The sequence below is a fragment of the Pedobacter frigidisoli genome (assembly GCF_032678525.1).
GTDB lineage: Bacteria > Bacteroidota > Bacteroidia > Sphingobacteriales > Sphingobacteriaceae > Pedobacter > Pedobacter frigidisoli_A.
This window is the reverse complement of sequence record NZ_JAVTSE010000003.1, coordinates 518,706-576,376: the sequence shown is the minus strand read 5'-3', so window position 1 is coordinate 576,376 and position 57,671 is coordinate 518,706. Positions and strand designations below refer to the sequence as shown.

Annotated in this window: 38 protein-coding genes (2 of these 38 cut by a window edge); 31 read left to right on the top strand and 7 right to left on the bottom strand. The window is 40.5% G+C overall.

Features of this window, described 5'->3' with window-relative positions:
• The 22 genes from R2Q80_RS11530 to R2Q80_RS11425 all read left to right on the top strand — a co-directional run.
• On the top strand, window positions 1-1,289 hold the 3' portion of the coding sequence (locus tag R2Q80_RS11530; RefSeq protein ID WP_316799758.1) for a M1 family metallopeptidase. The gene continues 643 nt to the left of window position 1, outside the view; the window shows 1,289 of its 1,932 coding nt (coding positions 644-1,932); the start codon falls outside the window, past its left edge; its stop codon occupies window positions 1,287-1,289.
• A gap of 184 nt (window positions 1,290-1,473) precedes the next feature.
• Entirely contained in the window at window positions 1,474-2,037 is a 564-nt protein-coding gene (locus R2Q80_RS11525; protein ID WP_316799757.1) for an RNA polymerase sigma-70 factor, read from the top strand.
• A gap of 267 nt (window positions 2,038-2,304) precedes the next feature.
• Complete coding sequence (locus R2Q80_RS11520; RefSeq protein ID WP_316799756.1) at window positions 2,305-3,444, top strand: FecR family protein; 1,140 nt, start codon at window positions 2,305-2,307, stop codon at window positions 3,442-3,444.
• 109 nt (window positions 3,445-3,553) lie between these two features.
• Window positions 3,554-7,195 (top strand): SusC/RagA family TonB-linked outer membrane protein, encoded by a 3,642-nt coding sequence (locus tag R2Q80_RS11515; protein WP_316799755.1) that lies wholly within the window; start codon window positions 3,554-3,556, stop codon window positions 7,193-7,195.
• A 9-nt stretch (window positions 7,196-7,204) separates the two neighbouring features.
• Complete coding sequence (locus tag R2Q80_RS11510; protein WP_316799754.1) at window positions 7,205-8,773, top strand: RagB/SusD family nutrient uptake outer membrane protein; 1,569 nt, start codon at window positions 7,205-7,207, stop codon at window positions 8,771-8,773.
• A 23-nt stretch (window positions 8,774-8,796) separates the two neighbouring features.
• Window positions 8,797-9,756: a hypothetical protein gene (locus R2Q80_RS11505; RefSeq protein WP_316799753.1), complete on the top strand. Its 960-nt coding sequence runs from the start codon at window positions 8,797-8,799 to the stop codon at window positions 9,754-9,756.
• A gap of 74 nt (window positions 9,757-9,830) precedes the next feature.
• The gene (locus tag R2Q80_RS11500; protein ID WP_316799752.1) at window positions 9,831-10,964 is read left to right on the top strand and encodes a thioredoxin family protein; all 1,134 of its coding nucleotides are present in this window, start codon (window positions 9,831-9,833) and stop codon (window positions 10,962-10,964) included.
• 6 nt (window positions 10,965-10,970) lie between these two features.
• Complete coding sequence (locus R2Q80_RS11495) at window positions 10,971-12,086, top strand: thioredoxin family protein (protein WP_316799751.1); 1,116 nt, start codon at window positions 10,971-10,973, stop codon at window positions 12,084-12,086.
• A 28-nt stretch (window positions 12,087-12,114) separates the two neighbouring features.
• Window positions 12,115-13,215 (top strand): thioredoxin family protein, encoded by a 1,101-nt coding sequence (locus R2Q80_RS11490; protein WP_316799750.1) that lies wholly within the window; start codon window positions 12,115-12,117, stop codon window positions 13,213-13,215.
• Window positions 13,216-13,253: 38 nt separating this feature from the next.
• Window positions 13,254-14,429 carry a thioredoxin family protein gene (locus R2Q80_RS11485; RefSeq protein WP_316799749.1) on the top strand — a complete coding sequence of 392 codons (1,176 nt, stop codon included), beginning with the start codon at window positions 13,254-13,256 and terminating at the stop codon, window positions 14,427-14,429.
• Window positions 14,430-14,474: 45 nt separating this feature from the next.
• Entirely contained in the window at window positions 14,475-16,889 is a 2,415-nt protein-coding gene (locus R2Q80_RS11480; RefSeq protein WP_316799748.1) for a zinc-dependent metalloprotease, read from the top strand.
• Between the two features lie 7 nt (window positions 16,890-16,896).
• The gene (locus R2Q80_RS11475; protein WP_316799747.1) at window positions 16,897-18,012 is read left to right on the top strand and encodes a TlpA disulfide reductase family protein; all 1,116 of its coding nucleotides are present in this window, start codon (window positions 16,897-16,899) and stop codon (window positions 18,010-18,012) included.
• Between the two features lie 324 nt (window positions 18,013-18,336).
• Window positions 18,337-18,924: an RNA polymerase sigma-70 factor gene (locus R2Q80_RS11470; RefSeq protein WP_316799746.1), complete on the top strand. Its 588-nt coding sequence runs from the start codon at window positions 18,337-18,339 to the stop codon at window positions 18,922-18,924.
• Between the two features lie 150 nt (window positions 18,925-19,074).
• The gene (locus tag R2Q80_RS11465; protein WP_316799745.1) at window positions 19,075-20,214 is read left to right on the top strand and encodes a FecR family protein; all 1,140 of its coding nucleotides are present in this window, start codon (window positions 19,075-19,077) and stop codon (window positions 20,212-20,214) included.
• 236 nt (window positions 20,215-20,450) lie between these two features.
• Window positions 20,451-23,798 (top strand): SusC/RagA family TonB-linked outer membrane protein, encoded by a 3,348-nt coding sequence (locus R2Q80_RS11460; protein WP_316799744.1) that lies wholly within the window; start codon window positions 20,451-20,453, stop codon window positions 23,796-23,798.
• An 11-nt stretch (window positions 23,799-23,809) separates the two neighbouring features.
• Window positions 23,810-25,270 (top strand): RagB/SusD family nutrient uptake outer membrane protein, encoded by a 1,461-nt coding sequence (locus R2Q80_RS11455; RefSeq protein ID WP_316799743.1) that lies wholly within the window; start codon window positions 23,810-23,812, stop codon window positions 25,268-25,270.
• A gap of 5 nt (window positions 25,271-25,275) precedes the next feature.
• Entirely contained in the window at window positions 25,276-26,115 is an 840-nt protein-coding gene (locus tag R2Q80_RS11450) for a DUF4843 domain-containing protein (RefSeq protein WP_316799742.1), read from the top strand.
• 25 nt (window positions 26,116-26,140) lie between these two features.
• The gene (locus tag R2Q80_RS11445; RefSeq protein ID WP_316799741.1) at window positions 26,141-27,721 is read left to right on the top strand and encodes a PKD-like family lipoprotein; all 1,581 of its coding nucleotides are present in this window, start codon (window positions 26,141-26,143) and stop codon (window positions 27,719-27,721) included.
• Window positions 27,722-27,753: 32 nt separating this feature from the next.
• Window positions 27,754-28,923 (top strand): TlpA disulfide reductase family protein, encoded by a 1,170-nt coding sequence (locus R2Q80_RS11440; protein ID WP_316799740.1) that lies wholly within the window; start codon window positions 27,754-27,756, stop codon window positions 28,921-28,923.
• Window positions 28,923-30,083 (top strand): TlpA disulfide reductase family protein, encoded by a 1,161-nt coding sequence (locus R2Q80_RS11435; protein WP_316799739.1) that lies wholly within the window; start codon window positions 28,923-28,925, stop codon window positions 30,081-30,083. Before R2Q80_RS11440 ends, R2Q80_RS11435 begins: the two co-directional genes overlap by 1 nt.
• A 225-nt stretch (window positions 30,084-30,308) precedes the next feature.
• Window positions 30,309-31,121, top strand: coding sequence for an AraC family transcriptional regulator (locus R2Q80_RS11430; protein WP_316799738.1), 813 nt, complete (start codon window positions 30,309-30,311; stop codon window positions 31,119-31,121).
• 257 nt (window positions 31,122-31,378) lie between these two features.
• Complete coding sequence (locus R2Q80_RS11425; protein WP_316799737.1) at window positions 31,379-32,152, top strand: glucose 1-dehydrogenase; 774 nt, start codon at window positions 31,379-31,381, stop codon at window positions 32,150-32,152.
• A 277-nt stretch (window positions 32,153-32,429) separates the two neighbouring features.
• Here R2Q80_RS11425 and R2Q80_RS11420 read toward each other — a convergent pair whose 3' ends face one another.
• The 3 genes from R2Q80_RS11420 to R2Q80_RS11410 all read right to left on the bottom strand — a co-directional run bounded on the left by R2Q80_RS11420 (window position 32,430) and on the right by R2Q80_RS11410 (window position 36,578).
• Entirely contained in the window at window positions 32,430-33,584 is a 1,155-nt protein-coding gene (locus R2Q80_RS11420; RefSeq protein WP_316799736.1) for a histidine decarboxylase, read from the bottom strand.
• Between the two features lie 442 nt (window positions 33,585-34,026).
• Window positions 34,027-34,479, bottom strand: a complete 453-nt coding sequence (locus R2Q80_RS11415) for a YybH family protein (RefSeq protein WP_316799735.1) — start codon at window positions 34,477-34,479, stop codon at window positions 34,027-34,029.
• A 1,625-nt stretch (window positions 34,480-36,104) separates the two neighbouring features.
• The gene (locus R2Q80_RS11410) at window positions 36,105-36,578 is read right to left on the bottom strand and encodes an Lrp/AsnC family transcriptional regulator (protein ID WP_316799734.1); all 474 of its coding nucleotides are present in this window, start codon (window positions 36,576-36,578) and stop codon (window positions 36,105-36,107) included.
• A gap of 302 nt (window positions 36,579-36,880) precedes the next feature.
• Between R2Q80_RS11410 and serC the strand changes: the two genes are divergently transcribed.
• The 9 genes from serC (at window position 36,881) to R2Q80_RS11365 (ending at window position 53,056) form a co-directional block, all read left to right on the top strand.
• Window positions 36,881-37,990 (top strand): 3-phosphoserine/phosphohydroxythreonine transaminase, encoded by a 1,110-nt coding sequence (gene serC / locus R2Q80_RS11405; protein WP_316799733.1) that lies wholly within the window; start codon window positions 36,881-36,883, stop codon window positions 37,988-37,990.
• Window positions 37,991-37,994: 4 nt separating this feature from the next.
• Window positions 37,995-39,167: a DUF1015 family protein gene (locus R2Q80_RS11400; RefSeq protein WP_316799732.1), complete on the top strand. Its 1,173-nt coding sequence runs from the start codon at window positions 37,995-37,997 to the stop codon at window positions 39,165-39,167.
• A gap of 1,349 nt (window positions 39,168-40,516) precedes the next feature.
• On the top strand, window positions 40,517-41,125 hold the full coding sequence (locus R2Q80_RS11395; protein WP_316799731.1) for a sigma-70 family RNA polymerase sigma factor: 609 nt from the start codon (window positions 40,517-40,519) through the stop codon (window positions 41,123-41,125).
• 91 nt (window positions 41,126-41,216) lie between these two features.
• On the top strand, window positions 41,217-42,275 hold the full coding sequence (locus tag R2Q80_RS11390; protein WP_316799730.1) for a FecR family protein: 1,059 nt from the start codon (window positions 41,217-41,219) through the stop codon (window positions 42,273-42,275).
• Window positions 42,276-42,296: 21 nt separating this feature from the next.
• Window positions 42,297-45,869: a SusC/RagA family TonB-linked outer membrane protein gene (locus tag R2Q80_RS11385; RefSeq protein ID WP_316799729.1), complete on the top strand. Its 3,573-nt coding sequence runs from the start codon at window positions 42,297-42,299 to the stop codon at window positions 45,867-45,869.
• Between the two features lie 11 nt (window positions 45,870-45,880).
• Complete coding sequence (locus tag R2Q80_RS11380) at window positions 45,881-47,251, top strand: RagB/SusD family nutrient uptake outer membrane protein (RefSeq protein ID WP_316799728.1); 1,371 nt, start codon at window positions 45,881-45,883, stop codon at window positions 47,249-47,251.
• Window positions 47,252-48,057: 806 nt separating this feature from the next.
• On the top strand, window positions 48,058-49,746 hold the full coding sequence (locus R2Q80_RS11375; protein ID WP_316799727.1) for an alpha-L-fucosidase: 1,689 nt from the start codon (window positions 48,058-48,060) through the stop codon (window positions 49,744-49,746).
• Between the two features lie 153 nt (window positions 49,747-49,899).
• The gene (locus R2Q80_RS11370; RefSeq protein WP_316799726.1) at window positions 49,900-52,245 is read left to right on the top strand and encodes a TIM-barrel domain-containing protein; all 2,346 of its coding nucleotides are present in this window, start codon (window positions 49,900-49,902) and stop codon (window positions 52,243-52,245) included.
• Between the two features lie 346 nt (window positions 52,246-52,591).
• Entirely contained in the window at window positions 52,592-53,056 is a 465-nt protein-coding gene (locus tag R2Q80_RS11365) for an Lrp/AsnC family transcriptional regulator (RefSeq protein WP_316799725.1), read from the top strand.
• A 61-nt stretch (window positions 53,057-53,117) separates the two neighbouring features.
• On the opposite strand, the gene R2Q80_RS11360 is transcribed toward R2Q80_RS11365, so the two are convergent.
• From R2Q80_RS11360 to R2Q80_RS11345, 4 genes are all read right to left on the bottom strand, one after another.
• The gene (locus R2Q80_RS11360; RefSeq protein ID WP_316799724.1) at window positions 53,118-54,500 is read right to left on the bottom strand and encodes an MBL fold metallo-hydrolase; all 1,383 of its coding nucleotides are present in this window, start codon (window positions 54,498-54,500) and stop codon (window positions 53,118-53,120) included.
• 20 nt (window positions 54,501-54,520) lie between these two features.
• Window positions 54,521-55,324 carry a sulfite exporter TauE/SafE family protein gene (locus tag R2Q80_RS11355; protein ID WP_316799723.1) on the bottom strand — a complete coding sequence of 268 codons (804 nt, stop codon included), beginning with the start codon at window positions 55,322-55,324 and terminating at the stop codon, window positions 54,521-54,523.
• Between the two features lie 2 nt (window positions 55,325-55,326).
• A complete protein-coding gene (locus R2Q80_RS11350) occupies window positions 55,327-56,481 on the bottom strand; it encodes a cysteine desulfurase family protein (protein WP_316799722.1) in 1,155 nt (384 codons plus the stop codon).
• Window positions 56,482-56,613: 132 nt separating this feature from the next.
• Window positions 56,614-57,671 carry the 3' portion of a protein-disulfide reductase DsbD family protein gene (locus R2Q80_RS11345; RefSeq protein ID WP_316799721.1) on the bottom strand. The gene runs 601 nt beyond the window's last position, so only the last 1,058 of its 1,659 coding nucleotides appear in the window; its start codon lies beyond the right edge, outside the window; it ends in the stop codon at window positions 56,614-56,616.

The following is a 57,671-nucleotide window of genomic DNA, read 5'->3' as shown; positions in this document are numbered from 1 at the left end:
GATGGAATACTTTGCCATATTTAGGCAAGGGAGAATTCTATCTGGATTACGGTAATATTTTTTATGAGATAAATGCGCCTAATGACTTTATCGTAACCGGATCAGGGGAGTTGCTCAACGAAGCAAAGGTTTTGACTGCATCCGAACGCAAAAAGCTCAAGTTCGCCTATTCAAGCGATCAAACTGTCCCAATCAGCTCACCTGAAGACAGAGCTGTTCGTGGAAATGGTAAAAAAAGATTAATTTGGAAGTTTAGTTGTAAAAATACAAGGGATGTGGCCTGGGCAGCATCTAATGCTTTTGTTTGGGATGCTGCACGGTTAAATTTACCTAGCGGGAAGCAAAGATTGGCAATGTCTTTCTATCCCAAAGAAAGTTTAAGGGACAATGGTTGGAAAAATTCAACCGCCTTTGTTAAAGGGGCTGTGGAGTTTTATTCGAAATATTTGCTCGAATATCCCTACTCCAGGGCAATTAATGTAGCGGGGATTGTCCCTGGTATGGAATATCCTGGCATTGTTTTCTGTGCGGCAGGCAGTACGGGTCAAAGTCTTTGGGATGTTACATCCCATGAATTTGGACATACATGGTTTCCGATGATTGTTGGTAGTGATGAGCGGCGGCATGGGTGGATGGATGAGGGTATGAATACATTCATCAATCAACTTGCTTCCTCAGCATTCGATAATGGCCGGTTCCAAGATCTATCGTCGATCAGTGATATGGCCAAATTGGTACACACAGATACGATTCAGGCGATTGATACTCCGCCCGATTTCCAGCAGTCTTATAATTTTGGCAGTCTTTCTTATTATAAGCCGGCGCTTGGTTTGAGAATGTTGAGGGAAAATATATTAGGAAAGGTACGTTTTGATCATGCCTTTAAAAATTATGTTCGTAATTGGGCTTATAAACACCCTTCTCCAAATGACTTTTTCAGATCTATTGAGAATGCTTCCGGTGAGGATTTATCCTGGTTCTGGAGGGGTTGGTTTCATGAGACCGGGCGTTGTGATCTGGCTGTAACTTCAGTTACTGATTCGCCTTTGAACGGCAAACAAATTACCGTCAAAAGCGTGGGCCGGTTACCTATGCCTTTTATGCTTCAGGTGACTAATGATCGGGGATTAGTCGAGCATATCGATTATCCGATTGAAACCTGGAGGTACGGAAATGTAAAGGTTCTTTCGGTTAATATCCCTGGTAAAGTTGTAAAGGTGATTATCGATCCCAACTTTCTGACACCCGATTTCAACAGAACGAATAACATATGGACTCCAGGTGGATAACTTAAGTTGTAATTTGATCTAAGAAGGATCAATTTTTAGTTTAAGGCGTGCGATTTTCTTTAAATGCCGTTCCGACTCGGTAGGATATTCAGAATTTAAATGCGAATTATGCGCTGTTTATTTATTATTCATAATTCTTAAGAAAAATATACAATAAAATTAATGTTTATTGTATTCTTGTAATATGGATTATGGTGAGACTTCTGATATCATGCTGCTTTCCGCTCTAAAAGCTGGGGATAGAGCGGCGTTTGAAGAAATTTACCATCAGAACTGGGAGCGGATGTATAAATATGCATTTTACATTCTCAAAGATCAGGATCAGTGTACAGATATTGTGCAAGAGATTTTTGTTAAAATGTGGGTGAACCGTGATGCTTTAGTTGTTCGATCTTTCAGAGCATATTTAATTAGTGCAGTTAAATATAAAATTGCGAATAATATCAGGCACGAGAAAATTCGTGCTGATTTTTTTTCTTCAGCACCCACAAATGATGTTAGCTATAACCTCGCAGATAACGAGCTGGAAATCCGCGAGCTTAAGAATCTGATAGAATCAGCCGTGGGGCAGCTGCCGCCTAAATGCAGGGAGATTTTTCTGTTAAGTAGAAATGAATATTTGTCAAATAAAGAAATTGCTGTCAAATTGAAGATTTCTGAAAAAACAGTCGAAGGTCAGATGACGATAGCTTTAAAACGACTGCGAAAGGCTTTGGGTGATCTGTATATGCTTTGCTGGTTAATTTAAATTGCACGAAACCTAAGAGTACTGTTCTTACTTAGGTATGCATAAAAAGGAAATAATTAGATGATTACAATGTGGGTATTTACTAGTCATTTCGGTAAATAGCTGATTACTTCGGAAGTAACATTTGAGGTTTTCTATTCCTTGATAATCTTATGGTTTCCTGAAACAAGGTGATTAAACAATGTACTCTTATTTTAGTTTGAATTATTTTATTTTTTTTTTCATATCCATTTAGGGGGTGGTGTTGTTTGAAGTGACTGTTATTATATGAGCGATAATAAACTGTTTGAAAAAGAAATGATAGAACTCGCTTCAAAGGTTGAGTCCGGGACTGCGAGCGACTTGGAGCTTCACCAATATAACAACTTATTGAATAGTTTCCAGAAAGATAATACCTGGTCTGCCGAAATGGGGGAAGTGAATGATATTAACCAGATCATTCTGCTATCAATCAATCGCCGACTGTTTTCCAGAACTAGGAAGCTGCCGATACGCACATTTGGTATTGCAGCGAGCGTTTTAATTATTTGCTCTTTAAGCATCCTTTTCTTTGTCCGTAACCTCACCGATTCCAGGGTTAGTTCCTCCCAACAGTTGATCTCGCCTGGTCAGAATAAAGCACTCTTAACCTTATCTAATGGTAAAAATATTACCTTGGCAAATCAAAACGGACTGGTTACGACCGAAGATGAAACTGCTATCGTGGGTGACGGTAAGGGGGCGCTAATCTACAGTCCTGTTAATACAGTCAAGGATGAATTAATCGAATACAATACCTTGACCATACCCAAAGGAGGGATCTATCGCTTGGTGCTTTCTGATGGTACTAAGGTCTGGTTAAATTCAGATTCCAGGTTACGTTATCCAGTAGCGTATGGTGAAAGAGAAAGGGTTGTCGAATTGGAAGGTGAAGCATATTTTGAAGTGGCGAAAGATAGTTCAAGACCTTTTAGAGTGGTTTCCGCAGGACAGCAGATAGAAGTAAAGGGCACTCACTTCAATGTGAATGCTTACAGGGATGAACCATATTTGAAAACAACGCTTCTGGAAGGTGCTGTCAGCATTTTCTCTGGGCGACAGAAAGTTGATATTTTCCCTACGCAGGAGGGTATTGTTTATTCTGAACCGGGGCATAGAATTGAAGTAAGAAATGATGCGGACCTGGAGTCTGCAGTGGCCTGGAAAAATGGTAATTTTTATTTTAATGAAGAAAATCTACCAAGTATCATGCGAAAAATATCTAAATGGTATGATGTAGAGGTGGTTTATCGTGGAGATTTCAGTTCTTTAAGATTTAATGGCATCGTTTCGCGTTCCAAAGATATCAATACGGCATTGGCTATCATTGAAGCCGCCGGTAATGTACACTTTAAAATAGAAGGGAGGATAATTACAGTAACACCTTAACTACAAAACTGGACAAAAGATCAAGGATGTTGTAGCACCCCTGATCAGATGGTCAGCCGAATGAAAAACCGTATCAACCAATTAAACAAACTAACTAAACCACATTCAAATGTATGAATTTTTACATGCTTTAGCGCATAAAGGGAAGAACTATGCCCGTAATTTTATACTCACTATGAAGCTAACCGCTATTATTTTATTTATCGGACTCATCCAAGTTCATGCTGCCTCCCTGGCGCAGATCAACATAAGCAAAACCACTATCACCCGTGAAAATGTTTTCAAAGAAATCAGGCGTCAGGCTGGCTATGATTTCTTTTATGATGCCGAGCTTTTTAAAAATCTTAAACCATTGCCTCTTGAGGCTAAGAATGCTACCGTACAGGAAGTAATCAATAAAGCCTTATCCGGGCTGCCTATGAGTTATAAAATTATTGGCAAGACCGTCATTATCAATGGAAATCCTGTAATGCAAAAGGACAATTCTGATCCTGCGCAAGAAAGGTTCCGAATTGATGGAAAGGTCAAAGATGATCAGGGTAAGCCCATGGCCGGTGTGTCTATTTTCTTGAAAGGTGGCAACCGGGTATTAGCTGTCACCGATAATGATGGTTATTTTCTGATTCTTGACGCGAAAGAAAATGACATACTCATTTTTCGCTACATAGGCTATTCCTTAAAAGAAGCCAGGGTTGGAAAAAAGCCCCTCGAAATTGTGCTCAATCCGGTAAGTAGTGAACTGAAAGAGGTTGTGATTTCTACAGGTTACCAAAACATTGAAAATAAATACAATACCGGGGCGGTCACAACCTTGAAAATGGATTCTATAAAAGTCCCTGGTATCAATACCATTGACAGGCTTTTGGAAGGCAGGGTGCCGGGTATGACCTATATGCAAAATTCAGGTCAGGTGGGAGCGACTCCAAGACTACGCATTCGCGGTACTTCGACTATTTTGGGTAATCAGGAACCCCTTTGGGTGGTTGATGGAGTGGTTGTGCGAGATCCTGTTAATGTGAGCGCCTCAAGAATTAATGATTTGGACTTTGTCAATCTCATCGGTAACTCCATTTCTGGTTTAAATCCGGATGATATTGAGCAAATAGATGTGCTAAAGGATGCGGCTTCAACTGCGATCTACGGCGCCAGAGCAGCCAATGGGGTAATTGTGATTACTACCAAAAAGGGGCAGATTGGTCCGCCACTTTTTTCTTTTTCAACAAATGCCACACTCTCAAGACGCCCACGCTATACCGATGAATCTATTAATATGATGAATTCGTTTCAACGTGTAGATGTATCAAGAGAAATGTTTGAGCGTGGCATTATTTATTCCAATCAATCTACCTTTAGCGGCTACGAACGTACCTACTTGGATTATGCAAATGGGAAGATTGATTTTAATACCTTTCAAAACCAGAGTGCTTATTATGAAACCTTGAATACAGACTGGTTTGATCTGGTCGGCCGTGATGCGCTTTCAAGCAATCAAACTGTGAGTGTCTCTGGTGGATCAAATGTGACCAAGTATTACGCTTCGTTAGGATTTAATAATGAAAATGGAACAATCAAAAATGAATTCAATAAGCGGTATTCTAGCAGTCTGAGCTTGACCACTACCTATAACAAATTCAGTATGCAGTTTGGTCTGCAGGCCAATGTAACTAATAGACACTATAACCCTGGGGACATACCAGTCTTAAATTATGCCTATAACACCAGTAGGGCTATCCCAGCCTATAATACGGATGGCTCCTTGTCATATTACCCTAAGTCTAATGGTTCAGGACTGAATTATAACTATAATATTCTGAATGAGATGAATAATTCTTCCGATCAGACCAAATCGAATGGTATGACACTGACTTCTAAATTGGATTACCGTTTTACAAATGCTTTTAAGCTCTCAGGAACGCTTTCTTATAGTATAAATAACACCAATCAGCAAGTTTATTACGGCGCTAACACTTTCAAAGTATTAGGCTACCAGGGTAATGGAACCTTGGCGGGAAACTTAGCGCCAATAGGTGGTGAACTGCAGATGAGCCAAACCATGCAAAATGGATATACCATCAGGTTGCAATCTGACTACAATAAGAAATTTGGGGCCACTCAAAAACACTATGTTTTCGCTTCACTTGGAACAGAAGTGTCTTCGGCAAAATACGATGGATTCAACATTACCCGCAGAGGTTACCAGCAGGACAGGGGGAATGTTTTTGCTGCCATTCCGACCACTTACACGGGTTATTACAGTCAGTTCATGACTTCCGCTGCGGCCCTTGGGATAATCAATACCCAGTTAACGAATATATTATCTGCTTATTTATCAGCAACCTATAATTATGATGAGCGCTATACTTTCAACTTTAATGTTCGTTCTGATGAATCTAACCAGTTCGGTGCTGCCAATAATAACAAGTTTCTCCCTGTTTACTCAGTATCGGGAAGGTGGGATATCAAAAATGATCTACTAAAGAATACGAATTGGGTGAATGGCCTCGCCATTAAACCATCATTTGGTTATCAGGGTAATATGCTTGATAATCAGTCATCTAATCTGGTTTTGCAGCGTGGTAGTTATAATAACATTTACGCGGGTAATCAGTCAACAATCGTTGGTTATCCAAATCCTGATTTAACATGGGAGAAAACCTCGTCAACTAATTTATCTGTTGACTTTTCGCTATTTAATCATAAGCTCGCTGGAACGGTTTCTTATTTTTATAAACATACTAAAGACGCATTCCTCAATAAAACGGTTTCCGATGTTAACGGATTGACGCAATACGTTGTCAACAGCGGTGAACTGACTAATAAAGGATTGGAAATTTCCCTTAATTTTACACCCATTAACAAAGGGCTGAACAGCTCCGGAAAACAAGGTTTCATCTGGCGTTTTGACCCGCAATTAGGTCAGGTCGTTAACCAGCTAATTACCAAGGCCGTTAACAATAGGAACAATGTCTTACAGAATACGATTACTTATGCAGACCTCTTATCGGGTAACATTCAACTTTCAGGTGTTCCGTTAAATACATTTTATTCCTACAAATTCAAAGGTTTGAATGCAACTGACGGATCGCCTATTTTTTACGGAGCAGAAGCATCCAACAGCACTGCGCTGGCTAAGTTATATTCAGGCATGAATGTTCAGGACGTTTATCTTGCAGTCATGGCGCCGTCAGGTACACGCGTACCAACCATTCAAGGTGGATTATCGAATTTTTTCGGTTATAAAAATTTTAGCCTTTCTTTTAACTTTACCTATAGTCTTGGAAATAAAATCAGATTACTTAAAGTCACCTCAGGATATGGTACGGCCTCTCCGGATCCGCAGACAAATTTGCGTGCTGAAGTCGCTAACAGATGGCGACAGCCAGGTGATGAAGCCTTCACTAATATCCCCGGTCTAAATGTTACACCATTCGCATACAACCCGATTTGGTTTGCAGGCACGAGTTATGCTTTTGCAAACAACTATTACGATATGTATGACAATTCGGATATCCGCGTGGTTAAAGGGGATTACCTTAAGTTGCAGTCTTTGGCTTTCGCCTATAATTTTAGCGCGGCTATCTGTAAAAAGTTATCGATTAAGTCCGCTAATGTCGGATTAAACGGAGCGAATTTATTCACTTTGGCTAGTTCTGAGCTGAAAGGCCAGGATCCCACACAGTCGGGTACTACACCAAATATTTCCTTGGCCCTGTATCCCATCTACACAATTAATTTAGGTATAAGATTTTAAGTTTTCGCAATGAAAAAAACAACTATCATCATCTGTTTCTTCTGCCTTTTGAATCTTTCTTGTAAAAAGTTTCTTGCAGAAACATCTCAAAATAAAGCCTACGTCCAAACGGCAACCGATCTTCAGGAGCTGTTGATTGGATCTGGATACATGGAATATATTTCCAACACTAATCCCACAGCTTATTTTTCCCTGTCCTATGGCACAGGAACGAGTAGTGATGTATATTTCCCTTACCTGGACGTGCTTAACGACGACGCTGAGGAATTTGTTTCGGGAAATCAACAGAACGCAACCAGCAATAGTTTGCCCAGAAATGTTCTGAGTGGTTTTCATCGTTGGCAGCAGGATCCACTGTTTAATACCGCTGGCGTGCAGATTTATGATTACAACTGGACCAGGATGTATCAGCGTATTGCCGCCTTGAACGCCATCATTTACAAAGCCCGGGATTTGAAAGGCAGTGATGATCAGCAGATATTAAACCGCGTTGAAGGGGAAGCACTGTTCCTACGCGCGGGTTACTATTTTTTTCTGGTAAACTTATATGGCATGCCATATAATAAAGCCACTGCTTCAACCGATGCGGGTGTACCGCTGAAGATTTCGGAGTCTATTAGTGATAAATACTATAGCCGGGATGCAGTAGGCAAAGTATACGATCAAATCCTTACAGATTTAAACCAGTCTTCAGAGTTATTAGCGGGCACTACGCAGCCAAACATATACAGGGTACGACAGGCTGCTGCCTTTGCGATGCTGAGCCGGGTTAACCTTTACATGGAAAACTATCAGGCTGCTGTTGATGCGGCTGACAAAGTTTTAGCTGCGGGCTATTCTCTGACAGATTTAAATAGCTATGTTGCAGGTACTTCTTTTTCATCCCCACAATCGCCAGAAAATATTTTCTCTCAGGGATCGTATCTGACTTATGATGTTTTTGTAGATGAGTCTTCTGGTTTTAATAATTCTTACAAAGCCTCTCCGGATTTACTCTCTAGCTTTGCTTCCACTGATTTGAGGTTGCAGGCTTTCTTCAACCCTTCAAGCACCTCCAAACAACTTATTCCAACCAAATCAAGAACTGCAGCGGCCGACGCGGCAGCATTTACACCTATTTCCAGCTATTTTCTCTTACGCCTATCAGAGGTTATACTCAATAAGGCAGAAGCACAGGCATTATTAGGAAATGATGCTGGCGCCCAGACTTCCGTGCAGAGTTTGCGAAGCAAAAGGTTTAAACCCGCAGATCTAACCACCATTACTTTTTCGGGAAGAGATCTGGTGGATTTTATTCGTGAGGAGCGCAGACGCGAACTTTGCTTTGAAGGGCAAAGATGGTTTGATCTGAGGCGGTATGCGGTAAACAGCAAATATCCTTTTACCAAAAGTATTACCCATAAATATTTTCTGTATAGTTCAACAGCCAGTTCAGTTGTGGCTTCGGGCGCTTATGTGCTGAAACCATATCCAGAAGATGTTAATGCCTATATGACACCAATCCCTGTATCAGCAATACAGTTCAATCAAGGTGCATTGGTTAATTTCGATCGCCCGGCCCGACCTATCACCCCTTAATGTTTAAATGTCTAAATCATATAATGATGAAAAAATTTATTATTTACCTGCTACCGGCACTTATCTTGTTTTCCTGTAAAAAAGAAGGATCATTATTACCATCGAATGTGGATAAAAACTTTTTTGAAATTATCGATAACCCTTCTGATTCAGTGGACCACGCCATTTTCCAGTTTTATCAATCCACCAAAATCCCCGTTTTCTATAAAGATACTATTGGCATTGATGCACGCGTCGATCCCTTCGGAATTTCGTATAATTTCTACAAAAAACTGGGTGTTGATTACAATCCTGATTTTCAAACGCTCAAATTTGGTCTTGTCACCAAATATTTAAATCTAAAGAAAAAAGCAGATGTAATTCCAGCGCTTAAATTCCTGTCAACTTATATCGTTCCAGCATTACCTAAAGGCGTTTTGCCACAGAGTTTTTTTGTGCCGGATACCCTTAATAATGCAATATATGGTACCCGGGCATATAAAGGCTTTAATACTGTGGTGATAGGGGCGGTTCCCAGGATTTCTAAATTGGGGGCGAATGAAATCAATCTGCACCGGGCTGCGATTTTGAGGGCCATAGCTTCCGCATATGTTTTGGATGCGAAAAATACTGCATTTCTGAATTCCAATTTTTATAGTGTTTCCAGAGCTTTTTTGACTACCCCGGATATTTATGGACTGAGTATTTATAATATTGCATCCTTAAAGGGTATATCGAGCGCTGTATACAATAATTATACAGCGAGTTATCTTCAAACGCTGGGTTTCTTAGGTAAGGATCCGTCCATCAGCGACTTTGGTTTCCCCTCTATTTACAATATACAGTCGCCACCGACTTATCTGGATGTGAACCAATTTATAGAAGCATCCTTCACTTATTCTACTGCGCAGTTTACTGCAATGTATGGGAGTAATGTGGCTATTATGAAGAAATATAATGCGATAAAATCCCTGCTAACCGGCTTGGGCTTTGTTATCAATTGATTCTTAATTACTGGGACATGTGATCAGGAGATTACTCTATCATGTGTCCCTTCTAAAGCATAACTAGACAAACAATGAAAATTAAAAAATTAATAATGGTCATACTGGTATTTTCCGCTTTAGGGGGATATGGCCAACAGGTATCAAAAGGTATAAAGTTTTTTAAAGGGAGCTGGGCAGAGGCACTTGCTAAAAGTAAGGCCGAAAATAAAATGATTTTCATGGATTGTTCAATCAGATCTTGTATTCCCTGCCGGGAAATGGAAGCCAATGTATTTCCGCAGGAAAAAGTTGGCGGTTTTTACAATGAAAACTATATAAATGTAGCAATGGGAATGGATGAGGGAGAGGGTAAGGAATTGTCCAGCTATTACGGAGTAGGAAGTTTTCCGGCAATGCTTTATTTCAAACCTGGAGGATTTTTGGTCGCCCATGAGCAAGGTAAGCGGGATGCGGAAGAGTTGTTGGCGGATGGCAATAAAAATCTTCAGCTTAAAGATACCATTACTTTGGAAGAACGTTTTGAAAAGGGCGGATATCAGGACCCCATCTTTCTTCAGCGGTATTTTAAAGAAGTGATGGAAAATGAACCGCTTGGCGCAGAGCAGCACGCTTTCGATAAAATCATTAAATTCAAAGGAGCCGATGTGTTGCTGGAAAAGAAATACTGGGAGGCTCTTGGGATTGCTAGTCCTGGGTCTGCGGCTGCGTTGTATTTCGTGAAAAATCACTTAAAATTTGCTAAAATCTATGGTGAGAATGCTGTGAATGCAAAAATCATGGCCATATATTTTAACAATAGGTTTTTGATCTGGTATGGGGATGATCATCTGAATAATAAACCTTCTTATGAGAACTTTAAAAAACGGATGGAAGAACGCGGGGTACCTGATTTATCTTTTATGAAAATGGCTGTGGATTTTCATCAGCGTTGCCGGGATTTTAAGTATGATGAGGCTTTTGCAATAGCGGATCCTTTTATGAAAAGTGCAAAGTGGTGGCAATACTATCGAATGGCTTTACATGCGGACTGGCTAACGGCTGGTCGTCCCCTAGAGCGCAAAAAAGTAATGGTCTGGGCAAATAAAGCCTTGCAATTGGCAAAAACAGCCCAAGAACGTAAGGAAAGCCAGGAACTCATAGACGATCTTCGAAATCCATTTACAAACTTAATCCTAACTCCAGTAGTCTACGGGTCAAACATATAATTTCTCATGAAAAAAATATCAATTCTTCTTTCTGTACTGATCTTTACTGCATCATTAGTCTTTGCGCAAAAAAGCAATATCAAATTCTTTGAAGGTTCGTTTAAAGATGCACTCAGTCTTGCTTCGAAACAGAACAAGCTTATTTTTCTGGACGCCAAAACAACCTGGTGTGTACCGTGTAAGGTCCTGGCAGACTCTGTTTTTACTCAAAAAGCTGTTGCGGATTATTATAACCAGAATTTTATTAACCTAAGCATGGATATGGAAAAAGGAGAGGGGCCGGGACTTGCATTACGGTATGGAGTGAAAGCCTATCCTACCCTGCTTTATATTAAGCCGGATGCAATGGAGGTAAGTAAGCTTGTCGGGCTAAGTAAGGCTGATACGCTGCTGCAAGCTGGTCAGATAGCTATGGCTAAAAAAAATCTAATTACTGATGATGAAAAGTTTTATAACGGGCCTCGTTCTGAAGCCATGGTTAAGGAATTTTTTACCAATATATTTAAGACTAAAGGACGTGGCGCCCAGATGGCTCCTCTTGAGCATATTGCTAAACAGGAAGGTTACCAAGCTTTCATACAAAAGAAATATTGGGAGGTCTTGCCTCTTGCAGGTATTGGATCACCCATAGGTCAGTGGTTTGTTCAGCACAGGGATGAGTTTATAAAGGTTTACGGCAAAGATGTTGTTGAAAATCGCCTTTGTGAAATGTATGTCAATAGAATTTCTCTAGGGGAAATGGCGAGGAAGACAGGGGGATTAGATAGTCTTAAGCAAGAGCTGGTAAAAAATAAAATACCTAATGCGGATTTTATGTGTACGCTAGTTGATTTTTACAGCAAGCTAAGAGGAGGGAAACAGGCGGAAGCATTCTTGCTTGCTGACAGTGCGTTGAAAGGTGCTAAACCATGGCAATACTTGCAATTTGCCAAGTGGGCGGACTTTTATACAGTTATGCAGTACAATTATCGCTGGAAGGCTGCGAAATGGGCTGCCATCGCTGCGGCTGGAGAAACGGACCCTGATTTAAAGTATATCGCATTACAGTGCGTAGATGATTTAATGAATGCAATGATTCCAAAAATTGCTCCTTCCCCTTATGTGTATGGTATTCCGGTTTAGAGCTTGGCTAGCTGCAATATTGTTTCCGATGGTATGCTCTCAATTACCGGTGTTTGCACAGGGTATACAGTTTTTCGAGGGGACTTTTGAACAGGCAGTTTTGAAGGCAAAAAAGGAGAATAAAGGTATTTTTCTTGATGGTTACGCTGTTTGGTGTATTCCCTGTAAAGAGATGGCACAAAATGTTTTTACCGATAAAAACGTTGCGGATTACATAAATGCTCATTTTGTATCGCTTCAAATGGATATGGAAAAGCCTGAAGCTAAAGTACTCAAAGACCGCTTTGGTGTGATGGCCTATCCAACGCTGCTTATGTTAAATAGTAGTGGGTATAAACTCGAACAGCACATTGGTGGTCTGGATGCGCCGGCTTTTCTAATATGGGCTGCTAAAGCAAAAGGCCGGTTTGATGAGTATACCCCCGGGCAGCGGTTTGATCAAGAGCCCGAGAATGCAAGGGCTGCGGTGACTTACTTTCAGGAACTATTAAGTAACGGGCAACGCAAATATAGCCGATTTCTATTTCATGAGCTGCTGATTAAATCTGGATTTCAGGCTTTGCTGGATAGTGACTATTGGCATTTGCTTACGATTGCAGGTCGTCATGATCCAGAGGTAAAATACGTACTTGGAAAGCGTGAGCAGTTTTATAAAAAATTTGGTAAACAAGTGGTGGAGCGCCAGCTTGCTACAATTTTTACCAATGTCTCCAGTCTGGATTCACTGATGATGCCACGACCAATGAGGCAGATGGATAAGAGTGCCTATCATACATATCTGGAGGATATCAAGGCAAATAAACTTGAAATGTATCAAGAGATCACAGCGGTCATTGACTTTTATGTTGCTTGTAAAAATTACGACTATAAAGCCGCCCAGGCACAGATCGATCAGTATAAAAACGGGATCAGTGACTGGCAGCGCTTCCGATTTGCATCCATAGCCAATTCACTGGTTTATGATAGCAAGATGAGGTACAAGTTTGCAGAAACATTGGCTCATCCGATAGAAACAGCTGGTTCATCAATTTATTTAAAAGAATCTCAGAGGAGCGTGTCATTGCTAAAACTTCCGTTTGCGGATAATCCCCTCCACGACTACACTGAAATCTTACCATTAGTTTTTTAGACAAATCATTAATAATTAAATGAACAATTTTAAAAGTGATGAATTTAATTTTTAAAAAAATATACCCTGTAGCGCTTTCGTTGTTAGTAAACTTTTTAGTAGTTCTATTGCCTGCATCATCAGCTGCACAACACATGAATGGCGGCATTGATTTTTTTACCGGTCGCTGGAAGGATGCGCTGGAATTGGCGAAGAAAGAGAATAAATTGTTATTTATTGATTGCAATGCAGTTTGGTGTATGCCCTGTAAGCGATTAGCACAGGAGGAATTTTCAAAAAAGGAAATGGGAGACCTTTTTAATCGATACTTCATCAATGTTGATCTGGACATGGAAAAGGAGGATGGAAAAGAAATTGCCCGTAAATTCCAGATCAAGTATTATCCTGCACTGGTCATTGCCAATGCAGATGGATACCGGATTCAGCAATTTGATGTTGCAGGTGACAAGAAAGCGGATGAACTGATTAGCTGGGCAAGGGCTGCGCTGTTAAAACGTGATACGGTAACGCTGGAAGAAAAATTCGGAAAAGGGCAAAGGGATACGGCCTTTTTACGAACTTTTTTTTCGGATTTGATGCAGAAGCGTAATGCATCGGCGCTTCGTTCTGCATTGGAAGATTTAGTGAAAGAGAATGGTAATAATATTCTGCTTGAGAACCCTTGTTTTAATATTATACCAATGCAACCTATACATTCCGATATAGCAAACTTCTTTTTCGAAAATAACAAGCTATTTATTAAAAAATTTGGAGAAGATCGAGTAGCGGCAATGATATCCAGAATGTGGAACACCATTAATCTGATGGAGGAGTTTTATTCCCCGGGGCCTCAGCGGATCTACAAGCCAGAGGTGTATGATCGATTTGTGTCAGATCTGACCTCGTATAAAATTCCGAAGGCGGATTTTATCAAAGGGCAGGTTGATGTCTTTATCGCTGTTAGGGCTGGTAAGCAAGATTTGGCCTATGAAATTTGTGCTGGATTGACTAAGAATGCAAAGCCATGGCAATACCATGATATCGCGAAGACAGCAAATAATAATTTAAGGGGAAAATTCAGACTCATGGCTGCGCCGTGGGCTAAAAAAGCAATCTCTGACAATTCAGATTCCCTGTATCGTTCCGAATCCGAACGATATTATCATGAACTGCTTCATGATGGCTACGCTTCTCGCAATCAAAGCGATCCCTTTGAGATGATACTGAGATTATAACTTTCAATATTTTTCCCGTTATACAGAAATATAAATACTATGTCAATGAAAAACATTATTGCAGTATCTTTTGCATTACTATTGTCTCTAAATGCCAATGCACAAAAGGAAATCCCAAAGCCCTATCAGGATCTTATTACTAAAAATGCGATGACACAGAAGGGTTTCTTTAATGTACATCAGGTAGATGACCGCGTATATTTTGAGATTCCCGATTCTTTGCTTGAAAGAGATATTGTAATCGTCAACCGGATTGCCAGGGCTGCTGCAGAAATCAGGAATACTACCGCAGGCTTTGCCGGCGATGAAATCGGTCAGATTATGGTCCGGTTCATAAAAGGAAATAAAAATCTTTTGTATTTGGTTAAGCCTATGCTGGGTGAAAGATCTACGAGTGATCCTACAGGAATGTATCATTCACTCCAGAATTCAAATGTTCAGCCTTTGATTGCTTCATATCCTGTCAAGGCATTGGGAAAGGATACGACGGGCAAAAATAAAAGCTATCTTATTGACATGACTGATCAGCTGAGTAGTGATAATGAGTTGTTCTTTTTTTCCAGCGGGGCAAAGAGCTTGCTCCAGTTGTCTTCTCAAGTGCAAGATCGTTCATACCTGCAGTTTATTAAGGCTTTTGAATCTAATATTGAAATACGCGCTTTTAGAACTTATAGCAAACTAGGTGGGGCGGCAAGTTATGAGCTAAATAGTTCGGTGCTGCTCTTACCCAAAAAAATGATGCGCCCCAGATTCTTCGATGAGCGAGTAGGTTTCCTAAATTCTAGCTATACTGACTTTGATGCCAATCCACAGGGGATAAAAAAAGAGACGATTATCCGTCGCTGGCGTCTGGAACCGAAACCTCAGGATATCAAACGTTATCTTCAAGGGGAATTGGTCGAACCATTAAAACCCATCATTTTTTACATTGATCCGGTTACTCCAAAGAAATGGGTTCCTTATTTCCGGAAGGGCATCGAAGATTGGAAACAGGCTTTTGAACAGGCCGGATTCAAAAATGCCGTAAGAGCCAGCTTAGCGCCTCAGGATTCTTCCTGGAGTATAGATGATGCTGCCCATAATGCAATCGTCTATAAAGCTTCTGCTGTGCTAAATGCCATGGGTAACGAAATCGTTGATCCAAGAACTGGCGAAATTATTGAAGCCCATATTGATTGGCACCACAATATTATGAAATTGCTTCATGATTGGTATATGGTACAGGCTGGCGGAACAGACCCTGGAGCGCGGAAAAATATTTTTGATGACGCATTGATGGGGAGGTTGATTCAAAGTGTAGTTTCCCATGAGGTTGGTCATACACTGGGTCTCCAACACAATTATGCCGCTAGTGCTTCTGTTACAGTGGACAGTCTGAGGAACCCCATGTGGGTGGACAAGAACGGTTTGTCCCCGTCGATCATGGATTATGCCAGATTTAATTATGTCGCGCAGCCAGGCGATAATGTTGGCGAAAGTGGCATGATCATGCGCATTGGAGATTATGACCGTTGGGCGATAAAATGGGGATACCGATGGTTTCCTGAAGGAACGCCTTTAGAAAAGGAAATAGAGGTATTGGACCAGATGACGGTGCATGCACTTCATAACAGAAGACTGCGCTTCGGAGCTGAAAGCCTGGATCAGGATCCTTCCGCGCAAACCGAAGACCTTGGAGACGATGCCGCAAAAGCAGGAACCTACGGCATTCTTAATTTAAAAAGGGTAATGCCTAACATATTACGGTGGACTACGCCGGATGGAGATAGTTATCAGAACGCAAAAAATGCCTATACAGAGGTTCTTAAGCAATACAGTCAATATCTGTGGCATGCTGCCAAAAATATTGGAGGGGTCTACACGATAGCTAAAAATGCGGGCCAGCCAGGTGGGGTGTATTCTGCCGTTCCACTAGAAAAACAACGGGAAATGACCCAGTTTATCATCGATAATGCGGTAAAAACACCCAAGTGGCTTTGTGATTCAGTATTAGCTTCTAGGATTGGGATGAATCCGATAAGGGAAATTAAAAACGCCCAGATCATGTTATTTTCAAGACTTTTTTCCTCAGCAGGCATATCTAGCCTCATAGAGCAAGGGGAGGGAAATAATGATTTCAACGCAGAAATTTTTCTGAAAATGTTAAAGGAGGCAGCCTGGAGTGAGTTGCAAAGTTCGGATCCGATAGATATCTATCGCCGAAATCTTCAGACGGTTTATATCGAATCTGTGATAGGACTTACAAGGGGTAGCAAGCTTCCTCAGAATTCTCTACAAATCTGGCAGGGCCTTTCTCCAAATGATAAATCTATTCCAGACTTATCGACTGTTTTCAGGGCTCATCTAAGTGATTTGCTTTCTGAGATAAATTCAGCTATTCCCCTGGCGACAGGCATGAAAAAGGGACATCTGCAGGATGTATCCTATCGAATTAAAAATGCGCTGGATGGTAATAAATAATATGGATATGAAAAACCCCTTTTTTACCGTACTGATATCTCTGTTTTCCCTGAGCTGCTTTGCGCAGGAAAATATCCCTTTTTCAATTAATGGCAAAATTGGCAAGTATTTTCCCGGAGAAAAGCTCTATCTCCGGTATTGGGCATATTGGAGAGATCTAGGTAAAAATGCGATCGACTCAGCAATTATTAAGGACGGAAATTTTCATTTCAACGGCCTAATGGCCAGCCCGATTCAGGCCAGTGTAAGCCGTAAAAATGGGGAAATGGTTAATGTTTATCTAGATAGTGCGGTCATGATTTCGATCAATGATTCCTTGAAATATAGCAAGGTAACTGGCTCGAGGATAAATGCAGAGCTTCCAACATATGAATCTGCCATGAAGCCCTTCAAGAAAAGGTTCGATGCTGCGATGAAAGTATTTATGGACGCCCCTGAAAGCAAGAAAACTAACGCTGAATTTCAGGATTCACTTAGAAAAGTTGCTCATGAAAATATTGATGAACGTATAAGGTTACAAAAGGAATTTATTTCACATAACACAGATAATTATTTTAGCTTCGTCGCATTTAGGGAAATAATTGGCGGGGGAAGGGATACTGCTATTGTTGGGCCACTGTTCAGACAATTAAGCACCAGATTGCGGGGGCTTTCTGAAGCCCAATATTTCAGGGAAATATTCCGTATTGAAAAATTAACTGGCATTGGCCGAATTGCACCCGAATTCCGCTCTGAAGATCCACAAGGAAAGCACATCAGCTTATCAGATTATAGGGGCAAATATATCTTGATAGATTTTTGGGCGTCCTGGTGTGGGCCTTGTAAAGATGAGATGCCAAATGTAGTATTCGCTAAAAAGAAGTTTGGACAACACGGTTTCGACGTCTTAGGGGTAAGTTTAGATAAACCGGTTACACGGCAGAATTGCATCCGGGCAATAGGTGAATGGAAGATGGACTGGACCACTGTATACAATTTAGATGATCATATTAGTAAAATCTATGGTATTACCAGTATACCAAGAAACTTTTTGCTTGATCCCAAAGGAAAAATAATTGCCCGGGATTTGCGTGGAGAGGACTTAATTATTTTTTTGGGAAAGAATATAAACGTAAAACGATAATGGGTGTACTCCCTGGACATCAAACTCCAGATTATGTTACTGGCTTTCCATCGATTTAACTCTGAGGTCCGATAAGAACATTTACAGAAAACAAGCCCTATCACTCAGGCATCGGTTGCTATTTTGATCAACAGGATTAACAGTGGCAAAAACCTGATTCATATGCCATATTTGTTGTGTATGGATGTTTATTTTCATTGATGTAGATAAATACTTTTAAAGGTTTTTATCAGAGAACTATTGCTTTGGCAACTTTTAAGACTATGCTGAACCCTTTGAAGTTCTTTACTATCGCCTAAATTTCTTAAATTCGTTTAGTATACGATGGCAATTTATCAAGATCATACCGACTTACAGCTTGCTGCTCTATTGCGCAATAGTGACCATGCGGCCTTTTCGGAAATTTACGATCGGTACTGGGCGGTACTTTATCTCCATGCCAGAAAGTTATTGAACAACGATGAAGAAGCCCGAGACGTGGTCCAGGAATTGTTTACTACATTATGGAAAAAATCTGGTCAAATAGAATTCAATGTGCAGCTTTCATCCTATCTGTACAAAGCAATTCGCAACCGGATTTTTAAACATATCGGGCGACAGAAACTTGTTCACGATTATCAGCAATCTCTGGCAGATTTTATAAATGAAGGTCACATCGATACTGATACTCTGGTCCGCGAACGAGAGCTTAGCAGGTTGATTGAGCAACAGATTCAGGCCTTACCACCCAAAATGCGAGAGGTTTTCGAGCTGAGTCGTAAGCAACATCTATCACATAAAGAAATTAGTGAAAAGCTAGGGATTTCTGAACATACTGTCAAGCGTCAGGTCAGCAATGCTCTTGGTATTTTGCGCGATAAACTCGGAATTTCGGCTTCACTCCTTTGTATTTTATTAGGTTATAAGGGTTGATGCTTACCTGATTTCCAATTTTATAAATGCAAACCTCCGTGATTTCGATCCTGGAACTCACAACAATCAATAGATAAAAAAATATTTTGCATTCATCTAATACCAAGAGGATGCTCAGCGGTCTTATCATTAATAAGCGAAAAACCGTTAATGAAAACTTCTTTACAGCTCTCTGAACTTCTTAGAAAATATCATCGAGGAATTGCCTCCGATCAGGAGATAGCATTGCTAGAAAGTTGGTATAATCAACGGTCGGTAAACCTTGACCCTGGCGTTGAATTAATCGAAATGCAGCAGATGAAGCATGTGATATGGAAGTCAATACAAAATGAAATTGCAGTTCTGCCCGTCCCTAAACTCAAATCTTTTTCCCGGAAATGGTATCGTTTTGCTGCGGCCGCCTTGGTTCTATTAACTATTGGGGTTGGTCTGTTATATTATAATAAAAGCGATTCATCAAAATCTAAGCAATTGGCATTCGCAATGCCCGGGAAAAATGCAGCAACCTTAACACTTGCCAACGGTAAAAAGATTATTTTAAATGGTACTGCTAACGGGGAAATTGCTGAACGATGGGGAGTGAAAATCACCGAATCTGCGCAAGGGAGAATAGCCTATGGAAAAACTGATAATGCAAATGGTCATTTAGGAAACAATTTATTGGCTACATCAAGTGGTGAACAATACCGTGTGGCTTTACCCGACGGGAGTGAAGTCTGGCTTAACGCTTCATCGACCCTCAAATATCCTGTAAGCTTTGTTGGTCTAAAAGAACGCAGAATAGAACTTACAGGGGAAGGTTACTTTGAAGTTGCAAAAGATCCTTTAGTGCCATTCATTGTGGTAAGTGGTGGACAGGAAGTTCAGGTATTAGGAACCCATTTCAACATCTCTTCTTACGCTCAGGACGAAAAGTCATATACCACTTTGCTGGAAGGATCTATTGTATTAAAAGCGGCTGAAAAAAACATGATTTTAAAACCTGGACAGCAAGCCTGTGTGAGCAAAGCTGAGGTAAGTGTAATGAATGTGGAATCCAGCTATGCCATCACCTGGAAAGAAGGATTTTTTATGTTTAATAATGAGGAGCTGGGTATGATCATGAACAAGCTCGCCAGGTGGTATAATGTAAGAATCGAATACAGAGATCAGGATATCAGAAGGGAAACCTTTTTTGGCACAATCAGCAGATATGAAGATGTCCGAAAAGTGCTTGACCTGCTCGAATCCACGGGAGTAGTGAAATTCCAGCTGGACAGAGATAAAATCATTGTCGAAAGAAAAAAGTAATTCCCCCGGCTGCTAGCCAATAAAAAATCATTTAATCAACAACCACAAACCAACCAACCAAACCATGAAGAATCATAAAGCACCCTAGTCTACATCCCATTGAGATCATTAAAATTGAAGGACCTAGGCGGCTCCGAAAGCCCTTCAACTGATCTCTCAAATTGAGTTAACAATTTATCGAATGTGGCATAGTGCAGGTTTGCTAAATCACGCACTACGCCTTTAACAGCTATTAAATGAATAAAAATTATACCGAGCATTTTTATAGACCGCCAGGCTATATCTATAAATTATTTTTCACGTTTAAAATTATCGCTATTATATTATTGATCTCATTGATGCAGGTAAGTGCTGCATCATTTGGCCAGCAAGTATCTATTAAAGGCAAAAATGTATCAGTTGAGAAAGTTTTATGGGAAATTCGGAAACAGACAGGTTATGATGTGATCGTGGCGACCTCACATTTCAATATGACAAAATTATTAAATGTAAATTTCAGTTCTGCTCCCTTGAAACAGGTGTTAGACAACATCGTTAGCGGCACGCCTTATAATTATTCCGTTTCCGATAAGAGCATTACCATCAGAGAAACCAATCATCAGGTTGATTTGCCTTTAGAGAAAGTTAGTTTTTTGACTATTGCAGGGAGGGTTGTGGACGAGAATGGCACTCCGCTGTCTTCTGCTGGTGTCTCGGTTAAAGGAACAAAGATTGCAACTTCCACACAAAGAGACGGGAAATTTAGCATAAGCGCATCTCTTGCGGATTCCATAATATTCACCTTTGTCGGTTATCAAACACGGACAATCCTTGCAAGCGCAGTAAATGGTAAAGATGTTAAACTCATTCAGGCTGCAAAGAATATGAATGAAGTTGTAATCAATACGGGTATCTATCAACGTAAGGCTGAAAGTTTCACAGGTTCTTCTGCCACATTTTCTGTAAGTGAACTGAAAGCCGTAGGAAACCAAAATATTCTCCAAAGTTTGAAAACGCTTGATCCTTCTTTTGCACTTAGGGAGAATAACATTACCGGATCTAATCCTAATCAGTTAGCCAACGTGGAAATCCGTGGAAAAACCAGTGTTGTCGGGCTGACACAGGAATTTCAGACAGATCCAAATCAACCTTTGTTTATTCTGGATGGTTTTGAGAGCAACCTACAGGTAATTAGCGATCTGAGTATGGATCGTGTGGAGAATATAACCATTTTAAAAGATGCTGCAGCGACCGCTATATATGGATCTAAGGCTGCGAATGGCGTCATCGTTGTAGAAACCAAAAAACCTAAAACTGGAAAACTCAGAATGAGTTATAGTGGAAATTATTCTGTTGATTTCGCCGATCTAAGTGATTATAACCTCATGAATGCGGAACAGAAATTGGAATTCGAACGACTATCCTTGCTTTATGGTCCGCTTGATCAAAATGGGAGAATCACCAATGAGGGAAATGCAGCCGTTTACAATCAGCGTCTGGCAGACGCTAAACGTGGGGTAAATACCAATTGGATGAATCAAGCAATTCGCGTGGTTGGAACCAGTAGGCATACTTTATTTGCTGAAGGCGGAGATTCGACCATTCGTTATGGTGCAGGCTTTTCCTATGGAAATACAAAGGGAGTGATGAAAGGCTCTGATCGCAATGTCATTAATGGAAATCTGAGATTGATATATCGAAAGAATAATTTTCAGCTTAGTGAATTCTTAAATGTAGATTACCTAAAAACAAATCAGGAAACAGTCCCATTTTCAAGCTTTTCAAGGGCCAACCCTTATTACAGAATATATAATGAGCAGGGAGAACTCAATAGGGTGTTGGAACAGTATTCAATTTCTACGGTGCAAAATGGCTACGTCTTCAATCCTGTTTATGATATGTTGCAAAATAACTTGAATACAGCCTCGAGACTCTCTATTCGCAATAATATAGAAATTGAATGGAGTATTTTACGGGAATTACGGGCGAGGGGGCGGTTCAGCTTGAGCAAAGGAATAGGGAATACAGAAATATTCAAATCGCCCTATCTCTCAGATTTTTTTCTATTGGAAAATCTGCGCAAAGGTGCTTATACTCAACGAGAATCTAAGTCACTGGACTACGATACTGATTTTAGTTTAGTGTATGGCAAGTTGTTGGGAAAAAATCATTTGTTTAACGCAGTTCTGGGCGTCAGAGGAGCTAGCAATGAAGCATCCAATAACGCATATGATGCTGAAGGTTTTGCTGATGATATTCATCGTACCCCTGGATTTGCTAATAGTTTTTCCACGACGCTAAGCAAACCTGTGTACGCTGAATCGCTCAAAAGATCATTAAGCTCTTATTTCAACATGGGATATGCCTTTGATAGCAGGTATTTAATTGATGCATCGTTTAGGTCAGATGGATCATCGGTATTTGGCTCAGCTAACCGATTTACAAATACCTGGTCTGTTGGTCTGGCATGGAATGTTCATAAAGAGCATTTTTTTAACGTGGATTGGATCTCTCAACTCCGACTTCGTTCCTCTATCGGAAATCCAGGAAATCAAAATTTTGACGCCTATATTGCCATAAAGACCTATGCCTATAATAATGCTCAGTCTAATCCATATGGTTTGAGTGCCGTGATTAACGCTTATGGAAATCCAGATCTGGCATGGCAAAAAACTATAGATAAAAATATTGGATTTGATCTCGAAATACTAAACAGAAGGTTCAGGCTCACCGTTGATTATTATAATAAAGATACAGATCCTTTATTGGTGTATACCTCGATTGCTTCATCATCTGGAACGAGCTCACTTGCTACTAACCTGGGTGGACAACTGACTGAAGGGATAACAGCATCACTCAACGCAACATTGGTGCGCAGCCAAAATTTCTTTTGGAGTATCAATGCAAATATGCGTCATCAAAAATCTAAATTCTATAATATAGGCAATGCGTTAAGCAATCTCAACATCGCTAACCGAGGCATCAACACCAATCGCTACTATGATGGTGGATCGCCAACCTCATTGTGGACTGTTGTCTCTGCAGGTATAGATCCGGCTAGCGGTCAGGAGGTATTTATCAAAAAAGATGGTACGCAAACTTTCGTGTATGATTATGCAGATGAGGTTAATGTCGGAGATGCTGAACCAAAATTAGAAGGCATAATAGGTACAAGCTTCAACTATAAAGGATTCACGTTAAACGTAAATATAAGATATCGCACTGGTGGACAAATTTTTCAGAATACTTTGTTCAATAAGGTAGAGAACATTAATTCTACTCAGATTCACTACAATCAGGATGCTCGCGCTTTAACGGAGCGCTGGAAATCTCCTGGTGATTTAGTTGGTTTTAAATCGATTGCTATCACGACCAACAACATGATCTCTTCACGTTTTGTTGCAGATGAACATACCATTAGTGGTGAATCTATTTCATTTGGATACAACGGACAACCCCGGTGGTTGAAAAAAGCTGGAGCTTCAGCGCTGAATGCGCGAATGTATATGGCTGATATCTTTAGGATCTCCAATGTGGTGAACGAGCGTGGGCTAGACTACCCATTTGCACGCTCCATTTCACTTTCTTTGGGATTGACATTCTAAACCAACAAACTATGAAAATAATTAAAAAATGTATTAGTGTGGCAGTGCTGATCGGCATTGTATCCTTGAGTGGTTGTAAGAAGTTTTTAGATGTGCAAATCACTGACCGAGTTACAGAAAATGAATTGTTTAATTCCACACAGGGTTTCCAATCAGCAATAAATGGGATCTATATAGAGATGGCTTCCGATCAGTTATATGGTCGGGATATGAGCGCTGGATTAATTGATGTCATGGCACAATATTATTTTGCGCCAACAATTTTTCAGCCATTTAAACTGTTCCAATATACGGATAATGCAGTAAATAGGCCAGCTTTCGATGCAATTTGGCAGAAGTACTATAAAGTGATTTCCAATAGTAATACGATAATAGATAAGTGTAACACAACCTCAGTTTTGTCTGCTACAAACAAAAATATCATTAAAGGGGAAGCCCTGGCCATTAGAGGGTTTCTGCATTTCGATATATTACGATTTTGGGGCCCCATATATAACTCCACAAGTAAAACAGCACTGATTATACCCTACAGTATAAGTTCAACGCCAATAGTTTCTCCCTACCGTTCATCAGAAAGCATAACTGACAGCGTAATCAAAGATCTTACCAGTTCTTTGGAGTTGCTTAAGCAAAGTGACCCTGTAACTACACAGGGCCGTAAAAATATGTCTGATTTGATCAATGGCGATTTTCTATCCTACAGGCAATATCGGCTAAATTATTTCGCAGTTAAAGCTTTACTTGCACGGGTATACCAATGGCGCCAGGATAATACAAATGCCAGAAAATATGCACTTGAGGTGATTCAGGAAGCATCCAGTTTCTTCCCGTTTGTAACCGCTGCCGCTGCAACCAATACCGCTAATACTGATCGGATATTTTCTTCTGAAATATTGTTTGGTAGCTATGATAATACCAGGAATGCAATGTATAATAACTTTCTCTCGCCAGCTGCAAGCAACCGGATCTATATTCAGGGTGATGCATCCGGCAGGGCAAACGAAATGTATGATGATAAAAATGATTACAGGTATTTAAGTTACGCGACCCAGCAGGTTGGAAACTTATCTCTTTTTTATAATAGAAAATATGAACCCCAGACAACAGTAATAAATAATCAAAGTGTTAGCAGTGAGTTTAATAACTATATACCACTGATAAGAATGAGTGAAATGTATTATATCGCAGCAGAAACTGCACCGACGGTTAGCGAAGGATTAACTTATTTAAATAAGGTACGTTTGGCCCGGTCGGCCAGAGACCTCACGGCTGCAGATGCTTCCGCTTTGAATTTAGCGCTTAGGAATGAATACCGGAGAGAATTTATAGGTGAAGGTCAATTATTTTTTTATTACAAGAGAAGATCGCTAACAAGCGTGCCTGATGGCTCTTCGGCCACTGCCAATATCACCATTAGCGTGGTTAATTATGTAGTGCCAATGGTGCAAAGTGAAGTAAACCTTAGAAATTAATGATTATGAGAAAACTAGTAATATTTAGCTTGTTAGCTATGTGCATGATCTTCCCTTATTGTAAAAAAACTGAATTGAAAACCTACGATGGTGATACCAGTTTATACTTCTCAGTTTTTTACGCCGATCCAACCATAAGCGGACGTTCCTCTGTGCAGCCATTTACCACTTACTCCTTCTTCGGTATTTTTGACAATGTGTCCACTTTAAAATTTCGAGTAAACCTAACAGGAAAAACTGAAAATTTTGATCGTAAATTCATAATTACGTTGGATAAAGATAGTACCACAGCTGTTGAAGGTGTGGACTTTGAGGTAATATCCTCGGACCAGGTGATAAAGGCAAATGCCAGCTATGCGGATGTTCCGGTGACCATCAAACGTACTGCAGCTATGAAAACAAAACAGCTGGTGATTGGGCTTCGCCTCCTGCCTAATGAAAATTTTAAGCTGAGTATGCCGGTTTGGTATCCATTAAGCGGTCAGGTGAGCGTAGTCAATAATGCGCTTTTTGACGCGCGTTATCACGGCATTAAGGTTTCCGACATCCCTGTTGCACCAACGCTTTGGAAGACCTATGGCGCAGTGCAGAATAACCTTGATGCGGGGTATTGGGGTGCATTTTCTGCTGAAAAATACTATTTGATGTGCGAAGTATGTAGCCTGACCTATGATGACTTTACTGCAGCTAAAATGCCCGCCAGCAGAGCATTGCTTATGGCCACTTTAATGAAAAACTATCTCCAGACAAAATTTAACATGGGCACGCCTATCAAGGAGGCCGATGGTAGACTAATGTGGTTTAATGGGGTTTCCTGGAGATCAACAATCGGCGTACCGTACTAATTATTTTAAATTTTAAAAAAGAATCATGAAAAGATATATAACCAAGGTATTTTGTGTACTGATTATTATCAGTTCATCTTGTAAGAAAACTGATAATGACTATCATGAGATAAATGAAGGACAGATCAAAGGTATATCGGCAAACTATGAGGTAGTGTTTAAGTCTGATAGATTAGTGATTGACCCTACAGTCGACTGGACACTCGACCAGCTATCGGGCGGGGATTACGAATATACATGGAAGATAGTGGCCACTGGTTCCAGCAGCGCAACCGCTTTGGCAGGCACAATCATCGGAACAGCCAAAAAATTGGATTTATTCGTGAATATAGATCCAGGAAGCTATACGCTCTATTTCAAGGCTCGTGACAAAAAAACGGATGTAACCTGGACAAAAAGTACAACATTAAATGTAACTACACTGGCAGGTAGGGGATTTTTATTGTTGGGAGATGACAAGGATGGTTATGCTGATCTGCAAATGATTACTATTAAAAGTACAGGTGAAGAATTCATACTTAAAAACCTTTTAGCAAATAATGGTTTGCCAAGGTTAAAGGGGGCAATTGAAGTAATGTACACAGGCACGCCTCAGGGAAGTGCAAAAGATAACCGGAAATTATGGGTGATGACTAAAGATGGCGGATATTACCTTAACCCTCTAAACTTTGAATCCAGCACTGAATTTAGGTTGCCGCCAATGGCATATATTTCGTTTCCGACCCCATCAGAATTCTACCCAGTTAAACTATTTCCAGCTACGATTGATGGTAAACAATTATCAAGTGATAGGGGTGCATTAATGAATAATGGTTATTTCATCAAAAATGACAATGTAACAGTTTCCACTCCGGAATTCTATTCTGATGCTTTAAATACTATAGCGGGCGTGCCCGTTGTTATCGCTCCCTATATCGCCTACACGCTGAGTAATGGATTGTCTGGTTCGATATTCTATGACCGGACCAATAAGCAATTTATCTCTAACGCAAGCTTTTCGTACGTGTCTAGCGTGGTTACTACAGCCCAGCTTGCCGCTCCCTTGGGCTTTCCCTGGAATCAGTCAGTAACGAACAGAGATTTAGTTTACATGGAAAATACGATGGATAAGGCAGGAAGTACTTCTACTTTGGCCAGCACCATTGGAAATACTTACGCTTTAATGAAGGATCCACAATCAAATTTGTTTATATATAAATTTTATCCCAGAACCAGGGTTCAATTAGGTTATTTTCCACTTACTAAAAACTTCGCGCCTGGGCTGGATGCTGCCGACAAGTATGCATTTTATTCCAATCGCTCTATCATGTTTTACACAGTAGGAAATAAACTCTTTGGATACGACTTTAGTGTCGGTTTTGAAAAAGCGAAATTAATTAAGGATTTCGGTTCTGACCAGATTACCATGCTAAAATTTGATGTTCAGAATTCATCTACAGGTTTTAACGATTTGTATGTGGCTACCTACAATGCTACATCTGGAGGGACACTAAGGAGATTTTCAGTAGAAAATAATCCAAATGATGTTAATGCTTCAGAAACTAAAAGCTGGTCTGGGTTAGTTAAGATAATGTCTATTGACTGGAGAAATGATCAATCCTTATAACTAATATGCGGATAGGAAAAATAAAGATGGCCATGATGAAAATATTTGTCATAGCACTTGCACAGCTTGTATCGATGGCGAGCAGTGCTCAGAATAAAAGGATTTCTAATCAGAAATCACCTTTAGCTAAACATTTCCACATTAATGGCGACGTCAAAAATGTTCCTGGTGTGGAAAGGATCTATTTAACCTTTCCAGAAGGAAAAGACAGTGCAGCGGTAGTAAATGGAACTTTTAAATTCGATGGCAAACTCTTCGTGGCCGGCTTAGCTGATCTCCAGCTTAAATTCAAAGGTAAGCCACTCAATAAAACGATCAATGTTAGCCAGGAGCACCTGACGTTATTTCTTTCTGAAGGAAACAATACAATCCTTGTTGAACCAGGCGATAGTTTTAATCAGGCAAAAGTAACTGATTCCAAGTGGCATAAGGCCTACCAAAGTTATGAAGCAAGCCTTATAGAAATGTACCGCCGTGCGGGGTCAGCTAATAAGGAGTATTGGGAGGCTACCCGTGCGGTAAACGTAAGTCGATTGAAAAAATTAAAGCCGATTGTTGACTCGCTGAGGAAAGAAGAGGAAGAGTTTGTTTGTAATTACATCCGCAATCATGGAAATTCTCCTGTCTCCCTTTATGCTGTGGGATCGTTTGGTAGGCCAATCATTAACGCATATGATATTGAGAATGCTTACAACTTACTTTCTCCGGAATTAAAATTATCGGTGGAAGGACAGAGATATAAGAAAAGAATTGCTGATAAAAAACGTTTCGACGTAGGGAAAATGCTTCCTGGCTTCGCCCAACCCGATTCATCAGGTAAAATGATAAGTTTGTCAGATTTTAAAGGTAAATATGTTTTTATTGATTTGTGGGCGAGCTGGTGTGGACCGTGCAGAACACAAACACCCTACGTAAAAGGAGCCGCAGCTGAGTTTAAAGGTAAAAACTTTGTCGTGCTTGCTGTTTCGCTTGACGGATCAAGGCAAGCGTGGCTGAAAGCAATCAGGGACGATGATGCGCAGGGAATGATTCATGTTGGTGATATGAAAGACCGCAAGAATGCGGTCGCTTTACAATATGATATCCATGCCATACCCGCTAATTTCTTAATAGATCCAACAGGTTTGGTGATTGCCAGAGACCTGCATGAGCTTGAGTTGCAAGAACAACTTCAAACAATATTCAAACCAACAGGAAAGTAATGAGAAGGAAAATAAATTTAATATTGATTTTGTTTTTATCATTTGTATCCAAATCATTTGGACAGGAAAATAAACTCAGCGGAACATTTGTTCTTGAACTTCACTTAAAAAATATTCCGGACGCGTATAAGGCAATTATTACTTATCCTCAAGGTGGAAAAAGAGTAAGCGACAGCGCACTTATTGTTAACGGAAAATGTGCATTCCAAGGTACACTTTCGGAATGTGCGCGAGCCGGTATTGGATTGGTTAAAAAAAATCCCGACAAAATAAAACCCCATATTTTTATATCTCAAAATGTTTTCGAATGCTATCTGGCTCCCGGTAAGGCAACACTTGTAGCAGATTCTGCCTTAAAAAATGGAGTTTACCAGGGCAGTTCAGGATACATTAGCGAATATGAGGCATATGTTCGGGACATCAGTAGTTTTCGCCGGAAAAACGTCTTGGGCATTTTTAAAGAACAAACGCCCAATCTGACCAAAGATGAGCGAAGTGCATACATTAAACAAAAAAATAAACAAATGTTTGCGAAAATGAAAGAACAATGCTATAAAGGCTTTATGTTGTCACACCTTCACAGTCCGGTTGGTCTATTTGCCTTTCAAGAATATGCAGGATTTGTGATGACCGATAGTTTGGAAAACTTATTTAGGAAACTGGATCCAAGCATACAGAAATTGCCAACTGGCCTTTATTACGAAAAACTATTTAATGCCATCCATCGGATCAGACCCGGTGTAATTGCTCCAGATTTCACGATTCCGGATACCGCCGGCCACAACGTCAGTGTTTCGACCTTTAAAGGAAAGTATGTGCTACTGGATTTTTGGGCCAGTTGGTGCTCACCTTGTCGAAAGGAACATCCTAATCTGGTCGCTGCATACCAAAGGTTCAAGAGTAAGGGATTTACTGTTTTTTCTGTCTCTGTTGATAAAATGACAACACGTCCTGCATGGCTTAAGGCTATCCGTGAGGATAAGTTGGATTGGACAAATGCGAGCGATCTGATGGGGTGGGATTCTGTTCCGAGCAAACTCTACGGAATAAGTGTGGTTCCTCAGAATTTTTTGATAGATCCAGCCGGAAAAGTCCTTGCAATTAATCTCCATGGACCAGCACTTCAGCAAAAGTTGGAAGAACTGTTTAAAATACCATAATGGTTAGTTTTAGTTAATAGTCGGCAGGGTGGGAGGGATATCTCCTACCTTGCATCATTTTGCCGGCAATAGCGTCTGCGAAGGTTTGCTGGTTTACCTTTTGTTTGAATTATTGGGCAAACAACGGTTCCTGTAAGTTTTTATCTGAGCAATAAGCTTTATATATTTGAATAGTTTTAATAATTTGCCCGCTGTTGCTGTTAAACCTGGTGGGCGTATGTAATCATGACTAAAAGTTTGATGACTCTTGGTGCTAATACCACTTTTATTTCTTATAGACTGAACAGATTTGCGAATAATTTTGAGATACTCAGCCAGCACGCACTGATTTTTGTGAAGTCAGGGCTGTTAACCGTTAAAGACCAAGGGTCCCGTGAGTGTTTTAGTAGAGGTGAATTTGTTTTTCTCAGGCGATATCATCAATTCACATTGGAGGCTGTTCCTGAAAATTCGACAGGTATCTATGAGGTTCACTGTTTGGAATTCCCGGTGTCCTATTTAAAGAATTATCAACAAAAATTCTTTAAATCTTTCAAAGCGCAACCTATGCGGGATAACGCATATCAAAGAATAGCATATAGCAATGATCTGGAAAGTGTTTTTTTAACTGCCATGCCCTATCTTGAGCAAGGTGTAATGCCACTTGGGGAGATACATGAGCTGCGCATCAGGGAATGCTTAATAGCGCTATTACATCTTTCCCCTGAATTGAAAAATCTTCTTTTTGACTATCATTCACCGTGGAAAATTGACATTGCCAGTCACATGGAGCAAACCTTTGCTTTTAATATACCATTAAAGGTCAGGGCAGCGGAATGTGGACGAAGCCTCGCAACTTTTAAACGGGATTTTGCGCGCTTTAGTTCGTTAACACCTGCAAGATGGATATTAAGCCGTCGACTTACAGCGGCCTATCATATGCTAATGGTGGAAAAAAAACAAATTAGTGAGATATACTCTAGTCTTGGATTTAAAAGTCTATCACACTTTTCAACGGCATTTAAAAATAAATATCATTTTCCACCTACAAAGCCATGAGCTTTCCATTAAAGTAACTTGAGCTGTCTATGAGGAACTTTTCATGCTCTTAATACTAAGTTTGTAATTCATTCACTTATGATTGCTGTATGCCTTGACAGGTTATTAAGCTAGACCATCAGTTTTGAAGACTTGTAATCTTTGGTAATCCAAACTGGTCTTTAGAATAAGGATAACTGAATATGATAATTAGCATGCCATTACTCAGAAGGAATGATTGTTTTAGTCGTATTACAACTTTTTTAATAATAAATTTTATGCAGGTAAATAATTTGATGTCGGGTAAAATAGGGTTAATCACTGGCGCCGGCGCCGGAATTGGCAGGGCTTCTGCAATGGCTTTCGCCAGAACAGGGGCCAAAGTTTTGGTTTCCGATATAAATGAAATATTGGGAATGGAAACTGTTAAGTTAATAGTCAGTGAAGGCGGAGAAGCTTCTTTTTTTAAATGTAATGTGGCAGCAGAGAATGAAGTCGTTGCGCTGATAGGCCATGTAATTGATTTATATGGAAGAATTGACTTTGCACATAACAATGCTGGCATTGTGCCAGAGCGTCAGCCAATAGGAGCGACCAGCAGCGAAAACTGGCAGAAGGTTATTGATGTAAATCTGTTTGGTGCTTACTATTGTATAAAACATGAAGTTAATGCCATGGTGAAATCAGGCGGAGGAAATATCGTGATGACTTCATCGGCTTTAGGCTTGGAAGGATCCTGTAACGCAAGTTCATATGTTGCGTCTAAATTTGCTATGAATGGATTAGTGAAGTCTGTTGCTTTGGAATATGGTAAAGCAGGTATACGTATCAATTCCATATGTCCTGGATTAACACAGACAGAACTTTCAGAGCAGTTCATGAAAGATAATCCGCAAACTAGGGTATCTGCGCTGGCTGCTATTCCAACTGGTGAAATGGCATTGCCCGAGGATCAGGCAAGAACTGCCGTGTGGCTTTGTTCTGATTACAGTAAGCAAATTACAGGCATGAATATAGCTGTTGATGGCGGTAGTTCTGCAGGTAAATTGTAATAATCTTTCTTAGAGTCACCTGGCGTTGCCACTGTGTACAACATTAAGCTTGCTTACACTGGAACTTTGTCCAGAATATCTAAGGAGTCGCAATGGGATTACCGAATTAATTTTCTATAATTGACAGTATTCCAACGCATCCATTTTTTAATATGCCGGAAAAAATGTGACCTTTAGCTTCCTGATGAGCTTCAAATTTGGGGATGATCATCTTAGATTGTCCTCAATTTTGAAGGATAATTTGTACGGGAGTTTTTCTCATTTAAGTGGGTGCTAATTAGTATGTTTGCAATTGGGCTGAATGCATTGTGATTTCTCTATTAGCCTCTTTCATGTCCAAAACAAATTGATCTATTTGATCAGTACTCACGTTTGGCATGCAAATGATATGGGCAAGGCTATCTTCTGATGCCAGTTGCCATTTTTGACAAATGCTCAAGGGTGGACTTGGAAAATTGACTGTGATAGCATGGGGATTTCTCCATGCATCAATGCCGGCAGCCATCAGTTTATTGGTCGCGTATTCAGCAACCATCAAGCTTTGCATAGCCCTGCTCTTTAGCCCCTCAATACCGAGCGTTTTGATTGAATACCATAGGAAAAGGGGAGTATGTCCATTTCTTGAGCCAGTTATGGTTGTATCCATACTCCCGATGTAAGATATCGTTCTTGCAATTCTATCTTTGTTCGAACGCTTTACTATTACTACACCGCACGGCATGGGTGAACCCAGGAACTTATGGCCGCTAATGGCTATGCTATCTGCACCATCCGCGAAATCAAAAGCTGGCCGGGGTTTTATGAAGGCGCTATACACGCCTGAAAGTGCCGCGTCAGCATGAATATAAAATTTTTGAATGGCGAGGTTTTTTAAGATGGAGCGTATTTGGTATATGTCATCTCTGGCTTCTGTCATTGTCGTGCCAATGTTCGCCATAATTATGGCAGGAAGGTGACGATTCATGCCGATATTTAACCGCAGATCATCGTAATCAATTTCCCCATTATCCTGGGTTTTAATGACGATGCTTTGCAAACCAAGTAAGTGCAGATTTTTATGTACACTATAGTGGGTCGCTTCGGAATAATAAACCATCGCCTTTGGATGGAGTTCCCTGGCGAGGTACAATCCATAAAGGTTTCCTTCCGATCCGCCATTAGTCACATAGCCCCAGAAATTATCGATTGGTGCCCTAAAAAGATCAGCAAAGAATGCAATCACCTCTGTTTCCTGGTTACGTGAACCAACTTGATAGGTCGATCCTACGAAGGGATCGCCCAAATTGTTCATCGGATAGTTTAAAAATTCAGATAAGTCTTCGAAATTAAAATCTTTTGACACCGGATAGCCAAGGAACGAGTTTGAATGCTTTTTGATATCTTTCAATAAATCATCTAACACTTTTTGATAGTCTGGTTTTAACTTTTGCATCTGGTTGTTGAATGTACATCCAAAGATATTACAAATATAATTAAAAATGGCTATAAGGTTTTTGTTTGATATTTAATTCTTGTTAATATTATTTTATAAAAATTAAATTCTGTTTCGTTTTTTAATCTGTTTAATCACCTAATAAAATTTCAATCCATTAATGATATGATCTTATTCAACAACCGATATTATTTATCCAGCAAACATCTTGAAGGCGGTACTTAATCAATTGCAACGACAAAATGGAATCAATTGATATAAATCTTAAACTATCAATACTTGAATAGAATTGAACATTTTAGTCGATTCTGCTGTGGATTGCGTATCTTAAAGAATTTTAAAGTCTTAAAATTTGAAGGGGCGATGGCCGCATGCGCCCCTTCAATTATGCTGACGCTATTATTGCCATTTATTATAGCCCTAGCGACAGGATGAAACGAGGTTATGCCCGGAAAGAAGTAATGCGAAATTTTTCTTCATTTGCTTTGCCGGACATCCACTCACCATCTACAGGTAGAGATACATGTTGATGAATAAGTATCCAGTTGCCTCCCTGTTTACGGAAGCAATCCGTTTGTCTGGTAATCAGATCTGATACATGTTTTCCGCCTGCCACTGCTGTGAAATGTTGGATGGTGCATACAAGTGCCATGTTATCCTCGATGATGAGCTCTGTTTCAAGAAGGTCTGCTTTGCAGGAATCTAACAGCGCAAACTGCCTCCTGAATTCAACTAGCGCAAGCGCTTTACCTTTCGAAGCGTGTGGTTGAATATCAAGCCATATCACATCTTCTGACCAGTGTCTGGTGATTTCCTCAGCGGTTTGTGCATCTGCCATTTGCTGAACGATAGATATTAGTTCCGCTTTGTTCTTTTCAAATTCTTTGTTTTCCATATCTGTATTTCAAGCAAAGTTGAGGCCATAGTATGGCTGATAATTTAACAAACAGCTCAACATGCTTTCATAGAAAGCTCATTCTTGAAAGTGAGATTTTTCCTCCGATAAGATTCAGCTACATTTATTAGGAGCGGGTTGATAGCGATTTCTCAATGATATCATGCTTCATCAGATGATGAAAATATTATTGCGCAATCTCAAAGTCTACTGGTTTTTGGATTAAGTTGGTCAGATAGCGTTCGCAAAATATGAAAGCTTCTACCTGTTGATTGATTTCCAAAACTCCGCTCACGCAACATTTAGTATCCGCCAGGAACTAACGGACAAATGACATGAACGCTGAGCGGCTTTGCTTATTTTTATTCGGAGGTTGCGTTAGGGCACTGGTAATCTGGATAGTCTGTGCTGATACGAGGCAAACCACTAATTAGATATTCATCCAAAGGTATCATATTCGATTCTACAGATGAGGGCGGTCTGAATGTATCATAAGTCTAACAGGCTGATAATATCGACATAAGTTTAATGCGATGGCCGGAATTACTTTGCAGAAAACTTTGTGAAAAATAGAAATAAAACAATAAAGATCAATGAAATGCTCGCAATCAAGCCGAGGCCGCCAATGATAAAAAATATGCTTGATATCGAACTATTCACGTGCCAAAATTTGAGACAGAAGCTTACGAAAGTTAAAACAAGCTCAATCGCCAATACAATTTTTGTAATTTGAATAAATTTTTTCATCAGGATATAATTTAACATAAATATAATAAATAAATATAATTATCTGTTATTTTAAATTCCATTTGCACTTTTATACAATTATATTAAAAGATACATTGTTGAAAATACTTCGGGATACGAATCATTTATGCGGTTGAAGTATTGGGCGAATTCGCAATGTATTTCTCGAACCGCGCACTGAATGTAGGTATTTGCCGATGTAATTTCTCTTTTTAAATAAATAAACTTTTATTGTAAACCTATGAATTTCGTCATTAATCAGCATATGCTATGGCTCGCATTGGATTAGTTTCTGATTTATAAACTATCGTAGGCAGGTCGAATTCTGGCCATTCATTTACTTCCTGTATTTTAATAGAGTCTAACGGATATTTCAACGAAAGCACAAAATATATTTACCGGATGTTCCGAATTAGTTCCTGCAGGATCCATCGACAGCATTACCAATGGGCAATTGCAAGTCATCTGAAGAGAAAAATGGCTGATATCCCATATCTCAGGTCCTTGTATTGTAAACCAGGTGTTCATAAAAGATAGCCTAACGAACTCCAATTGGGAAAGGTATGCTAATTTGGAATAGGAACACATTTTGCTCGCAAGCTTCCGGGGTAAGACGAGACTGGTCATATATTAGGTATGCTATACGCTATAAAAAGAATATTCGGAATTACGTGCATCTCGCTGAGTAAGGCGATATGGATTTTCCTGGAGTGCCTTGAATCTGGCTAAACATAACCTGCTGCACTGACCGGGATTTACCAGGCTGCTGCAGCTCCACTACAATAACCAAGGTGTTCACCGGTATACTTTTCATCTTTGGGTATATCTATGCGAATAAAATACCCAACGGTGGAAATCGCTAAGTGCTAACAAAATTATTAGATCACATACGCAGTTTCATATTTGCATTCTGATAATACCAGAAAACTTTGAATCGATCCCACATATGGTAAGCTACTAATTTTCTCTTTCAGGAATGTGTTGTAAGTGACCATATCGGGAATCGCAATCTTGATCATGAAATCAAAATGACCAGTAAGGTGATAACACTCCATTACTTCGTTGTGCTTGTACATTTCCATTTGAAAAGCTGTGATAACTTCCTCTGAATGGGATTTGAGCTGGACATGAGGAAAAGCAATGAACAATGACCGTATTTTTTCGATGTCAAGTAAAGCGACAGTTGTACGTATATAGCCTAATTCTTTTAAATTTTTAATCCTCTCCACGATATTACTCATACTTTTTCCCAGTTTTCCGGCAATCTCTTTGTAGGTCATCAACCCATCTTTCTGCAAGAGCCTTAAAATACCCTTATCAATCTCATCCAACAGAAATCTTTGTGTACTCACTTAGTGTATATTTATTTGTTTATAATCCTATTTATAAAAGTAAAAATATGTTAATTATGTAATATAACTGCATTTGTTTTCCTTTTTTATTATTTTTACTTAGTGTATTTTTTACAACTTATAACAGTTGGTGTGCCTACCTATTGAAATTTTATTTTGCAACAGCATGTAATGAATGCTTGTAACCAAATTTTGGTTTGTAAACCCATTCAAATAAAGTAATTTTTACTCATTTTTTTAATTCTTCAACGTTTATCTACTATAAAATTGAACTTTATGCACGGCATTAAGCTATTCTAACCATGTATAAAAAACACAATTTTGGCGCAGGACCCTGTATCCTTCCTGCTGAGGTAATGGAGCATGCTGCTTCAGCAATTCTAGACTGGAACCAGACTGGTCTTTCTATTTTAGAAGTATCTCACAGGTCCCCGGAATTCGAGGGTGTTATGATTAAGACCGAGCGTTTGGTTCGGGAATTACTAAACGTGCCAGAGAGCTATGCCGTTCTATTTCTGCAGGGTGGCGCGAGTACACAATTTTCTATGGTGGCGATCAACTTTTTAAAGAAAGCAAATAGTGCAAGTTATCTCGATACAGGTTTTTTTGCACAGAAAGCGATAAAAGAGGCTAAGCTTTTTGGATCGGTAGATATCGTCGCTTCTTCGAAAGATAAAAGCTATAGCTATATTCCGGATCACTATCAGCCTTGCGCTGATGCAGCTTACCTTCACCTGACATCAAACAATACAATTGAGGGTACTGAGATGTTTGATTTCCCCAAGCCTGGCCTGCCAGTCATATGTGATATGTCCTCAGATATTTTCTCACGGGAAATCAATGTCCGAGATTTTGATTTAATTTATGCTGGAGCTCAGAAAAATCTGGGTCCTGCAGGAATGACTTTGGTGATCGCAAAAAATTCGTTTTTGGACAGCGTTGATCATCCCGTTCCATCTATGTCCGACTACCGGGTTTACCGCGATAATAACAGTATGTTCAATACCCCTCCGGTATTTTCTATTTATGTTGCAATGCTCAATTTGATTTGGTTAAAGGCTAATGGGGGTGTTGGGGCTATTGAAAGCCTCAATAAAAAGAAAGCAGAATTACTTTACAACGAAATAGATAGAAATACACTTTTTAGTGGAACTGCAAATCTCGCTCACCGTTCGAGAATGAATGTAACCTTTACGGCCTCTAGCCCGGAAATAGAGGGCAGATTCCTTGATCTTGCAACATCGTTAGGGATGGTGGGGATTAAAGGGTATCGAACGGTTGGGGGATTTCGGGTGTCATTATATAATGCGTTGCCCTTTTCAAGCGTAGAGGCTTTGGTCGCATTGATGAAACAATTCGAACAGCAAATCATTTTAGAGGAATGTTTACCTAAAACCGTATTTGACTCTTGAGATTATGGCGACCATAAAGGAATTTAAAGCTTTTCTACCTGAAGTCAATTGGTTTAACCGCCTGCTCAGTGGAGACGGGACTGAGCTCTTCGCGCTACGCTACAAGCTGGAAATAAGGGGAAAAAAAGATATAGAAAGCGGATGTGTGGACAAGGTGGAGGAAGTGTTAAGTGTGCTCATAAATAACAGGCGTTTCGACTATCAGCAAAATCCTGCAATTTATGTTTATCAGCAGGAAACTCTGGGAAAAATTTCTTCTGGGATTTGCGCCATGACTGCTGTGAAGGACTATCTCCATGGTGAAATTTTAGGTCACGAACATACTTTGCAAGAACATGAGGAAAGGTTACTCAGCTACAGGCTAAATATTGGAATGGAGGGGGCTCCGGTACTGTTGACATATCAACCCTTAACAGGTATTGACGAAATCATTTCAAGTATCACTTTGAAGTCTCCCAGCTTCGCTTATCAGGAGGGAGAAATTGCCCATCGGTTGTGGAGGATATCTGAGGATGCCATGATTCAGCATCTCAAAGATGTGTTTCAAGAAATTCAGATTGCTTATGTAGGCGATGGTCATCACCGGCTGGCAGCGGCAGCCAAGATGCAAGGGGCAGAGAATGAGTATATGCTTGGTCTATACGTCTCAACTGATCAGCTGAGCGTGTCAGGATTCGACCGTTTAATTTTTCCCGGGCAGGAAATAATCCAAAGTGATTTTTTTGAATTCTTGGAAAAACTATTTTTTGTTTCAGCAATTCCGGGTAATGTATGTTATCAGCCCGATAGGCTGCACCGGATCGGGCTGTGTTATCATGGAATCTGGTATCAACTTGACTTAAAGGATTTCACAAATAATGTTTTGGATCTACCAGACGTAGTAATTCTACAGGAAATGATTTTATCGCCAGTGTTCGGAATCACTGACCCCAGAACCGATGAGCGTCTTTTTTGCTATCCTAACCAGGATATTTCAGAAATGTTGGAAGATGCGTCCTGTTCTTCAGAAGCGATCATTTTCACGCTTTATCCAATTGGTGTAGATCAACTGATCGACTGCGCGCAGCAATCAAAGGCGCTTCCGCCAAAATCCAGTTTTATTGAGCCAAAGGTTCCGTATGGGCTATTAATGAATCCAGGTGCGTTGCTCAAACAATTTAAAATCAGCGGATTATGATGATAACATGTAATGTAGTTCATGGTAACAACTTGATATCTATCAGGGATGTTTTGGCATTGATATTTTTAGCATTAATACTGCTGCTTATTATTCCAGGCGGTAAAAGAGGGAAGAAGACAACTGAAAATGCCGATGAAGAGGACCCTGTTCATTGGATATAGCGGACCCACTCAAAAAGCCTTTGCATTAATCTAATGAGGGATTGTTATATTTTCAATAGATAGCCCGATAGAGCAGCGCTTTTTGGCGGTGGTGCTGAAAAGGTGCTGCTTCAATTGCTTTTAAAAGAGAATGGTTCCTGTAGGAGTGAATGCATTCCGCATTAAAGGTGGATATGCACTTATTGAATCATTCCGACTGAAAAGCGTTGTTTAAACATAATGAATATTTTGGATATTGATTGAATTAATCAAACCTAATCTCTTAAATTTTAATTTCATAATCAGGATAAGGGTAATTGTTTATGTTGGAGCCGAGCAATTTTTGGATCATGTTCAGGAGGTCAAGCTTCACAATTTCAATACGGTTTACAGCATTCTTTTTTTATTTCTAGATCGGATAATTTTACAGGTAACTCTCTTAATCGTATCTCTTAAATATTCAATGGCAAGATGGCGCGAGAGGCGCAATACGGATCATGATGAAGTTTGCTTTTTGGTCCAAAAAAATAATGAACTAGGAGAGAATAATCAAGTCTTTAGGCTTTCGGCCAATACTATTTCTGATAAAAGAAAAGATACTGTTTCGATAAGAGCAAGATCGGTTAGGGTTATAATTTGGTTGTGGAAATTAAATTGGACCCGCCAAATCTTTAGTGATCCTTCGTTTCATCATTAGGATCTGTTGCTGAGGGTTACGGGTGCGCAAACCACAGTGTAAGTTTTAAATTAATGGAAATACCGGATCGATATCAAAAGATATAAAGACGGGATTTTCCAGATTCCCCTAAATTTTTCAGAAAGAAAGTGACTCCGTGAACATATCTATCTGAAGTAACAGGATTCACCAGTGTTCCATTAAACCGGGTTTCATCATGCAGACCTTGCCGCGCACGGACCAGGCTGTGCTTTAAATATTTTTCAATTGTACAAAGAGTGAATTCCAGGTATTTTTTTTGGGGGGGTGCTAGTTTTTACGTTAGATAACTTATATTTAATTAAATATCTCAAATCCCTAAGCAATACGATCAATATCATTCTTGCTCATATGCATTCAGAATTTAAAATATGCCTTTCTTTTTAAAGGCTTTATTGCATCCGGAGTAACTGACAGATATCAAAACATAATTATTATGTTTGTATTGTAAAACTCCACATGAAAATAGATTCTACAACCAAATTACTGTAATGCAGGAAACCAAATCTGATCTTGACTTATGGCTATTGATTAAAGACGGCGATCAATCCGTCTTCGAGCGCATTTATGATCTTTATTTCGATGATCTATATGAATATGGTTACCGTTTCTGTAAGGATGAATTCCTCGTTAAAGATAAAGTACAGGACCTTTTTGTTAATATATGGTCTAAAAGGGAAAAGCTTGGAACTGCGTCAAATATAAAAGCCTATCTGTTTTCAGCATTGCGAAACAGTTTGAACGAACAGCATCGGAATACATCCATCCGCAGAGCCATTATGGACCAGTTTACAAAAGGTCTCCCACTTACTTTTTCACTGGAGTTTGAATTTATTGAATTGGAAAATCAGCGGCAGCGAATGGAGAAACTTCATAATGCTCTCAATCAACTCAATCCGCGGCAAAAGGAGATTATCTACTTACGCTATATTCAAGACATTCCCTATGATGATGCAGCAGATATTATGGGCATCACCACAAAGTCCGCTTATAAACTTTCGGCAAGAGCAATTGATAGCCTGAAGAACCTGATTGCAGGTAGTGACAAAGAGCTATATGCATTACTGATCTTGGCTCAGATTTATAAATTAAAATACTGATAATAAGGTATTTGTGTTTTTTTTGGTTTTTGGTGGGGTAAAAAATAGTTTTTATGCATCTACAGTTTAAATGTAGGCTGAAGACAAACTCATGTACCAAGATTACTTTCACTATACTAAGTCAGATTTTTTGCAGGATGACGCTTTTGTACGGCATATTAAATATGCGGATAGCGAAACTGCAGTTGTCTGGAAAAATTACCTGAACAACAACCCCGTTAATCTTCAAGAATACATTGATGCAAAGCATGAATTAGAATATGTTATTCGTGCTGTTAAGAGAATCCCCACGTCCGATCGTAAGGGGGCAGTATGGGCTGCTGTTCGCGAAAGGATTCCGGTGGAGCGTGGTAACTATCTAAAAATAAAACGGCTTATAACGGCGTCAACCGCTGCTGCTGCTGTTATAGGCTTATGCGCTTTAGGAGTGGTTTTGACTGAGCTTTACTATGGTCAACGCCGTAACGTAACCACGCCTTACTCCCGGGTTAAAGAAGTTGTATTGCCCGATTCTTCCAGAATTGTACTAAACTCTAATACCAATCTCCACTACAATGCACATTGGAGGCCTAATCAACCCAGAGAAGTCTGGCTCGATGGAGAAGCATATTTTGAAATCAAACATCAAAATAAAAAACCTGAAAATATTTTACCTGGTCAGCGGTTTGTGGTTCATACTTCAGCAATAGATATTCAGGTTTTAGGGACCATATTTAATGTTAAAGCGAGGCAACAACAGCACAGCGTTGTGCTTGTTTCGGGAAGTGTTGCGGTAAAAAAGACTGGTGATTCTGTATGGCATTTGCTCAAGCCCGGACAGGAATTTATTTTTGAAACCAAATCCAAAAAAGTGTCTACCGCCCAGGCCAACCCGCTCATGTTGACCGCATGGAAAGATCGCTCGGTCATCCTTCCTTACCATACCAGATTTAAGGATATTATTCCGCAATTAGAAGAGAATTATGGTGTAAATATCAAACTGGCAGATGACCAAATTGGCGAAAGATATATTGAGGGTATTTTGCCACTTACCAATCAGGATAATTTGTTTTTCATCTTATCAAATGTGCTTAGGATTGAAATTAACAAACAACATAATTCATGGATTTTTGAGCCAATAGGTCAACAAGATAAAAACAAACAACAATAATCAACTAAACCAACTAAACGCATGAAAAAAATTTTATCCAAATCGGGCATCTGTCTGCTCGTAGGGGTTTTATTATGCCTATTCGAACCTGTTCAGGCGCAGAACAAGACGGGCAGGGTATCGCTCAGGGACGCACTACAGCAAATCGGTAAACGATATCAGACTAAACTGGTTTTCGATCCGTCAATCATCGATGGCAAAGAGACCAGCGAAAATATCAAAAACAGTAAGCAGGGGATTGAGGAACTTCTCAAAGCTGTATTGTACCCAAACAAGCTGTTATTTCTTTACGTTGGCGCTAACAGCTATGCCATCGTGAAAAATAATAATCCTGGAATGAATAGTCCGACTGAACCGCAGATACAAATTCCCGAAATTAATTCGGTGAATCCACGTAAATTAATAACGGGCATTGTAACTGACGATAAAAATAACCCATTAGTAGGGGTGACTGTGATGGCAGAAGGTTCCAGGATCGGAGTTAGCACCAGCAGTGACGGGCGTTTCACGGTATATACTGGGCAAGATCATCAATATTTAATTTTCAACTATGTAGGTATGAATCCGCTCCGGTTGCCGATAACAGGAGCGACCGTCAATGCGAAAATGTATCCATTGGAAAATGTTCTTCAGGAAATACAGGTTGTGTCCGACGGATACTCAAAGGTAAGTAAGGAAAAAACAACTGGTGCATATGCCATCGTTACTGCAAAAGATATTCAGAAAACTCCTACCATCAATTTGATGGAACGTCTGGAGGGGATTGCTCCTGGTGTCAAGTTTGATATCAAGAGTAATAATATACAGATTAGGGGTTCAAATAACTACGCCAGCAATGCGGGCTATCCGTTGATTGTCATTGATGGCTTCCCGATGATCAGCCCTAATGACAGTCCGAAATTAACAAATATCACTAACTCCGTTGCCACTGGAAATTCTCTTGTAAGCAATATCAACCCCGCAGACATTGAGCAAATCACCTTTCTTAAGGATGCTGCTGCTACAGCCCTTTACGGGTCAAGGGCTGCGAATGGTGTGATTGTGATTGAAACTAAAAAAGGAAGGCGGACGCAGCCGGAGTTAAACTTTTCTTACAACCTCGGCGTTTCTAAAAATGCTCCATTGTCGAATCTGAAATGGATGAACAGCGCACAGTATATCGATTTGGAACAAGAGATGGTTTCAAAGGGATTTTTATCGGATCCTCAGACCAATCCCTCGATATATACATCTAACAACAGCGAGGCTTCTGAGTGGATGTTCAGGGTGGGTAGGGGGACTGCTACTGCTGCCCAGCGTGATGCTGCGCTGGCTGAAATTGGTTTGAGAGATAACAGGAAACAGATCCAGGATAATCTCCTCCAAAATGCTGTCAGCAAACAATATAGCATGTCGGTTTCGGGGGGGGGAGAAAACGGAACTTATTTGGTTTCCGGAAATTATACTGATGACCAACCTGTTTATAAGGGTAACCGTGCGAAGAGCTACATCTTGAATGCAACTACTACAGCTGATTTATTTAATAAGCGTATCACTGTGCGAGCAGGCTTAAACTATCAGTTTACGAATACACAATATAATGGTTCGGCTATTAATGCACTCTCAGTAAGCACCACTGCCTTAAGGCCATATGATATGCTTATTGATAGTGAAGGTAGTACGATTAAAAGGGTGAGCATTTTTACGAATAACTTTGCAAATAGCTTAACGGCGCAGGGTTACCTGCCTTTTGGTTATAACGCTGTTGATGAACTAAATTATTCAAATGTCATTTCCAAAATTAACACCGTTAGGGTCACCGGAGGCTTAAACGGAAAAATTTTCACCTGGTTAAACGCTGATTTGTCCGCAATGACTCAACGTCAGTTATCAAATACGAATACGACCAACGAGCTCAATAGCTATGTATCGCGGATATTAATTAATACTGGTACCTCTGTAAGTTCCGGTAAGCTGGTATACGGGGTGCCATACGGTGGCAACAACAACTTGGCAGACCTGAACTCTTCGGACGCATCTTTCAGAGGTCAGTTGAATATGAACAAAATTTTCAGTAACGATCATCAGATCACCGCAATTGCTGGTACAGAAATCAGGGAAACCAGATATAAATCATACTCCGCTACCAGGTATGGTTATGATAGTGATGCCAATTCTTTTGTAGCTGTGAATCCTACAGTAAATTATATGACCATGTATGGTTATACTACTTTTTTAGGAAATAACTTGAGTACGCTGACAGAAAACAGGAAGCGTTTCTTATCCTACTATAGCAATGCATCATATACTTATAAGGGTAAATACGTTGGAACTGGTAGTTTGCGCTTTGATGATAACACATTGGTTGGTGTGGATCGCAGTAAAAGGGCCAGGCCATTTTGGTCGGCGGGTTTCCGCTGGAATGCTTCCAGAGAAACCTTCCTGAAGGATGTGGATTGGGTAAATGACTTCGCAATTAGAACAAGTATTGGTACAGGTGGAAGTACTCCACTTGGTGGGACTAATATCACTATTATTTCCATTAGTGGAACAGATGCCCTAACCGGCCAACCAGTGGCCTCAATTCAGACGCCAGGAAACAGCGATTTGGGATGGGAAATAACCAAAAGCATAAATTTAGGTACGGATTTCAGTTTTTTCAAAGGACGTCTTAGGGGAAGTTTTGACGTTTACGGAAAAAAAACAGATGGGATCTGGACAAACGTGCCCTACAACGCAACTTATGGATGGTCTAACCTGTTCTTTAACACCGCGACATTAAAGGGGAAGGGAATTGAACTGGGATTAATGGCTCAGGTACTCAAACTTGCAGATTTCAGCTGGAATAGTACATTCAATTTTGCATACAATACCAACAAAGTGACAGATAGCAGGTTTGAAAATCAGACCAGTACCCTAGCTACCTCCGGGGGTAGCACTATAGTTAATGGGGTACCGGTAGGCGCGTTGTTTGTCTATAGATGGGCGGGGCTGGATAATAAAGGCCAATCCCAGATTTATGACCGTAACAATACGATTATCAGCAATACTACCAATCTAAGCACATCATTTACCAGGGAAGATCTAAAATTCGCCGGCGTATTAACAGCGCCTTACCAAGGTGGCTTTTTTAATGATTTTACTTATAAAGGAATTACTCTGGGCGTTAATATCAGCTACTATTTTGGTCACGTTTTCCTAAAGCAATCAATTACGAACTACCCAACTTTTCAAGGTACATATTCGGGTGTATTGGGGAGACAGGAAGATCTGGCTTATCGATGGAAAGTTCCCGGGGATGAGGCCACCACAAATGTACCTGGCCTGTCAGGAATTAATAATAACAGCATTCTGCGCTACCGTTATTCTGATGCTTTGGTGCGTAAGGCGGACAATGTGAGGTTGCAGCAAATTTCACTCTCTTATAACTTACCAAAACAATATCTGCCTAAAAACATGATCAAGAGTTTGTCGCTAAGCGCTAATATCAGAAATCTTGGCATTATCTGGAGGGCGAATAAGGACGGTATTGATCCTGAGTACCTCAATTCTGCTAACTACTCGAATTTGCCTCCTACAACAAGTTATGTTTTTGGTTTGAACGCGTCATTTTAATCTGAATTATTATGAAAAAAATATTTTATCTAGCTATTTTAACTGTTCTTGCCGCGACTGGTTGCAGGAAGTATGTAGAAATTGATCAAATCGGAGTCCGTACTCCAAAATATACCAGCGATTACCGTGCACTGATGAATAATAACAGTGAACTGGAATTTGGACCTGGGTATCCAATATTGTCCGGTGATGATACGGAAATCAATGATGCCACCAGGCAAAATAACATTACAGATATCTGGGCAAATACATACACTTGGAGTGCCAAACATCTTTCCGAAACTCAGGGTGATGTGGATTGGGAAAGGCAGTATAAAAACATTTATATCTGTAACGAAGTGATCAGCGGTGTGCTTGCCTCTGAAGGTGGGACTGAATCCGTTAAGCAGCAAATTTATGCAGAGGCGTTGGTTCACCGGGCCTATGCCTATCAAACTTTGCTGAATATGTATTCCAGACAGTATAATGCTACTACTGCATCTAGTGACCTAGGAGTTCCCCTGTTATTAACTCCAAACTTATATGCCAGTTTAAACAGAGCTCCTGTGGAAGCAGTTTACAGTCAGGTCATCGGGGATTTAAAAGCCTCGGTCAGCAAACTTCCTGCATTGGCCGATTATAATGTCCGGCCGGCAAAAGTGTCTGCTTACGCGCTACTTGCTAGAACGTTTCTTAATAAACGTGAATTTTCGCAGGCAGCTTTATATGCTGATAGTGCATTATTATTGCGCAATACGCTTTTAGACTTGAAGACCTATAGTTCAGCGCCATCGAGCTTGCCCAAAAGACTATCAGATCCTGAGATTCTGCTGTCTAAGAACGTCACGGGCAGTTTCACAGCTATTCCAATCAGCAGTTACATCCTAAATCTTTTAGGGACAAATGATTTGCGGTATTCATTATTTACCAATACCAGGGGAGTATATGGCTCCTTGTTTTCTACAGCTTTCACGGGCAGAGCATACTGGAGGTATGCTTTGAATGGAGAATTTCTGATCAATATAGGCCCTTCGGTTCCAGAGATGATGCTAATCAAAGCAGAGTGTTTGGCCAGGGCCGGAAACACAAGTGACGCCTTAGCTTTAGTAAATAACCTTCGCAAAAAAAGATTTACCGATGCCAATTATTCGCCATTGACCTCAACCGATGCCAGTGATGCGCTGCGGATAGTTATTGAGGAGCGAAAAAGAGAGTTCTTTGGTAAAGGTTTTAGATGGTTAGACCAGCGAAGACTCAATCAGGATTCAGCTTTTGCCATTACTGTAAGCAGGGTATTTAAAGGAAATACCTTTACACTGGAGCCTAATAGTAATCGTTATGTTTATCCTATTGGCGATAAATACATTTTATTGAATCCTGAAATTGAGCAAAATCCTAGGTAGTTAATGTCTGGTGGACAAGTTCGGATTTGAAGCAGCAAAAGCACATGACCAAGGTCGATCTGCTGGAAGTTATTTTAACACTGGGGCAATGTACAACTACTCAATAGGATTAATGATACCTGGATGAAGAGCCCATGCCATTATGGATAAAGGTGGAAATAAATGTGAGTGGGGTGTCGATCACAAACTCAAGGTATAAATACTTCTGTAGAGGTGCAATGAGTAAGCGCTTTTAGCTGTCCACTAAAAGCCTGCTTGGCGCAAATGCGCTCAAGGATTACTTTGATAAGCATTTGACCCATCTATTTATGGTAGGTTTAATTAATAGTTAGTGATGTTGGTTGCAGGTTGGTGGATGTCGCCTGCATCCTTTTTAATTTGGCTAGCTTCAACGAGGGGATGATGGAAAAATAACAGAATAATTCCGTCTACCGAATTTAGTCAAGTTACCAGAACACTTTTATATGTGTAGTGGGTATATTTTAAACTGATTTAGGAGGTTGAGTGACTTTGTAGCCTTTGCTACAACCCCTGAAGTTAATTAGCGTTTTTTTTTAAAATCAACTATTGCCTTGAGAATACAAATTGGATCTGTTTTGCGCTCATTTGATATTAAATCCCGTTGAACATTTAACACAATAATTTTATATTCTGACGAAATAAACGTTTCTTTGACGATTAATAATCATGGCTGAAAATTTTGCTTTACCGCCAACTCAGTTTTGATTTAATCTGACCAAATATATTCAAATATGAGAATAAATGCATTATGCATCGTTATGGTTTTGTGCTATAACAATTTAACAATGAGAGCACAGGCCCAATTCCAGGATTTTTATTCTGTAGCACGTGTAGGAGTAGTAAACAGTGTGCCTATGGGTGACTGGAAAACATTTAAAGAAGTTAAACTCAATATTCCCATTTACCCAGGTCCTTTCGAGCCGACTTGGGAATCGATAGCAAAAAATTATCCCGGAGACCCGAAATGGTTACGGAATGCAAAGTTTGGAATATGGGTGCATTTTGGACCACAGGCTTCGGGAGCGAGTGGGGACTGGTACGCCCGGAAGATGTACATACCGGGTACTCAAGCGTATGAAAATCACCTAAAAAAATATGGACATCCTTCTGAATCCGGATATATGGACGTACTTCGTGACTGGAATCCAAATAAGTTTAATCCTCGTCAACTTGCTAAAATTTATAAGGATGCTGGCGCACGGTTTCTTATGATCCAGGGTGTTCACCATGATAACTTTGATCTTTGGGATTCTACCTACCAGCCATGGAATTCGATGAATATTGGTCCTCGACGGGATCTGATTGGTGAATGGGCGAAGGCCTGTCGTGCAAATAATCTCTTTTATGGTGTGACCTTTCACCATGAATATACTTGGTGGTGGTGGCAGGCAGCATTTGGTAGCGATACAGAAGGATCCAAGAAAGGCGTGCCGTATGATGGGCAACTTACCCTGGCTGATGGTGTAGGGAAATGGTGGCAGGGGTTAGATCCGAAACGACTTTACGGTTACGATCTACGTGAATACAAAAGCGTGGCAGAGAAATCGCTATCGCCATGGTCGCCGCCAACTCCAGGGATTTTTGAAAAACATCTGGATTATGCTAAGTGGTATTCGACGCAATGGGCCCTGAGAATGATGGATGTGGTTAAACGTTACAATCCAGACTTTATCTACACTGATGGTACTGTACAAGGGCCTTTCACGGGAGATGGTACCGGAACGGGATATAAAGCTGATGCGATGCAGACTGTTATTGCTGATTTTTATAATAGAGCCCTTGGAAAAAGAGGTGCTGTAAACACTTTTAGTATTGTAAAATTCCGAAATAAGACAAATGGGACCGTAACTACCGAAGAGTTTGCAATACCTAATAACATCAAAACTGATCAGTCCTGGATTGCAGAAGCACCTGTTGGAGATTGGTATTATGCTCCGGGTTTTACTTACGATTCCGGAATGATGATTCACTATATTATTGAAGCTATAGCCCGGGATGGTAATGCAGCCATTTGTATTTCACCACTTCCAGACGGATCATTGGATGAAGGTAGTCTAAAAATGCTTAAAGAAGTGGGAGTATGGATGAGAAGAAACGGCGAATCCGTTTATGGTAGCCGAGCATGGAAAACTCCTGGCGAGGGTGAAATCGTAAATGGAAAGCTTAAAATGTTGCCTGGGGGGGCGCTTGGTAAACGTCATTCGGAATTTAAATTTAGTAAACAGGATTTTAGGTTTACAGTCGGCAAAAATGGTGCACTATATGCTTTTTGTATGATTAACCCAGGTCCTGGCTCCCAGCTTAAAATAAAATCACTTTCAGACGGCAATGACAATTTCGGAAAAAGAATCAAGCATGTGAAGCTGCTTGGTTTCAGTGGAGTCTTAAAATGGCAGCAGTGTTCTGATGGGTTGAGTATTCAGTGCCCGAAAGACATGCCCTATTCCAGTGCTATTGTATTCAAGATAACATAAGTGCGGCGCCTAGGTGTTTATTTTTTTTGGTTTTGTATAAATCATCATTACAAATAGAAATTTTGATACCAAGAGTAAACTTAATGAAACGATGCAATCTTTTAACTATCCAGTCTGTGTAATCTCCAGAATTTAATATATCTATATTCATATATGACCACTTTAACACGCAATCTCTTAATTCCTATTATTTTTTATCTTTTTTCTACTGTCGTTTGTGCTCAGTCTGTAACCAAAACTCCACAAGGACTTAGCTTTTATGCACAGGGGCTGCAGATCAGTATTGAATTTTATACGGAACGAATCGTGAGGATCTATAAAACACCTGTTGGAAAACCCTATGAGAAAACTAGTCTTTCGGTGGTTGCCAAACCATCCCAAACAGCTATATCGTTTTCGCAAGATGGAAAGCATTACCTTATGAAAAGCAAGCTCATACAGGTGGACGTTAACACTGAAACGGGTGGAATTTCTTTCTTGGAAACTTCCGGAGAAAAGTTGTTGAAGGATAAAGATTATGGTACACAGTTTAGTCCTTTAAGTGATGCAGGAACATCATCATATAAAGTTAGAAACGGTTTTCTTCTTGAGGATGATGAAGCGATATATGGAATAGGGCAGGTACTTGACAATAAATTTAATCGAAGGAATTCTTTCCACCATATGCAAAATGAAAATATGTCCACATATTCACCATATTTTCTTTCGGTGAAGGGATATGCAGTATTTTGGGATAACTATTCTATCACAGATTTCAATGACAACCCACAGGAACTTTCTTTTGAAAGTTTGGGACATTGCGCCGATTATTATTTTATGTACGGCAAGGCTGCAGACACTGTTATCTCTCAGGTAAGACATTTGACAGGTAAAGCCCCAATGCTTCCCCTATGGGCTTATGGTTTTTTTCAAAGCAAGGAACGCTACCATACCCAGCAGGAAAGTTTAGATGTAATTAAAAAGTACAGGAAACTAAAAGTGCCGATAGATGCCATCATCCAGGATTGGCGATACTGGCCTGAATATAATAAAACTGATAGTTCGTGGAATTCACAAAGTTTTGATTCAATACGTTTTCCAACCCCAAAAAAGTGGGTGAACGAAATTCATGGTCTAAATGCGAAGTTACTCATTGTGACCTGGCCAGGGTTTGGTCCATATACAGCACAGCGTAGAGAGTTTGAAAGCAAAAATATGATTATTAATTTTGACACCTGGCCTCCTAAAAGTGGTGCCCGGCCGTACGATGTCTATAATCCTCAAGCGCTGGAGATTTATTGGAAGTATTTGAATAAAGGAATATTTCAATATATTGAAAATGATGGTTGGTGGCTGGACTCTACCGAACCAGATCATATCAATGTAAAACCCTCCGATTTCAAACTTCCCACTTACCTGGGAAGCTATCAAAGCGTTAAAAACGCATTTAGCCTGCAACACAACAAAGGCATTGCTACGCATCAGCGCGCGGCAAATAGCGATAAACGTGGTGTGATATTGACGAGGTCTGGTTTTATAGGTCAACAACGTTACGGATCTAATACTTGGAGTGGTGATGTAAATTCAAGTTGGGAGATGCTTGAAAAACAAATACCAGCAGCATTAAACTATACATTATTGGGTATTCCTAACTGGAATAGTGATATCGGTGGATTTTTTGCAGGTAAATGGCGTAAAGATGGTGGAAACCAAAATCCTGAATTCCAGGAATTATATGTCCGGTGGATGCAATTTGGAGCGTTCAGTCCAATGATGCGTTCACATGGTACAGATTTACCAAGAGAAATATGGAATTTCGGAAATCGGGGAAGCTGGTGTTTCGATGCACAAGAAAAGTATATTAATCTTCGCTACCGCCTTTTACCTTACATTTACAGCACCTCCTGGAACGTAAGCAAATATGACGGTACATTTATGCGTCCTTTAATTATGGATTTTGCGCAGGATAAGAAAACCCATGAAATAGGAAATGAATATCTATTTGGGAGTTCCATTCTTGTTTCGCCGGTGACTTCATATCAAACAAGGGTTTGGCCAGTTTATTTGCCAAAAGGCGACGGTTGGTATAACTTCTGGACTCGAAAATTTTCCATTGGTGGAGAAACTGTGTACACGGATGCTCCGGTCGACATTATTCCACTCTATATTAGGGCTGGTTCAATACTACCCCTTGGCCCAGCTGTACAATACGCAACTGAAAAAAAATGGGATAATCTTGAAATATATGTATACGAAGGGGCGGATGGTAGATTTGTACTCTATGAAGATGAGGCTGATAATTACAATTATGAGCAGGGTGCTTACTGCGAAACTGAATTTATTTGGAATAATGCACGAAAAGTCCTTAACATAAAAGAACGCAAAGGGAAATATAAAGGAATGCTAAAAAAGCGTACATTCCAAATTATACTGATATCAAAAAATTGTGCAGTCAACAAGACCTATCAAAAGGCAAAGATTGTAAGATATAACGGTAGAAGCGTCAATGTGGCTTTATAGCGAATGCGATAGCTTTATAAGGATTTTAGAATATGGTAATCGCTCAAATATCTCAGATGCCATCTTAATCGTGCGGTTTGTATGTTGTTTAGAATTATCAGGAATTGGGGACTGATCGTTGAACAACCAATATGCCAATGACAAATAGGTGAATTCTGTTCCAGCTCGAGTTTTGAGCAATCCAAACCATACGGTTTGGTGCCGAAATTAGATCGTAGAATATGTTTCAAGAAATAATTTATTTGTGAAAGAGATAAGTTGCATTCATAGTTTAATAATCCTTATAAATGATTGCTTGTTGAGTGAAATTTATTAATTAATTTAGACAGAAAAGTTACAACCTATTATGATCGATTTAGATCCAACTGATAAAGAAATATTACGCATCCTTCAAATTGATGCTACTAATACACATAAACAACTTTCCGAAAAGTTGCACAAATCCGTAGCCACTATAAATGAGCGTATCAGAAGATTAAAAAAGTTAGGCTACATCAGAAAGACTGTCGTCATTTTAGATCGTAGGAAAGTAGATTGCAACCTGATTGCTTTCAGTCAGGTACTGTTAAATGATCACGCTGCAAATACCCTACGAGAATTTGAGCAGGAAGTCATTAAGTTTCCAGAGGTCATGGAATGCTTTCAAATGACTGGCACGTTTGATTTCGTTCTTCGGATTGCATCCCGGGACATGGATTCTTATCATGAGTTTTATAGGCACAAACTGGCCACCTTGCCTAATATTACGACTGTCCAAAGCTTCTTCGTGCTTTCCGAAACTAAAAGTGAAACCGCTTACCCTATACCCTGATAGATGCGGATCTGATCGACAAGATGGTGTAGTTTCTATGCATTTTATCCCAATACCGACGTCAATGATTATTGAGTTTCGATATTTCAAGGAATCCTCCTGTAACATTTATCGGATGATTATAACCTAATCTTTTCAATATGGAGACGAAAATCATAGAGCGATAACCGCCTGCACAATACACCAGGTAAGGTTTACCAGGATCAAGCGCTTCAACAGCCTGATTAATCTGATCGAGTGGAAGGTTCAATGCACCGGATACCGTTCCTTGTTTGTGTTCTGACTTTGCACGTACATCGATCACGGTGTATTTCTCTTCGGAAAGCAGCTGATTAAAATTTTTTGCGCTAATGTTTTCAATGGTATCTGTTGCATTGCCACAGTTCACCCACTCCTCAAATCCGCCCATCAAAAAGCCTTCGCATTGGTGGTAACCGATACGGGCCATTCGCCTGATGACTTCGGTTTCACGGCCTGGTTCAGCAATAATCAATATACGTTGCTGATCAATGGGAAGCAGGGCACCCACCCATGGTGCGAAACTGCCGTCGAGCCCGATGTTGATTGATCCGGGAATATGTGCTGAAGCAAAAACATCCGGTTTTCGGGTATCCAGAACCAGGGTTCCGGGTACCGCCATGCGGCTTTTGAAAGATGATGCGCTGAGCCCCTGAACGGCCTGATGAAGTACCTTTTCAAGCAGGGGATAGCCTTTGATATTCAGTTCTACATTCATGGGGAAATATGCGGGCGGGGCCGCAAGGTTGCCACATAGTTCGCTGATGAAATCTTCACGTGAAAGATCGGCAGCCAGGGCATAATTGCTCAGCCGCTGTGAACCCAGGTCGCCAATGGTTTCCTTACTCATGTTCTTGCCGCAGGCACTTCCTGCGCCGTGGCCTGGATAAATAACGGTATGATCGGCTAACGGAAGTATTTTATTTCTAAGCGAATCGTAAAGCATGCCTGCCAGATCCTCCTGGCTGATATCCAGGTCAGGCGACTGCGCAAGGTCGGGCCTGCCTACGTCGCCAAGAAATAGAGTATCTCCGGTAAAAATGGCTTGTTCAATTCCCTGCTCGTCCAGGAGCAGGAAACAAGAACTTTCCAGGGTATGCCCAGGCGTATGTAAAAGTTTCAGGGTTGCTCCGCCAATAGAAAAGTTTTCACCATCTGCTCCATTATAGCTTGGATATGCAGTTTGTGCGCCTGGTCCCAATACAATGGTGGCACCGGTTTTTGCCGCAAGTTCCAGATGTCCGCTCACGAAGTCAGCATGGAAATGCGTTTCCATAATGAAAGTAATGCTAGCCTGATCCTGTTCTGCCAGCTCAAGATAAGCATCGATATCCCTAAGCGGATCAATCACCACAGCTTCACCGTTATGTTCGATATAATAGGAAGCCTGTGAAAGACATTTCTCGTAGAGCTGTTTTATTTTCATGTGGTTTTTTTGGGATAAAATTATAGATTGGTGAGCTCGCCGGCCTGCACGGCAAGAATGACAATGGCCAGTATCAGTATAAACCAGCCGAAGCAAAGCCTGAGCTGCCGGGTATTGAACAAGTGGGAAATCCGCTGCCCTGCCACGGCACCCAAAATAGCCAAAGCAGTGGTTAACAAAAGAAATGTCCATTTGACTTCCTGTAAGCCAAGATCGCTCAGGAAGCCTGACAAGGTATTCAGCGAGATGATAAACAATGACGTACCGACCGCCTTTTTGATGTCAAGATGAAAGAATAAGGTTAAAGCCGGAACAATCAGAAAGCCACCACCAGCACCAAGGAAGCCTGTTAACACACCTGTGGTAACAGCGCACCCAATCAATACCGAAATGGAATTTGATTTTTCAACTTGCTGCGGGTCGCAGTCGTTTTTTGCCTGCATCATCGTTCTGGCGGCCATCATCATCAGCAAAGAAAAAATAATCATGCTAAGCATTCCAAAAGTCAGCGTTACATCATGCCAATGCCATAGCACTGCCGGGATTTTCGGGATAATAAAACTTCTGATCAGCCATACCATAACAATGGATATGGAGGCAAAAATGATTCCCTTTTTGAACAGAACTTGTCCCTGTTTAAATTTAGCGATGCTGGATATGGAGCTGGTAGAGCCCACAATAAACAGCGAATATCTTACCGCAGAAGCCGGCTCCAGCCGGAAAAAATAAACCAGTACCGGAACAGTAAGGATGCTGCCGCCGGCACCCATGAGTCCCAATGAAAGGCCGATTAACAGCGTGGAGAAATAGCCGACTACCTGCATGTTCAGGCTAATGATAATGGGTATTTCAGGATGCCTGCCAATGTGGTTATCGCAATGTCGATGTCTCCCATCCGCGTTAGCTTGCTGAATGAGAACCGTATTGTGGCCCCCGATTGCTTTTTACCCAATGCATGCATCACATGGCTGCCATGGTCGTCGCCGCTGCTGCAGGCACTACCACCAGATGCACATATGCCTGCCTGATCCAGCATGGCCAGCAGCAGATCGGTTTCCATATTGCCCGGGAAGTTGACACTCAAAACTGTGTAAAGTGCGTTATCATTGTTGTTAAAGCTGATTTCAGGCGATAATTGCAGCAGGCCGTCGCGCATGGCTTTGTTTAGTGTATTGATGTAGATCTGATCGGCCAGGTAATTTTCATGGGCCAGCTCTAGCGCTTTGGCAAAACCAATCATTCCATGTACGTTTTCTGTTCCTGCCCGCACTTTTCTCTCCTGGCCACCGCCATGAATTAAAGGGGTGATTTTGGTGCCTGCGCTTACATAAAGTATCCCCGTACCTTTTGGCCCGTGGAATTTATGTCCGGAAGCGGAGGCGAAATGAACACCGTATTCAGCCAGTTGCAAAGGATAATGACCAATGGTTTGCACACAATCTGAATGAAAGATGGCGCCATAGCGGTTACAGATTTCACCTGCCTGTTTAAGATCGAGCAGGGTGCCAATCTCATTGTTGGCATGCATCAGGCTAACCAGGCACTTAATGCCGGCTTTGGTTTGGCTATTTAATTGTAGTTCGAGATCGTTGTAGTCCACCTCCCCGTATTCGTTCAGTTTTACAAATGAACAGGTGATGTTTTTGTCGGCACAGTAATGTTCAACTGTGTGTAATACGGCATGGTGCTCGATAGCAGAGGTGATGATGTGCGTGCAGCCCAGTGTTTTTACCGCCGTAGCGATAGCGGTATTATTGCTTTCGGTGCCGCCACTGGTGAAGTAGATGGAAGTGCTTTTAACGCCCAGCAAATCTGCCACTTTTTTTCTGGAAGCTTCAATGGCTGTTTTACTTTTTCTGCCTATGCTGTAGGAAGAAGAAGGATTGCCATAGTAGTTCGTTAAAAAAGGCAGCATCGCCTCTAATACAACCGGATCCAGTGAAGTGGTAGCAGCATTATCTAAATATACGATCTCGTTCATGGTGAATTTATATTTTTATATTGATGGTAACAGGATAGCGCAAACATTAAAACAAGGGCACGCTATCCAGCAATGCCCTGTGTTTATCATTAACTAACTAAAACTAGGTGGTAAACTTCTAAACACCTGTTTTTATCTTGTCTGGAAGGCTGCGAGGCCGGTTTCCAGGAATTTTTTATAATTGGCCACTTCGTAATCTGCCCCTTGCGGAGGGGTTAATAAGGTTTCGGTTGCCGGGTCGAGCAATACATAGAACGGCTGGGAGTTCGACTGAAATTTCCTGGCCTGCAAATCGCTCCACTTTTTACCAATGGTGCCAAGTGTTTTTCCTTCAGGTGTTGTTACCACATCTTCCGGTGCCAGCTCGCTCTTGTCGTCTACATATAACTGCACCAGGATGTAATCCCGACTGATCATTTTGTAGACTTCCTTATCCGGCCATACATTGGCTTCCATTTTACGGCAGTTTACACAGGCATGTCCGGTGAAATCGATCAGGATTGGTTTATGCTGTTGTTTCGCAGCCTCAAGGGCTTCATTGTAATCAAAGTAGGCATCCAGTTTCAACGGCGCATGGAACTTATCGGCATATTTGTGTGGACCACCTGACACCGTTTTTGCCGGCAATGAACCGCCAACTAAACTGCTGGTGTACAAATCAAAGTCCTGTGTATCCTGCGGAGGCAGAAAAGCGGATACTGATTTCAGTGGAGCTCCCCATAAGCCAGGGATCAGGTACATGGTAAATGCCAGGATAATCGTTGCCATAAATAACCGCGGCACAGATATATATGGAACCGGGCTATCATGCGAAAATTTAAGCTTACCAAGCAGGTAGGCGCCCATCATACCGAAGATGATAATCCACAGCGCAAGAAAGATTTCCCTGTCGAACCATTCCCAGTGGTAGGCCAGATCGACATTGCTCAGGAATTTTAAAGCAAAAGCCAGTTCCAGGAAACCCAGCACTACTTTTACGCTGTTTAACCAACCACCGGATTTTGGCAGTTTGTTCATCGCAGAGGGGAAAAGCGCAAATAAGGCAAAGGGAATGGCAAGCGCAAATGAGAAGCCGAACATGCCAATCGCCGGACCTAAAAGTGCTCCTGTTGTAGCCGCCTGAACGAGTAAGGTTCCGATAATCGGACCTGTGCAGGAGAATGAAACCAATGCCAGTGTACCTGCCATAA

Bases quoted from the DNA above. Each gene is read 5' to 3' on its own strand.
- R2Q80_RS11525 (WP_316799757.1), top strand. From the start codon at position 1,474: ATGGATTATGGTGAGACTTCTGATATCATGCTGCTTTCCGCTCTAAAA.
- R2Q80_RS11520 (WP_316799756.1), top strand. From the start codon at position 2,305: ATGAGCGATAATAAACTGTTTGAAAAAGAAATGATAGAACTCGCTTCA.
- R2Q80_RS11515 (WP_316799755.1), top strand. From the start codon at position 3,554: ATGTATGAATTTTTACATGCTTTAGCGCATAAAGGGAAGAACTATGCC.
- R2Q80_RS11510 (WP_316799754.1), top strand. From the start codon at position 7,205: ATGAAAAAAACAACTATCATCATCTGTTTCTTCTGCCTTTTGAATCTT.
- R2Q80_RS11505 (WP_316799753.1), top strand. From the start codon at position 8,797: ATGATGAAAAAATTTATTATTTACCTGCTACCGGCACTTATCTTGTTT.
- R2Q80_RS11500 (WP_316799752.1), top strand. From the start codon at position 9,831: ATGAAAATTAAAAAATTAATAATGGTCATACTGGTATTTTCCGCTTTA.
- R2Q80_RS11495 (WP_316799751.1), top strand. From the start codon at position 10,971: ATGAAAAAAATATCAATTCTTCTTTCTGTACTGATCTTTACTGCATCA.
- R2Q80_RS11490 (WP_316799750.1), top strand. From the start codon at position 12,115: ATGGTATGCTCTCAATTACCGGTGTTTGCACAGGGTATACAGTTTTTC.
- R2Q80_RS11485 (WP_316799749.1), top strand. From the start codon at position 13,254: ATGAATTTAATTTTTAAAAAAATATACCCTGTAGCGCTTTCGTTGTTA.
- R2Q80_RS11480 (WP_316799748.1), top strand. From the start codon at position 14,475: ATGAAAAACATTATTGCAGTATCTTTTGCATTACTATTGTCTCTAAAT.
- R2Q80_RS11475 (WP_316799747.1), top strand. From the start codon at position 16,897: ATGAAAAACCCCTTTTTTACCGTACTGATATCTCTGTTTTCCCTGAGC.
- R2Q80_RS11470 (WP_316799746.1), top strand. From the start codon at position 18,337: ATGGCAATTTATCAAGATCATACCGACTTACAGCTTGCTGCTCTATTG.
- R2Q80_RS11465 (WP_316799745.1), top strand. From the start codon at position 19,075: ATGAAAACTTCTTTACAGCTCTCTGAACTTCTTAGAAAATATCATCGA.
- R2Q80_RS11460 (WP_316799744.1), top strand. From the start codon at position 20,451: ATGAATAAAAATTATACCGAGCATTTTTATAGACCGCCAGGCTATATC.
- R2Q80_RS11455 (WP_316799743.1), top strand. From the start codon at position 23,810: ATGAAAATAATTAAAAAATGTATTAGTGTGGCAGTGCTGATCGGCATT.
- R2Q80_RS11450 (WP_316799742.1), top strand. From the start codon at position 25,276: ATGAGAAAACTAGTAATATTTAGCTTGTTAGCTATGTGCATGATCTTC.
- R2Q80_RS11445 (WP_316799741.1), top strand. From the start codon at position 26,141: ATGAAAAGATATATAACCAAGGTATTTTGTGTACTGATTATTATCAGT.
- R2Q80_RS11440 (WP_316799740.1), top strand. From the start codon at position 27,754: ATGATGAAAATATTTGTCATAGCACTTGCACAGCTTGTATCGATGGCG.
- R2Q80_RS11435 (WP_316799739.1), top strand. From the start codon at position 28,923: ATGAGAAGGAAAATAAATTTAATATTGATTTTGTTTTTATCATTTGTA.
- R2Q80_RS11430 (WP_316799738.1), top strand. From the start codon at position 30,309: ATGACTAAAAGTTTGATGACTCTTGGTGCTAATACCACTTTTATTTCT.
- R2Q80_RS11425 (WP_316799737.1), top strand. From the start codon at position 31,379: ATGCAGGTAAATAATTTGATGTCGGGTAAAATAGGGTTAATCACTGGC.
- R2Q80_RS11420 (WP_316799736.1), bottom strand. From the start codon at position 33,584: ATGCAAAAGTTAAAACCAGACTATCAAAAAGTGTTAGATGATTTATTG.
- R2Q80_RS11415 (WP_316799735.1), bottom strand. From the start codon at position 34,479: ATGGAAAACAAAGAATTTGAAAAGAACAAAGCGGAACTAATATCTATC.
- serC (WP_316799733.1), top strand. From the start codon at position 36,881: ATGTATAAAAAACACAATTTTGGCGCAGGACCCTGTATCCTTCCTGCT.
- R2Q80_RS11400 (WP_316799732.1), top strand. From the start codon at position 37,995: ATGGCGACCATAAAGGAATTTAAAGCTTTTCTACCTGAAGTCAATTGG.
- R2Q80_RS11395 (WP_316799731.1), top strand. From the start codon at position 40,517: ATGCAGGAAACCAAATCTGATCTTGACTTATGGCTATTGATTAAAGAC.
- R2Q80_RS11390 (WP_316799730.1), top strand. From the start codon at position 41,217: ATGTACCAAGATTACTTTCACTATACTAAGTCAGATTTTTTGCAGGAT.
- R2Q80_RS11385 (WP_316799729.1), top strand. From the start codon at position 42,297: ATGAAAAAAATTTTATCCAAATCGGGCATCTGTCTGCTCGTAGGGGTT.
- R2Q80_RS11380 (WP_316799728.1), top strand. From the start codon at position 45,881: ATGAAAAAAATATTTTATCTAGCTATTTTAACTGTTCTTGCCGCGACT.
- R2Q80_RS11375 (WP_316799727.1), top strand. From the start codon at position 48,058: ATGAGAGCACAGGCCCAATTCCAGGATTTTTATTCTGTAGCACGTGTA.
- R2Q80_RS11370 (WP_316799726.1), top strand. From the start codon at position 49,900: ATGACCACTTTAACACGCAATCTCTTAATTCCTATTATTTTTTATCTT.
- R2Q80_RS11365 (WP_316799725.1), top strand. From the start codon at position 52,592: ATGATCGATTTAGATCCAACTGATAAAGAAATATTACGCATCCTTCAA.
- R2Q80_RS11360 (WP_316799724.1), bottom strand. From the start codon at position 54,500: ATGAAAATAAAACAGCTCTACGAGAAATGTCTTTCACAGGCTTCCTAT.
- R2Q80_RS11355 (WP_316799723.1), bottom strand. From the start codon at position 55,324: ATGCAGGTAGTCGGCTATTTCTCCACGCTGTTAATCGGCCTTTCATTG.
- R2Q80_RS11350 (WP_316799722.1), bottom strand. From the start codon at position 56,481: ATGAACGAGATCGTATATTTAGATAATGCTGCTACCACTTCACTGGAT.